Annotated in this window: 28 protein-coding genes, 1 pseudogene and 1 CRISPR repeat array; of the genes and pseudogenes, 21 read left to right on the top strand and 8 right to left on the bottom strand. The window is 45.7% G+C overall.

Annotated elements, in window-relative coordinates; all coding sequences use genetic code 11:
* The 4 genes and pseudogenes from QT992_RS22945 to menA form a co-directional block, all read right to left on the bottom strand.
* A pseudogene (locus QT992_RS22945) lies at positions 1–557 on the bottom strand (hypothetical protein); the annotation flags it as partial.
* 11 nt (positions 558–568) lie between these two features.
* Positions 569–1369, bottom strand: coding sequence for a 2-succinyl-6-hydroxy-2,4-cyclohexadiene-1-carboxylate synthase (gene menH, locus QT992_RS22940; RefSeq protein ID WP_333377792.1), 801 nt, complete (start codon positions 1367–1369; stop codon positions 569–571).
* 4 nt (positions 1370–1373) lie between these two features.
* Complete coding sequence (locus QT992_RS22935) at positions 1374–1619, bottom strand: hypothetical protein (RefSeq protein WP_333338398.1); 246 nt, start codon at positions 1617–1619, stop codon at positions 1374–1376.
* Between the two features lie 151 nt (positions 1620–1770).
* Entirely contained in the window at positions 1771–2667 is an 897-nt protein-coding gene (gene menA, locus QT992_RS22930; RefSeq protein ID WP_333316743.1) for a 2-carboxy-1,4-naphthoquinone phytyltransferase, read from the bottom strand.
* A gap of 385 nt (positions 2668–3052) precedes the next feature.
* Here menA and QT992_RS22925 point away from each other — a divergent pair, with 385 nt between their 5' ends.
* Positions 3053–4486, top strand: coding sequence for an isochorismate synthase (locus QT992_RS22925; RefSeq protein ID WP_333338401.1), 1434 nt, complete (start codon positions 3053–3055; stop codon positions 4484–4486).
* A gap of 15 nt (positions 4487–4501) precedes the next feature.
* Positions 4502–6772 carry a 2-succinyl-5-enolpyruvyl-6-hydroxy-3-cyclohexene-1-carboxylic-acid synthase gene (menD, locus tag QT992_RS22920; protein ID WP_333338404.1) on the top strand — a complete coding sequence of 757 codons (2271 nt, stop codon included), beginning with the start codon at positions 4502–4504 and terminating at the stop codon, positions 6770–6772.
* A gap of 121 nt (positions 6773–6893) precedes the next feature.
* On the opposite strand, the gene grxC is transcribed toward menD, so the two are convergent.
* On the bottom strand, positions 6894–7208 hold the full coding sequence (gene grxC, locus QT992_RS22915; RefSeq protein WP_333269824.1) for a glutaredoxin 3: 315 nt from the start codon (positions 7206–7208) through the stop codon (positions 6894–6896).
* Between the two features lie 251 nt (positions 7209–7459).
* Here grxC and QT992_RS22910 point away from each other — a divergent pair, with 251 nt between their 5' ends.
* Positions 7460–7675 (top strand): hypothetical protein, encoded by a 216-nt coding sequence (locus QT992_RS22910; protein ID WP_172188518.1) that lies wholly within the window; start codon positions 7460–7462, stop codon positions 7673–7675.
* 173 nt (positions 7676–7848) lie between these two features.
* Here the strand turns inward: QT992_RS22910 and QT992_RS22905 are convergent, their stop codons facing one another.
* Positions 7849–8715: a WYL domain-containing protein gene (locus tag QT992_RS22905; RefSeq protein ID WP_333338405.1), complete on the bottom strand. Its 867-nt coding sequence runs from the start codon at positions 8713–8715 to the stop codon at positions 7849–7851.
* A 97-nt stretch (positions 8716–8812) separates the two neighbouring features.
* On the opposite strand from QT992_RS22905, the gene cas3 reads away from it, so the two are divergent.
* The 14 genes from cas3 to QT992_RS22840 all read left to right on the top strand — a co-directional run bounded on the left by cas3 (position 8813) and on the right by QT992_RS22840 (position 36654).
* Positions 8813–11005 carry a type I-D CRISPR-associated helicase Cas3' gene (cas3, locus tag QT992_RS22900; RefSeq protein WP_333338407.1) on the top strand — a complete coding sequence of 731 codons (2193 nt, stop codon included), beginning with the start codon at positions 8813–8815 and terminating at the stop codon, positions 11003–11005.
* A gap of 249 nt (positions 11006–11254) precedes the next feature.
* Positions 11255–11542 carry a hypothetical protein gene (locus tag QT992_RS22895; RefSeq protein WP_333338409.1) on the top strand — a complete coding sequence of 96 codons (288 nt, stop codon included), beginning with the start codon at positions 11255–11257 and terminating at the stop codon, positions 11540–11542.
* Between the two features lie 34 nt (positions 11543–11576).
* Positions 11577–12026: a type VII toxin-antitoxin system MntA family adenylyltransferase antitoxin gene (gene mntA / locus QT992_RS22890; RefSeq protein ID WP_333338412.1), complete on the top strand. Its 450-nt coding sequence runs from the start codon at positions 11577–11579 to the stop codon at positions 12024–12026.
* Positions 12023–12454, top strand: coding sequence for a type VII toxin-antitoxin system HepT family RNase toxin (hepT, locus tag QT992_RS22885; protein ID WP_333338414.1), 432 nt, complete (start codon positions 12023–12025; stop codon positions 12452–12454). The genes mntA and hepT overlap by 4 nt, the downstream gene beginning before the upstream one ends.
* A gap of 3 nt (positions 12455–12457) precedes the next feature.
* Complete coding sequence (gene cas10d, locus QT992_RS22880; RefSeq protein ID WP_333338417.1) at positions 12458–15943, top strand: type I-D CRISPR-associated protein Cas10d/Csc3; 3486 nt, start codon at positions 12458–12460, stop codon at positions 15941–15943.
* 81 nt (positions 15944–16024) lie between these two features.
* Positions 16025–17038 carry a type I-D CRISPR-associated protein Cas7/Csc2 gene (gene cas7d, locus QT992_RS22875; protein WP_333140116.1) on the top strand — a complete coding sequence of 338 codons (1014 nt, stop codon included), beginning with the start codon at positions 16025–16027 and terminating at the stop codon, positions 17036–17038.
* Positions 17039–17043: 5 nt separating this feature from the next.
* Positions 17044–17751, top strand: coding sequence for a type I-D CRISPR-associated protein Cas5/Csc1 (gene cas5d / locus QT992_RS22870; RefSeq protein ID WP_333338420.1), 708 nt, complete (start codon positions 17044–17046; stop codon positions 17749–17751).
* 342 nt (positions 17752–18093) lie between these two features.
* Positions 18094–18930 (top strand): CRISPR-associated endoribonuclease Cas6, encoded by an 837-nt coding sequence (gene cas6, locus QT992_RS22865; protein WP_333316724.1) that lies wholly within the window; start codon positions 18094–18096, stop codon positions 18928–18930.
* A gap of 568 nt (positions 18931–19498) precedes the next feature.
* Positions 19499–20092, top strand: a complete 594-nt coding sequence (cas4, locus tag QT992_RS22860; protein WP_333316722.1) for a CRISPR-associated protein Cas4 — start codon at positions 19499–19501, stop codon at positions 20090–20092.
* Between the two features lie 22 nt (positions 20093–20114).
* Complete coding sequence (gene cas1d / locus QT992_RS22855) at positions 20115–21119, top strand: type I-D CRISPR-associated endonuclease Cas1d (RefSeq protein ID WP_333338423.1); 1005 nt, start codon at positions 20115–20117, stop codon at positions 21117–21119.
* Between the two features lie 15 nt (positions 21120–21134).
* On the top strand, positions 21135–21407 hold the full coding sequence (cas2, locus tag QT992_RS22850; protein WP_333338426.1) for a CRISPR-associated endonuclease Cas2: 273 nt from the start codon (positions 21135–21137) through the stop codon (positions 21405–21407).
* A gap of 254 nt (positions 21408–21661) precedes the next feature.
* A CRISPR array of direct repeats spans positions 21662–33528; the repeat unit is 37 nt; unit sequence GCCGAAAACAACCTAAAACCCTATCAGGGATTGAAAC.
* Between the two features lie 71 nt (positions 33529–33599).
* Complete coding sequence (locus QT992_RS33710; RefSeq protein WP_445251122.1) at positions 33600–33755, top strand: transposase; 156 nt, start codon at positions 33600–33602, stop codon at positions 33753–33755.
* A 124-nt stretch (positions 33756–33879) separates the two neighbouring features.
* Complete coding sequence (locus tag QT992_RS22845; RefSeq protein WP_333338428.1) at positions 33880–34998, top strand: alkene reductase; 1119 nt, start codon at positions 33880–33882, stop codon at positions 34996–34998.
* 648 nt (positions 34999–35646) lie between these two features.
* The gene (locus QT992_RS22840; protein ID WP_333099251.1) at positions 35647–36654 is read left to right on the top strand and encodes a protochlorophyllide reductase; all 1008 of its coding nucleotides are present in this window, start codon (positions 35647–35649) and stop codon (positions 36652–36654) included.
* A 221-nt stretch (positions 36655–36875) separates the two neighbouring features.
* On the opposite strand, the gene QT992_RS22835 is transcribed toward QT992_RS22840, so the two are convergent.
* Together QT992_RS22835 and QT992_RS22830 are read right to left on the bottom strand one after the other, a co-directional pair.
* Positions 36876–37055: a hypothetical protein gene (locus QT992_RS22835; RefSeq protein ID WP_333316714.1), complete on the bottom strand. Its 180-nt coding sequence runs from the start codon at positions 37053–37055 to the stop codon at positions 36876–36878.
* Positions 37056–37208: 153 nt separating this feature from the next.
* Entirely contained in the window at positions 37209–37403 is a 195-nt protein-coding gene (locus tag QT992_RS22830) for a hypothetical protein (RefSeq protein ID WP_333316712.1), read from the bottom strand.
* A 26-nt stretch (positions 37404–37429) separates the two neighbouring features.
* On the opposite strand from QT992_RS22830, the gene QT992_RS22825 reads away from it, so the two are divergent.
* From QT992_RS22825 to QT992_RS22810, 4 genes are all read left to right on the top strand, one after another.
* Entirely contained in the window at positions 37430–39613 is a 2184-nt protein-coding gene (locus QT992_RS22825; protein WP_333338434.1) for a ShlB/FhaC/HecB family hemolysin secretion/activation protein, read from the top strand.
* A 454-nt stretch (positions 39614–40067) separates the two neighbouring features.
* Positions 40068–40685 carry a Uma2 family endonuclease gene (locus QT992_RS22820; protein ID WP_333342907.1) on the top strand — a complete coding sequence of 206 codons (618 nt, stop codon included), beginning with the start codon at positions 40068–40070 and terminating at the stop codon, positions 40683–40685.
* Between the two features lie 106 nt (positions 40686–40791).
* Entirely contained in the window at positions 40792–43728 is a 2937-nt protein-coding gene (locus QT992_RS22815) for a two-partner secretion domain-containing protein (protein WP_333342906.1), read from the top strand.
* A gap of 714 nt (positions 43729–44442) precedes the next feature.
* Positions 44443–47337: an S-layer family protein gene (locus tag QT992_RS22810; RefSeq protein WP_333377800.1), complete on the top strand. Its 2895-nt coding sequence runs from the start codon at positions 44443–44445 to the stop codon at positions 47335–47337.
* Positions 47338–47506: the final 169 nt, after the last annotated feature.

Raw genomic sequence — 47506 nt, 5'->3', positions numbered from 1 at the left:
AAGACTGAACCCGCAATCAATGTCGATTTTATGCGAAGTCTAGATCCCCCTAAATCCCCCTTAATAAGGGGGACTTTGAGAATATTTCTCCCTCCCTTTCTCGATTGGTGACTTCTTAAGACTGAACCCGCAATCAATGTCGATTTTATGCGAAGTCTAGATCCCCCTAAATCCCCCTTAATAAGGGGGACTTTAAGAATATTTCTTGTCCCCCCCTTAGTAGGGGCGGTGCCCCCGTGCCCGCCCTTAGTTAAGGGGGATCTAGAGTTTGATAGTGCTGACTCAAAGCCAAATTGACAAGCCGGCAATTGGGCCGAAATAGCAAAAATCATCTCTGATGAAATATTACCTGGCAACTGGTGACAAAAATCTAAAGCTTGCTCAAAAGTTTCCGAACCAAACCAACTCAAAGGAGCAATTTCTCCCCAACCAATTTGATTATTTTCATCCACAACTCGCAGGATAATTCCTTCGCGAATATCCCAGATGCCGTGACTTGTTCGCAAGGGGCGCTTAAATTTTCGCTGATAAGTGCGAAACTCGAATTGATAAAGCATTGGTTTTTTAGTTAATCATAAAATTGTCTCACAACAGCGAGAAACTTATCAATATTTTCAAAATGGATATTGTGACCAGCTTTTGGTACAATTTCCAGAGTAGCGGCCGGACACAAGCTGGCAATTTCGGTATTTATAGTTGTAAATTTATCATCATATTCTCCCGCTAGCAAGAGGAGAGGTATTGGATTTTGTGCGAGTTTTTCCCAGAGAGATGGCTGGTTGCCGGTTCCCATGTTGCGGAGGGATTTGGCTAATTCTAAGGGATTGTTTGCTAAGCGGGTTTCTATGAGTTGGTCGAAGTTGGGAGAATTTTTTAAAGATTTGAATAAAGGGATCTCGTACCAGTTTAATAAAAAATCTTTAATGTTGCTATTTTCCAGCTTTTGTGCTAGCTGTAAATCGGCTTGCAGGCGGTGCGATCGCTCTTTTTCTGTCTTCAATCCCGGAGAAGCTGACTCTAACACTACTTTCTCGAATCTTTCTGGAAAATGTAATGTCATGTAAAGTGCCAATCGCCCGCCCATTGAATAGCCCAACAACAAACATTTGTCTATTTGTAAATCATCTAATAAGTGTATCAATGCTTGGGCTGTATTTGATATATTGTAGCAACTTTCGTCGCCGCTGACTCTAGTTTTTCCGTGACCCGGAAGGTCAACTGCTAGACAGCAGTAATTTTTAGATAGTAAGGAAATGACGCGGCTAAAATCTTGACTGTTGCCCGTGAATCCATGCAAAAATAAAATTGTCTGCTGATTCTTGTGACCACTTAAAAAATAGTGAAAGTGATAATTATTAAATTTGGTCATTTTCTCACAACATCACTGCTATGTTGTCAGGTATCGATCCAGTATATTCTATGGCTACAGATTTTCCCTTCCTTAAGGAAAGCTTACTGTAAATTTCATCGCGTTCTGTTGCATGGGCTAAAACTTCACCTCGAATCACGTTTAATTCTTCATCTAATTCAGGATTGACGATGAGTACCCACTCATCAGGATATAGGCTAAAAATTTCTTCTAAACTCATAATTTTGCCGATTTCTGTTTGCGTACTCATGCTTTGATTCTCCTTTCTTACGATTCAATGTGAGGTACGGATTGCTGAATTAAAGAAGATTGTGAGAAGTCGCCCAACTCTGCCAACTCCCCCAACTCCCTCAGCTTAGCAAACCATACCTCCAATTTACCGGAATTCTCGATCGCCCGATCTACAAACCAAAGCCCAACGCCAGCAGCAATCCGCTCGAAAAATGCAGCGTAACTGCGATAAACTTAGAGTTGCTCACCTTTGCAGGTTGGTCGTGATAGTCTGTGACATGGCGGCAAAGGTCGATCGCAAATGGCAAACTCCCAAAAATCAACAGCGTCCAAATTGGGAACATTCCCAAAGCCACAAATAGCACAGTCAAAGCATATACACTGCCGCACAACCACTGCAACAACTGGGCACCTTTTTTCGTACCGAGTCGCACAATTGGCGATTTTTTACCCGCCGCCAAATCATCCGCAATTTGATGAAAGTGGGAACAAAATAAGATGATACTCGTAGTAATTCCCACGATAACCGAAGCCGCCAAATTAGTGGCAGACCAAGTTTGAGTCTGACTGTAATAAGCAGCGGCGAAGGCTAGCGGCCCAAAGGTGAAAAAGCAGATTATTTCCCCCAAACCTTGATAGCCAAGACGAAACGGAGGCCCTTGATAAGTGTAGCCCAGAGCACAGCACAAAACTACTAGCAAAATTACTGTTGGGTCTTTTTGCCACCAGCTTAGGGCGCAGATTCCAGACACTCCGACTGCTAAAAACAGATTGGCTAGCCCGAAAATTAAAGCTTTATTTCCGGTTAAGTTAACTAGGGAATGCGCTTTGTTTTTATCGATGCCTGTTTCCGAGTCAAATACATCATTGCTGAGATTCAGCCATGCTATAATCAAAATGGCTGACATTAAAAAAGTCGAAAAAATTGACGAATTAATCGTTTGAGTTTCGGCAAAAGCAACTGCTGTTCCTACGGAAATAGGAATCACCGCAACGCTGTACATGGGCGGCTTGATTGCCGCCAGCCACAATTTACTATTTGAACGTTCAATTAACTTTGTTGTCATTACACAAACTTGATGCAATTGATAGCAGCGTAGTAATTTTACAATTTTATTGGTGAAGAAACTCTACTCTGTATCGGGTTGAGTGCGCGGGGGGCATCCCTTGAGAGGCTTTGCGGGCGATCGCGCGCCCGGTAATGCCCGTCTGCAAACCTCTGCGGGGGCGATCGCATGAGAGTCGAGATTTAGTCGCTTAATCTTAAAGTTTTATGTCTAAATGTTTCGATCGATCGCGCGATAGTCTGTTTTCGCCCCGCCGCTGAGCCCAAACTTTCCGGGAAACTCGAAAGGTCATGTTTTGCGATCGCCCTCCCGTGCTTAGATCGAAATAGGGGTTCTAGCGGGACAAAACCGCACTCTTTCTGACAAATCTGCTATTCTCGCTTTCATGACAGTAATACCGCACCGCGCTAATCTTTTACAAGACCGCAATCAACTGCATCAGTTTCTGTTAGATTGCCAGCAGTCTTTAACCGACAAAGATCAAACAAAGATAGTTAGTATTTCTCAGGAGATTGCCCCCGTCGATCCGCTAGTTGTACTTCAAGAGATTTCCGAACCTTGCCAGCGGCACTTTTACTTTGAAAAAAGAGACCCGATTTCCGGCAACTGTTTTGCGATCGCCGCCCTAGATTCGGCCATCCATTTAACAGTAGCCGGAAGCGATCGATTTACCCTCGCTCAAAATTTTATTCAATCTTGTCTTGCCCGAACAATTACCATCGGTACAGAACGCTTGCCCTTCAGCGGGCCGCACTTTTTTTGTAGCTTTGCTTTTTTCGATGAGAATGTCGCCACCAATTCTTACTTTCCGCCTGGCACCGTATTTTTACCAAAATGGCAGATTACTCGCCTGAAAGATAGCTGCACAATTGTTGCCAATGCCATCATTAACCGAGATATAAATGTTAAGATAGTTACGGATAATATTTGGCAAGGTTTTGATAAAATTGCCTCTCCTCCTTACAAAAAAATAACTTCTATTAGAAACACTTCGATATTTTTCAAACAAATTCCTGTGAACGATGCCACTCACTTTAAAACATCAGTCAAATCGGCTTTAAAATTGATTGAGTCTCAATATTTCAGTAAGATTGTTTTGTCCCAAGCAGTAAATGTCATATCCAAAACCCCTTTCAGTTTAATAGATTCCTTAAATAACTTGCGCCTTACTTATCCCGGTTGTTACGTATTTTCCACCAGTAACGGCCAAGGTCAAAATTTTATCGGTGCCAGTCCAGAACGCTTAATCAGCATTCACAAAAATGAATTAGTAACAGATGCCTTAGCTGGTTCGGCACCGAGGGGGAAAAATGAAGCGGAAGATGCGAATTTAGGCAAAGGTTTACTCAACAGCGAAAAGGATATTCGAGAACATCGAGTTGTAATTGATTTTATAGTCGATCGCCTGTCGAGTCTCAGTATCAATCCCGACTTTTCCCCGGTTCCCAGGCTGCTGCAACTGTCAAACATTCAGCATTTGTGGACACCCATAAGGGCTAGAATTCCGCGTGATATTCATTTATTAAAGATTTTATCCCAACTGCATCCAACGCCAGCGGTGGCGGGCGTACCGAGAGACATTGCCCTACAGCAAATTCGCGGCTGCGAAAGCTGCGATCGCTCTTTGTACGCAGCGCCCATCGGCTGGATCGATCGCACCGGCAACGGCGAATTTGCCGTGGGCATTCGATCGGCTTTAATCGATGGCGATCGGGCTATACTGTATGCTGGTGCTGGTATTGTGGCGGGTTCCGAACCCGAAAAAGAACTAGCAGAAATTCAGCTCAAATTACAAGCACTTTTAAATGCTTTAGTTTAGCAATATATTAGAAAAATGATTGATTTTCGCAACACAAACACTCTCTGGTCTTCAATATTAGCAGAGACATTGCAGCGGTTGGGATTAACTACCGCCGTCATTTGTCCCGGTTCGCGATCGGCACCGCTAACAATTGCCTTTGCCCTGAACAACAAAATAGAAACTATTCCCATACTTGACGAACGTTCAGCCAGCTTTTTTGCATTAGGAATTGCGAAAAAATCCGGTTTACCAACCGCACTAATTTGCACATCAGGAACCGCCGCAGCCAACTTTTATCCTGCAATAATAGAAGCCAGAGAAAGTCGAATTCCGCTGCTAATATTCACAGCCGATCGACCTCCAGAATTGCGGGACTGTCACGCCGGACAAGCGATCGACCAAGTGAAAATATACGGCAATTATCCGAACTGGCAAGCCGAATTAGCGATACCTTCTGCGTCCAGAGGAATGCTAGAATATCTGCGGCAGACGATCGTGTATGCTTGGGAGCGATCGCAATTTCCAACTCCCGGCCCCGTCCACCTCAACATCCCCTTCCGCGACCCGCTTGTACCCGTTCCAGACATAGCTGTAGAAGCTTTAGAAACAGAATTTAATCCCGAAGATTTCTTTGCAGGATTAGAACCAATTTTTGCAGGAGAAAGCTCTATTGTGGGGCAGGCATCTTGCCTGCCAATTTCCAGAGACGGGCAAGATGCCCGTACCACAACAAGAGACGGGCAAGATGCCCGTTCCACAATACAAGTTATTGACTCCATAATTCAAAAATGGCAACAATGCAGCAGAGGGATTATTATTGCAGGCGTTGCACAGCCTCAATTTCCCGAAAAATACTGTAGTGCGATCGGCCAAATTTCCAAATCCTTAAACTGGCCAGTTTTAGCAGAAGGACTATCCCCAGTCAGAAACTACGCCCAACTAAACCCCCATCTAATTTCCACCTACGATTTAACCCTGCGAAACCGCGAACTAGCAGATAAATTAACCCCAGAAATCGCCATTCAAATCGGAGACTTACCCACAAGCAAAGAACTGCGAAACTGGCTAAACAAAACCCAACCAAAACGCTACATAATCGACCCCAGCCACCACAACTTCGATCCCCTACACGGCCAAACAATTCACCTGCGAACCTCCGTAGAAAACCTCGCAACTAATCTCGCAACTATATTAACTCAAGTCCCCCCCCTGAACAAAGGCGAGTCAACTCTTGTCCCCCCCCTTATTAAGGGGGGGTTAGGGGGGGATCGAGCCCCTGCTACCACTAATATCTCCCCTCAAATCCCCCCCCTAAACAAGGGGGGGTTAGGGGCCGGGCTGTTTCATTCTCCCGAAAAACATGAATTTTGTAGGGGTAGTGCCCCCGTGCCTACCCCCGATCTAGAGGATTCGATCGGCCGATCAGACCAAGAGGGCCGGCACGGGGGCACGGCCCCTACAGAGAATGAAACAGCCCTGGGGTTAGGGGGGGATCGATCCCCTGCAACCCCTGCTATATCCCCTCAAATCCCCCCCCTAAACAAGGGGGAATCAACTCAAATCCCCCCCCTAAACAAGGGCGAGTCAACTCCAGTCCCCCCCCTTAACAAGGGGGGGTTAGGGGGGGTTCAAACCTCTCCCTCAAACGAATACCTCCAACTTTGGCGCAACACCGAAATCCAAGTCAGACAAACAATAGACCAAAAAATATCAGCAATTAACAACATAACCGAACCCAAAGTTTCCTGGCTGCTTTCCCAAATTTTGCCACCTGGAACACCGATATTTATTGCCAACAGTATGCCCGTCAGAGATGTCGAGTTTTTCTGGAAGCCGAACAACTTAGAAATAAAGCCGTTTTTCAATCGCGGCGCTAACGGTATAGACGGCACATTATCAACAGCTTTGGGAATTGCTCACCGCAATCAAAGCAGCATCATGCTAACAGGCGATTTAACACTTTTGCATGATACAAACGGTTTTTTAATTAAACATAAATTTGTCGGTCATCTGACAATCATATTAATTAATAACAACGGCGGCGGAATTTTTGAAATGTTGCCAGTTGCCAAATTTGACCCGCCCTTTGAAGAGTTTTTTGCCACGCCGCAGGATATCAATTTTGCTCAGTTGTGTGCAACTTACGGCGGGGAACACGAGGTAATTGAGGATTGGGAACAGTTCAAACAAAAATTAAGTTTTTTGCCAAATAGCGGGATTCGCGTCTTAGAAGTGCAAACAGACAGGCGCGCCGATGCTAAATGGCGGCAAGATAATTTAGGTAAATTTGCTCAAGGTTCCTAGTAAGGACTTTTGTCAATAAGCCTTTCGCGGGCGGGCCGAAGATCCCGCCCCACAAGCAGAAAATTCACACTTTGTGGAACAGGCATCTTGCCTGTTCCGGGAAATGCTGCAATATCTCAGTTTAAACTGCTGGTTGAGCTAGCAGCGAATCTAACTCTCCTTCTGCATCAAGTTTGTGAATATCATCACAGCCGCCTACGTGTTGCTTATTAATGAAAATTTGGGGTACGCTGCGCCGTCCGTTAGCGCGATCGGCCATTGCTTTTCTAGCCGCTTCGTCGCCATCAATTTTGTATTCCGTGAAATTTACGCCTTTCCACCACAGCAAAGTTTTGGCGCGGATGCAGTAGGGACAGGTTTGCCAAGTATATATTTCCACATTGGCTTTGATGCGATCGGGCTTGCGGCCCAAGATGGGATTGAGAAAATCAAGCATTTTCAGTACGGGGGTAAGGGTGGAACTCATTTAGAAATCATACCCAATGTATAAATTCCGCTGGTATGGGCGCATCTGCCAGAGGTGGGTTTTAAGCTGTCGGGCGATCGCCCTGTGACCCAAGTCACAACTTGACTCTACTCGGATCACTTGCTTTCACCCCTGACAATCACCTTCGCGGCCTCATTAATATCACTGAGCTTTTGAGGAAACCAGAAGATGATAAATATATCGAATTCAACCGCACTGCCATGCACCCCGTACAACTCCTCCCCGGCGCTATCTCTGAAATCCTCGCTTCTGTAACCGATACAGGCGTTTTGACTCTGGCGGATCGCTACGGTTTGATGGCCGCCACCTTCGACGACTCTCTGAATGATGAAGACAGAGGCTGTGTCAACCGCTTGTTGCGGGCGGTGCTCAGAGGCCGAGTCCAAGTAGTCAACGAACTTTCAGCAGCATTCTAATCGGGATTTGAAGTTTTGTTCTGAAGGCAAGGTGAGTCAGCGGTAGATAAAAATAGTGGAAACTCAGGCAGGAGTTGAAACAGCAGTAATTTGAATTCGATTTAAAGTTTTCTCCTCTAACTCAACAACGGTTTATTTGTCAAAGCAGCCTTTACAGGCTGCTTTTTTTTGATCTAATCGCGGATTTCCAGGTTGTACTGGCGGCAGAGGGCGATCAGTTTTTGTTGGAATCGATCGCGCACTGACTCTGGGGCAACAATCGCGCAATCTTCCCAGTAAGGAGCGATTTCGCGAAAAAACCAGAAGGTATTTGAGATATTCCGAATCACTCGCTTGATAGGCGGATCGCCTTCTGGTTCGCTGACTTCCTCATCTTCCTGCTTGCGTCTGTAGTTAAAGGCAAGTCTGCCGGATAAATGAAATTCTACGGGAATCCGCGCTAAATTTGGCAGCCAAGGTCGATCGACCGAAATCACCGCAGCATCTTCAATGCGATCGAGCAGCAGCGTCCAGTTGTGTTCGAGTCCTGGTACGTCTTGATTACCTTCCGATTCTTCGCAGCGACACATTAAATACTGTCGCTTTTCTATGGGGACAATGCGAGCGTGCAAGATGGTGTAATGCCAAAGGCGATCGGTTGCATCCCGGTAAGACAGGCGGAAGGGTTGCTGTCTGTGAATAAAATTGTCGATTTTTTGCCGCCAAGTAGGTAAGGGGTTGCTCAAAAACCGATCGATTTCAGCCCGGAAAGGGAGAGTCAGTTCGCTGCGATCGCTCAACAATTGGGCAATGGCCAGCGCTTCATCAGTTTTGCCCAAGTCAAGCAATTGCTGTCGGGCGATGTCTAGGGCTTTGATGCGGGTTTGCGGCCAATCGTGGTTGGGGGCGATCGTCAGTTGGCGGCGGGCGATCGCTTCTATCAGTTTGGATATGTTCGGGCGATCGCCCCACGTCTTCCCGAATTCTTGGGCCAAGGCTTCCAACTGGGCTTTATCTCGTTCAGATACCGATAGGGTGATCGATTGACCTTTGCGACTCATAAATGTACGGACACTTTATCTTGGTACAGGGTTGATTATCTCTATTGTCGGTGTCAATATGGGGGATATCAACTTTCTACGGACACACTTTCAGCATATGTCCGACTACCAAATTACTCTCAAATCCGTTTACTCCTGTCCCGCTGCGGAGATTCCCCAGGGAGTCAAATTACCGGAAGGTTGGACACTTTCTTGGCATCAACTCGAAACTTTGAAAGCAATTCGCGATCCAAATATTGATGTCATTATCAATACCGCGATGACCGGCGACGGTAAAAGCTTGGCGGCTTATCTAGAAACACTTCTCCAAGGAATACTCCAAGGGTATTACAATGTCATTGGACTGTACCCAACAAATGAACTAGCTCGCGACCAAGAAATCCAAATTAAGCAATACCTTGAGTTGTTTAAACTCGTGGATGAATTGCGAGTTTCGAGACTGAGTGGCCCGGAGTTAGAAATTTACGCCGAAAGTGAAAACATCAAAAAGTGGGAGGCGATCGCCACTCGCACTCAGCAATCTGAAATAATTCTTACTAATCCTGACATTTTTCACTACCTCCACCGCCACGCTTATTTAACTCCCAAAGATAGTCCGAATAAGCTGTGGAGTCCGATCGATACTAGATTCGAGTTATTCATTGTTGATGAATTTCACGTTTGCACGGCTCCGCAAACTGCCAGCATTATCAACACGATGCTGTTGATTAAGCACACCAACCGCCGCAAAAAGTATCTATTTCTGTCAGCAACACCAGACGAACAATTAATTCACCTTTTACAGAAAGCTGGTTTTCAACCGAAGATCATCGATCCGCTGACAGAGAACAAATATCGGTTTCCAGATACAGCAAGCCAAAAAATTGAATTACAAGCAGAGGGATGGTGGCAAGTATCGCGAGCAATTTATTTAACTTTCATTTCTCTGGAACCTACCTATCAAGCTACCGAAACTTGGGTTTGGGAAAATCGCAATTTAATCGAGGATTATTTTCGGCAGCATCCGGGTAGTAAAGGAGCGATTATTCTCAATTCAATTGCAGCCGTCAAGCGTCTAACTCCCAGATTTAAGGAATTCTTGGATACTCTCAGAGTTGAGGAAAACACCAGTTTGACAGGGAAAGGGGATAAAGAGCGATCGCTCGAAGCAGACTTAGTTTTGGGAACTAGCACCATTGATGTCGGCGTTGACTTCAAAATTAATTTCTTAATTTTTGAATCTGCGGATGCAGGCAGTTTCATTCAGCGGCTGGGACGGCTGGGACGCCATGATAGTCACGAAAAAGATGGTAAAAAGATAGCATTTAATCAGTTTACAGCTTATGCTCTCACACCTAACTTTTTAGTAGCAAGACTATTTGAAGACAAGGATGCACCGCTAGTAGCAGATGGTATTTACGATCGTCCTAAATTCCACGCTCAAATCCGCGATAACTACCGCAAAATCAATGATTTCCGAGGCTATTACAAACGGTGGGCCGGGGTGCAGTCAGTTTTGCTCAGCAGCAGCCAAGGATTAGCCCACCCAACCATCAAACAGGAATTTGCAGAAAGTCATAAAGCATTTAAGAAAGATTGCGAACAAGTCTTTGACACCAGTTTGGGAAGGGTGAGAGGTTGCGTCAAGAAATGGACAAGAGAATGGCAAGAGTTATCGAAACAAAAAACAGGAAATCCCATTGCCGAAGATGCTTGCAGTTTTCGAGGTTCTAGTTCTCTTCAGTGTGGTTTGTACGACCTCACCGAGCGAAACGAAGCCGACAGATTTAAGACCTACGATTTGCCGGGAATCTTGAGCAATTTGGAAATTGAACCTATGACAGAAGCCGCTTATATGCGACTGCTGCAAGAGACAGCGGAACGCACAGGTCAACCCATCCCTAAAGGACGATTTGAACGCTGTTTAGCCTTTATGAAATTGCAAACTTATCGAGAGGAGCGAATCAATTGGAAATTTATCTATCCCGGAGATTTGGGGGAAGTTGCAGATGCTTGGAAAGTTCAAGTTTTGTTGGGTATTCAGGTTTTGCAGCCGGGAAATCGCTGGATTAATGAAATTAACAAGCGGCTTAAATTGCGTGGTTTGGTGAGTTACGTCATCCGCTATCCGGTTCAGGAAGCTAAAAAACGGCTGCAATTGCCCATGCACTTTCAAATTTATCCAATTGACGAGTCTGGTAGGCACGAACCCGGAGCACCTTACTCGGTAGCATTCGGCCAGTCGGCCCTGCTTTTGGATACTCTCGCCTATCGGCTTAAGAGCAAGGGGGGTGAGGTGTGGATTTGTTGACAGCTCAAGCCCTGATAGGGATTTGGCATCGTGCCGAAACCGATGCTGGGAAAGGAGGCAACCACCACTAGGAAATGGGTGAAGTTTCAATCCCTGATAGGTATTTATACTCTTGAGCAGAGTCAAGAAGTATTACTTTCCCAGGTGGAGTATAGCAGAAAGTGTAGAAGATAGTTTGATATGGTCTTCACTCATTTAATAGGGTGTAGTAGAATGACAGATGTTGCCCTACGACAGAGAGATGTCCCTATGTCCTCCCAGAAGATCGACCCCGACCAACTGCACCATTTGCTTTGCGGTCTAACACAAGACCTGAGCGAATTCCTGCGCCTATTTACTTCAATCTTACACAAATGTCAAAAACTTGTAACAATTCTTTACGATCAGCAAAGTCAGATTCAGTGTTCTGAGGCTGAAAACATTTATCTCACAAGGATTAACAGCGATATGACAGACAAAATTTCTGAATTGGAATGTCAAGTAAATCCTTTTTCTCAGGAGGGAGATGCTATTTGCAATTCAAGATTTATTGAATAACATCCTGTCGATACTAACCAAGGACTAAATTGCCATGAAAAATCAAGCATTGATAGATTTAGAAATACTTACTTCCCAACTTCCGAATAAAATTCCTTACCTCAAAATGTTAGTTTTGTTTGGATCTAGAGCAACAGGCAAAACTCATGCTAAAAGTGACTGGGATTTTGCCACACTCTATGATGAAGACAAACGGAAAGCTTGCATTGGAGAGCGTGCTTTTGCTTGGTTTGAGGTTCCTCAAAAACTCGGCGAATTTTTTGAAATCAACAGTGATGAAATTGATGTTGTTGAGCTAAACAGATGCTCCTCACTTATTGCTCATTTTGTCGCTCGTGATGGCAAGGTTTTGTATGAAAGCGAACCGGGAGAATTTGAAAAATTCAAACAAAAGGCTTTGATGAGCGATTCAGAAATGAAGCAAACAGAGTGGGAGCTTCGGAATAAAATTGAGTTGTTTTTGAAGAAATGGGATGTAGTATGAGTATTGAGCCTACAGTTGTTTTAAGCAGATTGGAGTTTATTGGTAATTATCTTCTGGAATTAAGGCGATTTCGGGGAATGAGCTTAGAAGATTACTTGAGTAGTTTTGACCATAAAACAATTTCTGAGCGAATTATGGAATTAATTGCTCAAGCTGCGATCGATATCAACGAGCATATCCTAACTCGCGACAAAAATATTCAGCCTCTCTCCAATAAAGACTCTTTTGTCAAGGCTGGACAATATGGAATTATCACCCCTGAACTTGCGACTGATTTAGCACTGTCAGCAGGACTCCGTAATATTTTAGCTCACCGATATTTGGAGATAAATTATGTAGAGCTATTCAATGGTATTCAAGCAGCATTAAATCAATATCCGATCTATATCCAACAAATCACTGAATACCTTAATTCTAGGAGGAAGTAGAAAATGGCCAAGAAGAATAAACCAACAGAGTCAGAATTTATACAACTATCACTTTTTGACGCACCACAGAATTTGAATGTTGAACAGTTTGATGATTTGGAAGAGGATGATTTGGAAGAAGAAGACGATGATGATGATTTGGGGTTGGGTTTTGAAAGTAGCGATCGCGATATTGAGCCGCCCCGACAGGAGTTAATTACCGTCAAGCTTTTGCGATCGGCAATCTTGGCTCAAAATCCCAATGACCCCATCATGGCTGATTTTGCCGAGTATGTTCTGCCCAATCTGCTGCGAGTGGCGATCGGCGTTACTGCTAAAGGCGGTAAATGGATCGAAGCAAAAGAACAGGAACTCGCAGCAAAAGGCAAAGTGATGAACAGGAGAAATGCCGCCGATCAATCCCTAAATACTCATTTACTTAACGGACTTTTCCCGGCTAATTTAATCGAACAGCGCCTAGAAAAATTGAATACAACCGTTAAGCGCGTGATTCGCGAACCAGAAAGACGGTTACTCGTTGCTGCTTTCATTCTCCACGACTTTGAGAAATTTGATTATTGCAGATTTCCGCAAATGTCGCAGAAATACAAAGATTTTCAGAAAAACAAGGATAATAAAATCCGCGATTTGTCAATCCCAGAACATCGAGAAATTATTGATGCCATCATTCGCGACCTCAATCTGGATCGATTAATTAATTCCAACTATCCAGAAGCCTATCGCGAGTATCTTGATGATTTACTCTGCATCGCTTACAACGCTCAAACGCGATCGGATACCAACTGGAATTTTTCCATACACAGTGGACTTCAGCCTCAACTGGAAGGAGATAAACTGGTTGAATTAGCAAAATTAGCTTGTCTCGCTGACCGTTTAGCATCCATTATCAAACATCCTCAAGACGCTCTTAAACCAGGTGTGAATAATGTGATTGGTCAAGTCAGTGACAGACAACTAAAACTCTCCTATCACAGCATTGCTGAAAATCGCGGTGTCCTCACCAATATTGTCAATAATGCCGTAATGAATGCCCATACTGAAATAAATTCAGAGGATATTCATTACTATGAGCCACTGCTGTATTTACCAACAGGTATCATTTATTTGACACACCGCAATGCACCTTCTGTGACAGTGGATAGCATACCCGATCGAGTTGTCAATCAAATCAAATCTCTCTGTGCCAAAGAACTAGAAGACAGACAAACAGGCTTTAGTCGAGATGGTAAAGGCATGAAATATGCCGATTACTACAATTTATTTTTCGACATCCCTGATTTGATGAAAGTTGCACTTAAAGCAACGTTGAGGATTCTGAAAGATGGAAAAAAGCCTGTTACTAAAGACCGCAGCGATAATCTTGTAAAGTTCCAAAAACAGGAAATTTTATCGGCTGATTATAACTTTCGATTTCCAGATGATATTCGGATAGATCAACTTGCTGAATTTGGGGACGCAGTGAGTCGTAAAATCTGGGGAGATTGCGTTGCTAAAATGGAAGCGGAACGCAAGAAGCGCGACGCGGAACGTAAGAAAGATCCAGAATTACTCAAACTACCAGCAATTGATTTAACTCCCGAAAACTTAATTCATGAAGTTGCAGAGTTCTGGAATCTCTCAGAACACCTGCCAACTATCCGAGAAATTCAACGGATTAATGAAAGCCTCAAAGAACACAAACTTAAAGGCAATACGGGCGGAGTTCCTTACGAATGGTACTATTTAGCCGCTAAATATATAGAACATCACCCTAGCATTGAGGATGTACGTCCAGTTGGTGAGGAGTTGATTGCACATATTACAACTTTAATTCAGCCAATTTTGTCTGAATACAATATCCCCGATGGTTGGGAAGATTTGCGGCTGTGGGTGACGCGAGTTGTAATGTTGCAAACACCAGAAGCAGAGCCAATCTCAGGTCAGATTTTCTTAGATGAGTTAGAACGTTATCAAGCGGCTAAAAAATCGGGACGGGGAAAACAGTTAGTTTGTTCGATTTCTCACTCGGCTTATACCGTTACCGAACAAATGGAATCAGCCGTTTTATTCACGCCACAAGTTTATACTAACAAGCAAATGCTGGGAGGCTCTAATGCTAAACGCAATATTTCCAGTATTGCTGGCATCGAAATGATGCTGCGGCAGATTTTAATGAGCCAAACTCAGGAAATTGGAGGACGATTTGAGGATGCTAAATACCGATACCTCTACTTTTATCCGACTTATTACTGCACCCCTGAAACGAACGCATTTTTGCATCAGGCTTACGATAATATTTTCCAAACTCGCTTCGATACGGGAGTTCGCAATCACTTTATTAGCAAGGAACTTCAGGCTAATTTTGAATTGAGCCGCTATCAAAGTGTAGATGTCTTTCATTTGGATGAAAGAGCGGAAGGTAAAAAGGACAAGACATTCAAGCTTACTTATCCCGAAAATCAACCGCTTACCTTTTATTTTATGGCATTGCCTCCTGAGAAAAAAGGGAAAGATAAAAAAATAACTGATACAGAATCTTGGATTATGCCAGCTTGGTTAGCGTTTGCATTTCCCATGATTCTGGATGTCAAAACAGTGGTTTCGGAGTCGCCAATTCCGCCATTTAATGACGGTGCAGACTTTGAAGAAAGCGTATTTCTAGATAGCGCACCGCCAGCTTTTAGGGTTTTGACGAAGCGCGATCGCTTCCGCCTCGACTACATCCTAGAAGGTTGGGAGGAAAACGGCAAATCTTATCCTGCACCTTTAAATGTTTTAACTGCTGCTTATGCCATTCATCTTGATGTTAATGCGAAACAGGGGAAGTCCGGCTATGACTCCAACTGGGGAAAATTAACTGAACTCGCCACTGATTTTGAAACCAGCCCTCTTTATGTGTTTAGCTACCTCAATAAGTGGGTGCGGAAACAGAAAAATGAAACCGCGTCAATTCAAAAAATCAAGCTTTATGCTTATCATTTTTACCCTTGTTTTGACGCTTATGCCCAATATAATCATGAAGAGGAACGATTGACTGTGACAAGCGCATCAAGTTTAAACCACCCCCAAAAATTGACGGAATTGTATCGCCGATTTTACCGTGCCAGTAAGCGATATAATCCCAAGGCAAATGCTGTGCTGAAACCGATTGATATTGCTTCTAAAACTATCCTTGAAGCCGATCTGAGTTGTCAAGGTGAATCTTTAGTGTTGACAGTTGCTGCTGAAGTTTCAAAGCTCATGGATCGCGTTCACTCTTCTACTGCGGAAGGACGCTGGATTTTTAGCAATCGAGAGGAAGAAAGACAGGCAATTTTAGATTTTGGTCGATACTTTGTTGAGGAGGTATTTGAGAAATCATTTGCGGGCGATCGGGCCCGTTTAGCCGGCCGCCAAATCAACTTAATCCGAGATACCTGCGAATTCATTTATCGTTTAGAGAATGACAAAGAAAATCGCGCTAGAGATGACAAATCCGGTGACGAATCTCAGGAAGAAGCTGACAATTAAAGCTGAAGCTAGTGTTTGACAAGCTACACGCAATTTGCACCAGTAACATTTTAACTACAAATTTCACTTAGGAGACAAATCATGCCTTTCTTGAAAACCCTTGATGCTAAATTATTTCATGCCAGCATCCCTTACAAACCAATGGGAAAATATGCCCACTTCCTGACTGTACGAGTGACAGAATCTTATCCCCTATTTCAGACAGATGGAGAACTGAATAAAGCGCGAGTCCGGGCCGGAATTGAAGACCAAAAACCTATCAGCCGCCTTACTATGTTTAAGCGCAAGCAATCTACACCAGAACGTTTAGTCGGCCGCGAGTTGCTGCGTAACTATGGTTTTATGACCGCTGAAGATTGCGAATACAATGTCAAGTTTGCCATGAATAATCCTGATTGCATTATCTACGGATTTGCGATCGGTGACTCTGGTTCAGAGAAATCTAAAGTAGTAGTTGACACAGCATTTTCAATTACCGCTTTTGATGAATCTCACGAGACTTTTACCCTCAATGCTCCCTTTGAGAATGGCACAATGGCTTCTAAGGGTGAAGCAGGTTCTAAACCAGGCGAAGTTACCAGTCGAATCAATCAGCAAGACCACATCAAACCCCAGATTTTCTTTCCTAGCATTGTCACCCTGAAAGACCCTACAGAAGCTAGTTTTTTGTATGTTTTCAACAACATCCTCAGAACCAGACACTATGGCGCTCAAACGACCCGCACAGGTCGAGTCAGAAATGAGTTAATTGGTGTCGTATTTGCCGACGGCGAAATTACTAGCAACCTCCGCTGGACGCAAGCAATTTACGATAAATTGCAGGGTGACGATAAACTTAATTCCAACAACCCTCTCAATGAAGATGATGTGATTATGGCTGCTAGGGCTGCTATCCAAACGTTACTGTCTGAGGAATTTATCGTGCATGAAGACTTTATTGGGGATAAGTTTACACCATTAGTGACAGAGGTTAAAGCTGTTATTGGCAATGAAGATGAACTTAAAAAAATGTTAAAGAAAGCCGATGATGAGGCTAAAGCTTACGCGAAGAAGCATATCAAGGGTAAAGCAGGAGCTACAGCAGCAGCGGAGTAACAACCATGACTTTTATTTACCGCTGTCAAATCGAGTTGCACGATAGCCTTTATTTTGCCACTCGCGAGATAGGGAGACTTTACGAAACAGAGCCGGTAATTCACAATTACGCGCTTTGTTACGCCCTCGGTTTGGTGGATAGCGAAATCTATTCCACCACCGTTTCTGAAGAACATTCCTATCGCTATTTCTGTCCAGAACAAGTTCCTAAATACGAGACGCATTTAACGGCGCTCAACCAACAGGGAATTTATGTTACTCCGGGGCGATCTATTTCTCACTCCTCTACCCTCAATACTTGGAAATATGCCAACAATAACTATCACGTTGAGATGGAGAAAACTCAGAAAAATATCCCTAGTTTTGGCAGAACAAAAGAAATCGCGCCGGAAAGCAAATTTGAGTTTTTCATAATCTCAGAGAAGTCTCTGAAACTGGCAAAGTGGATACGGTTGGGAAAGTGGATGAGCAAAGCAGCAGTCGAAATCGTAGAACAGAAGGAAGTGAAGCGCTCGACTTCTGAAGCTAACTTAAATTTTCCCTATCTGCTAAATCCTTTAGATGTGATGTTTTCCCATCAAGTGATTAGCTACGATGTGGTTAATATGCCTCCGGTTAGCCTCATCCAAAATGTCAAAATGCTAGGGCGATATTACGAGTTTGAGCCACTCAAAATTCCCGCTTGTATGGAATACCGCTTTCGGGCAGATTAATAGGAAGCAGAGCCTCTAGAAATGCGTTCCCAGGTTCTACCTGGGAACGAGCAATTTACCATAATTCCTGTAGGGGCGGGTTCACCAATATCTGTAAGAAAAACGAGAGATTCTGTAAACCCGCCCGATCTTCAATTATGGTCGATCGTTCCCATATCCTATCATATGATATCCCTTGGCTTGACCGTAATACCCCGACAGGGGCGGGTTTTTGAGATTGCCAATTATTGGCAGATATTGTTGGTAAACCCGCCCCTACAATATTATCGGTAATCGATCGCAAATCATATCATTTCCTGGTGGTCTGCAATGCTTTCAACAATCACCAACCATTAACCAAATATGCCGCACAGCCTAGTCCTCAACATCCTTCCCCTGGCCCCAATTCCCCCCGGATACCTCACCGGCAGACACCTGCACGCCCTCTTCCTCACCCTCGTGAGTTCGGTTGACAAAAAACTCGGCGATCGCCTCCACGATGCCGCCGCCCAAAAATCCTTCACCCTCAGCCCTTTGCAAACTAAAAAATGCCCTTTCAAAAAACACCATTTCCTGCAATGGGAACACACAGAACCGATTCCAGAACACACCCTCTGTTGGTGGCGAATTACTCTCCTTGATGACACTTTATTCGGCAAGTTAACTCAGCTTTGGCTGAACCTCAATCCCTCGAAGCCGTGGCATCTCGGCCCCGCCGATTTGATGATTACTAAGATTCTCGGAACGCCCCAAATAGATCAGCCTTGGGCTAATGCTTGTACTTACTCTCAACTGTACGAACAAGCTTCCGAAACTAATCGTTTAATTGCCTTCAGTTTTGCGACTCCTACTACCTTTCGACAGGGCAAATTTGATTCAGTAATTCCTACTAGAGATTGCGTTTTTAATAGTCTCCTCAGTCGCTGGAATAAGTACAGCCCGATCGCCATTCCCGATCTTTCCTTCGATGCACTTTTTTCGACATTTGTCAATATCCGAAGTGAAAAATTGACTAACTATCAAAGCGATTTTGTCGGCATGGTTGGGGAGGTTAGTTATCGGATTTTGGGAGATGTGGAGCCTTTAGCGATTAAGCAAATTAATGCTTTGGCTGATTTTGCTGTTTACTGCGGGGTGGGGAGGAAAACTCCGATGGGGATGGGAATGACTAGGCGAATAGTTGTTAATAAGAGTTTTTAAGTTGTTACGTCCGATGTGGGTTTAAATCCCTGTCTAGAGAGCAAAGTCCGCCGGGGGTTTAAACCCCCGTCTCATAGCGAAAGTCCTCTGAAGAGGACTGCACCCAACTCTTTTTTATGGAGATCATTAAATCTGCTGTAAATAATTGAATCTTCAGTCGATTTTACCGCTCAATTTTGCACCCTTCTCAAAAAGCTGTAGGGGCGGGTTCGCCAAAGTCTTTGAAGTTTGCAGATAGGTTAAATAAACCCGCCCAACCCCACAAATAACCCCCAAATACCCCTCTATTGAGAATGCTGCCAAATCTCAGTTTTAACCGAATTTAGCTTGGTATTTGTCGTTAAGTCGTTAAGTCCGCCGGGGGTTTAAACCCCCGTCTCCTAGCGAAAGTCCTCTGAAGAGGACTGCACCAAACTATTATTTATGGACTCATGAAATCTGCTGTCAACGATTGAATATTCAGTCGGTTTCAACCGACTTTAGCTATGAGACAGGGGTTTCAACCCCTGGCGGACTGGGGCATCACTAATTAATTCCAATTACCAATCTCTTACAAACCATCAAAAAAATGAACGACTCTGATTACATTTCGATCGCAACTCTCAACCAATACTCCTATTGCGCTCACCGCTGCTGGCGAATGTCTTGTGCAGGAGAATTCACGGATAATCAGTATACCATTGAAGGGACAAGTTTGCACGATCGCGTTCACACGATGGGTGAAATTAACCGCAATGAAACTTGGCAGGTGCGGGCGATTTGGCTGAAATCCGAGCGCTACAAACTGATTGGTAAATCGGATTTGATTGAGTCGGCTGAGGGTGAGATTTATCCCGTGGAATACAAGCGGGGACGGAAGGGGGAATGGGATAACGACGAGTTGCAAGTTTGCGCTCAAGCGCTTTGTTTGGAGGAGATGACGGGGAAAACTATTGCGACTGGATATGTGTATTACGCGCAGTCGCATCAGCGGCAATTAGTCGAGATTTCTGAGCAATTGAGACAGGATGCGATCGCCACTATTGAAAAAGTCGGTGCTCTTTGGCGATCGGGAAATATCCCTTTACCAGTTTACACCGCTCGGTGTACCGGATGCAGTCTTTTTACCCACTGTCTGCCCCAAGCTGCCGCCAAAGTCAACCGCTATCAAGAAGCAAGTTAACCTGCAAATAGGAGAATTCACAATGGGAACAGTTTACATTACTCAAGAAGATGCTTTTATTGGCAAAGTCGATGAACGTCTGACGGTTAAAGCTGACAAAAAAAATCTGTTGGACGTGCCATTAATTAAGATTGATGGTGTTGTTGCTTTGGGACGCGCTACAGTTTCGCCGGCTGTCGTTGTGGAACTTTTGGAACGTCACATTCCTTTGAGTTTTTTGACAGTAAACGGACGTTATTTGGGGAGGTTAGAACCGGAGATGACGAAAAATATTTTTGTGCGAAAAGCTCAGTGGCAAGCGGCTGGAGAATCGGAACAAGCCGTGCATTTAGTTAGGGGATTTGTACGGGGAAAACTCAAGAATTACCGCAATTCTTTGTTAGAATGTCAGCGCAAATATTCTCCCCAGGATTTTGAAAAACCCATCGCCCAATTGAAACAAGTCATCGCGTCTATTGACAAAACTTCCAATATTAATTCTCTGCGAGGATTGGAGGGGGCGGGTAGTGCGACTTATTTTGGCTGCTTCAATCAACTGATTCGCGTGCCGGAATTTAGCTTTGAAGTTCGCCGCCGCCGTCCGCCTACTGACCCGGTAAATTCTCTGTTAAGTTTGGGATATTCTCTGCTGCGGCACGATGTTCAAAGTGCGGTGAATATTGTGGGGTTCGATCCGTATTTGGGATATTTGCATTTTGAGCGCTATGGCCGTCCTTCGTTAGCGCTGGATTTGATGGAAGAATTTCGACCTTTGGTAGTTGATGCTGTAGTGTTGAAGGCGATTAATTTGCAGAAAGTTTCGCCTAATGATTTTACCGCAGAACCGTTGAGCGGGGCGGTTTCTTTAACAAAAGAAGCGCTGCACAATTTTTTGCGACTTTACGAAGAAAAGAAGCAGTCAACGTTTAAGCATCCTGTGATGGGAAAGTTGTGTACTTATCAAGAAGCTTTTGAAATTCAAGGGCGGTTGATGGCTAAGTATTTGATGGGTGAAGTTGATAAGTATCCACCTCTGATTTTGAGATAGGGAGGCAATTAAGTTATGTTTGTTTTGGTTTGCTACGATATATCTGAGGACAAGCGCCGCACTAAGATTCACAACATCCTCAAGTCTTATGGGGAATGGAAGCAGTATTCGGTGTTTCATTGCGAGGTGACGGATACTCAGTATGCCCGGATGCGCCAACGTCTGAGTAAGGTGATTAAGTCGGAAGAAGACAGCATCATGTTTCACTATTTGTGCGCTTGCTGTCAGGGCAAGATCGAGCGGATTGGCGGCCGGGCACCGATCGATACTACGATCTTTATGGTTTGATTTTGCGTCTGGCTGTAGGTGTTAAACTGAGGGGGTGAATTTTAATGGCTGAGAGCTTTACTAGGACTGGGTTTGCAGTGGTTTGTACCTCATGCGGGTCAGACGCAAATGCTGTAAGCTTTACTGGGAGAGAGTTTGAGGTCTATTTTAATTTTGCCCCCTTGACAGGGCGATCGCTGAAACGGTATATTGATTGCAGTCAGACGCAACTGAACCTTGAAAACCTTATATTTCAAACCTCCCAGACCCCGGCGGCCGAAAACAACCTAAAACCCTATCAGGGATTGAAACTGATTTCACTAGGTTTAGCCTCTCTGATATCGAGCCGAAAACAACCTAAAACCCTATCAGGGATTGAAACCGGGTATTGGAGCGCCAGAACACGCTCTTGCCGATCGGCCGAAAACAACCTAAAACCCTATCAGGGATTGAAACCTATATCCTGACTGGGGCTGGGGCGAGATTGCAGATGCCGAAAACAACCTAAAACCCTATCAGGGATTGAAACACGACAAGGGGAAAAACTGTTGTCTGACCGTTAGAAAGCCGAAAACAACCTAAAACCCTATCAGGGATTGAAACTCTGAAAAGTTAAACTTGCTGGTAATACTCCCAGGCCGAAAACAACCTAAAACCCTATCAGGGATTGAAACCAGACAGAACTCGGCAAGGTGGCGAAAGTTATCCGCCGAAAACAACCTAAAACCCTATCAGGGATTGAAACAGAAAGGTATTTGAGCTTATAACCTGTCTCTCTAACCTGCCGAAAACAACCTAAAACCCTATCAGGGATTGAAACGTAATGAATTATATAACCCTCGATAAGATTCGCTTATCGCCGAAAACAACCTAAAACCCTATCAGGGATTGAAACGCGTCGCTAGTTGGTTGCTCGCTTGCTGTGCTCCGCCGAAAACAACCTAAAACCCTATCAGGGATTGAAACGCATTACCTTACCTTACGCATCCGCAATCGGCGAGGCCGAAAACAACCTAAAACCCTATCAGGGATTGAAACCCAAAAAGAAGCTTATTGGAAGGGCGAGCCTGTTGGGCCGAAAACAACCTAAAACCCTATCAGGGATTGAAACAATTTGATTCTTTATGGTGCGGTTGCAGTTGCTCAATTGCCGAAAACAACCTAAAACCCTATCAGGGATTGAAACCGGGATAATTTCACAAATCCCATATATTTTATTTGCCGAAAACAACCTAAAACCCTATCAGGGATTGAAACCAAGAAGGTTAGCGATCGCCTTCTTCTTACAGCGCCGAAAACAACCTAAAACCCTATCAGGGATTGAAACGTTTCGCATAGTCGCAGCGACACAGGATGGAGATAAGCCGAAAACAACCTAAAACCCTATCAGGGATTGAAACAAATATTTAAATATTACCGAATAAAACAGTCCCGCCGAAAACAACCTAAAACCCTATCAGGGATTGAAACCCGGCGTGTAGTAGCCGGCGATGCGCCGTGTAGTGCCGAAAACAACCTAAAACCCTATCAGGGATTGAAACTATGTGACTGGCATTTGCTTAATGGAGTTTAAGAGCCGAAAACAACCTAAAACCCTATCAGGGATTGAAACTAGAATTGGGTATCGCTGGATTGTAGGATGAGCAGCGCCGAAAACAACCTAAAACCCTATCAGGGATTGAAACAAACCCTATCAGGGATTGAAACCCAGCTCCTATATCCGAAAACATTGCTCAGCCTATTGCCGAAAACAACCTAAAACCCTATCAGGGATTGAAACGATGCTAAAAGGTTTTCAAAGCCTAATAAAGTATGCCGAAAACAACCTAAAACCCTATCAGGGATTGAAACGGGTGGTATTGGCAGCAGCGCTGGAGCATTGGACAAAGCCGAAAACAACCTAAAACCCTATCAGGGATTGAAACGCAATGATGAACTCTAAGCAATCCGTAGCATCTAAGCCGAAAACAACCTAAAACCCTATCAGGGATTGAAACTCAAAAGTCAAAGTTTTATAACATCCAATCGAGCCGAAAACAACCTAAAACCCTATCAGGGATTGAAACCTGGTATCGGAGCGCCGGAATATGCTCTAGCCGAGCCGAAGCCGAAAACAACCTAAAACCCTATCAGGGATTGAAACTGCTGGTGCATTAGGAATTCCAGCATTGCATTGTGCCGAAAACAACCTAAAACCCTATCAGGGATTGAAACGGGTGTAGCTTCTTGCCTCGTGCTTTGCTGCGGCGAAGTGCCGAAAACAACCTAAAACCCTATCAGGGATTGAAACTTTATATGATTGGGGGGATTGCAATGATGCTTGGAGCCGAAAACAACCTAAAACCCTATCAGGGATTGAAACTCAGGATGAAGTGACATCGCAGTGGGATTCGTTGGAGCCGAAAACAACCTAAAACCCTATCAGGGATTGAAACAAAGTTAATAGTTCATTGGAGTGTACACCCGGTACGCCGAAAACAACCTAAAACCCTATCAGGGATTGAAACATAATGCCCGACTTTAATTGATACATCAGGAAAGCCGAAAACAACCTAAAACCCTATCAGGGATTGAAACATTTTTTCAGATTTGACAGATTTAGATGCCATTAAGCCGAAAACAACCTAAAACCCTATCAGGGATTGAAACTCCAAAATCCCCACGGGCGATCGGATGAACCGGGCCGAAAACAACCTAAAACCCTATCAGGGATTGAAACGCACAATAAACAATTCCCCCCTAAAACTATGAGAGCCGAAAACAACCTAAAACCCTATCAGGGATTGAAACACTGCGCGGGGACAGCAAAAACGCGAGCTCAGTAAAGGCCGAAAACAACCTAAAACCCTATCAGGGATTGAAACTTTAGAATTTGCAGCAAAAAATATTAGCTAGTAATGGCTAGCCGAAAACAACCTAAAACCCTATCAGGGATTGAAACTACAAAGAAGATGGGGGGAGATTCACCCGTGAAGCCGAAAACAACCTAAAACCCTATCAGGGATTGAAACTCCGAATTTTCAATTTACGATCGCGTTTGGCGGGCCGAAAACAACCTAAAACCCTATCAGGGATTGAAACTATTTCTTCCCGTCAGTCATGCCACGAGCAACAGCGCCGAAAACAACCTAAAACCCTATCAGGGATTGAAACATAAAGCTGGCAAGGGCGAGCGGGTTTACGCCAAGCCGAAAACAACCTAAAACCCTATCAGGGATTGAAACGACTGTAAGATAAGGAATGGTGAAGGGAATTGTCGTTGCCGAAAACAACCTAAAACCCTATCAGGGATTGAAACGTTGGTCAAGATGCCGATCGCCCTGTAGTAGGCCGAAAACAACCTAAAACCCTATCAGGGATTGAAACGGAGAATGCTACGGGATAGCCCTCTTGCAACAAGCCGAAAACAACCTAAAACCCTATCAGGGATTGAAACCGTTAGAAGTTCGACAAACTTTTATCTCATCGCTAACGCCGAAAACAACCTAAAACCCTATCAGGGATTGAAACACAGCGCGGTGAGGGCGGTACAGTCACACACAGCAAAGCCGAAAACAACCTAAAACCCTATCAGGGATTGAAACTTTTGTGGTGATGGTTTCATTCAATTCAGGCAGTGCCGAAAACAACCTAAAACCCTATCAGGGATTGAAACTCGCTATCAAAAACACCCTCTTTGGCTCCATCAAGCCGAAAACAACCTAAAACCCTATCAGGGATTGAAACTAATAAATTAGACTTTAATATATTAATCAGTTTCGGCCGAAAACAACCTAAAACCCTATCAGGGATTGAAACAGAAACCGCTCGAATTCTATCTCGCGACCGACAAAGGCCGAAAACAACCTAAAACCCTATCAGGGATTGAAACGACCGAGGCGATCGCACTTGCCGACAAAAATCAGGCCGAAAACAACCTAAAACCCTATCAGGGATTGAAACGGCAATATGATGCAGCCCCATTCTTAAAACAGTTGGGCCGAAAACAACCTAAAACCCTATCAGGGATTGAAACGGATTATCGCTATTGCTGCGAATGGATGAATGAAAAGCCGAAAACAACCTAAAACCCTATCAGGGATTGAAACCGGCTGAGGACACCCTAGTTTATCTTTGTAGCGTTTAATGCCGAAAACAACCTAAAACCCTATCAGGGATTGAAACGCTTAATTCCCCAAATGGGAACAAATACTCTAAGCCGAAAACAACCTAAAACCCTATCAGGGATTGAAACACAGAATTACCTCTATTTTCCGATTAAGGTTGTTGGGCCGAAAACAACCTAAAACCCTATCAGGGATTGAAACAAAGCTGACAACCTGCCCATGTTCCAGTTCGTAATGCCGAAAACAACCTAAAACCCTATCAGGGATTGAAACCAAAGCCCCTCCATTCCAGAAGTGACTAATATTGAAGCCGAAAACAACCTAAAACCCTATCAGGGATTGAAACCAGCGAACACAACGATGATAAGTACCATCAGAGCCGAAAACAACCTAAAACCCTATCAGGGATTGAAACCGCTTTTGCCTCGATTGTTCCCCAGTTTTTGGAGCCGAAAACAACCTAAAACCCTATCAGGGATTGAAACCTTAGAAGTGCTAAAGCCCGGTGAATCAAAGTCTTCAGGCCGAAAACAACCTAAAACCCTATCAGGGATTGAAACGATGACAATAGTAGAAAGAAATCTCATAAAACAATGCCGAAAACAACCTAAAACCCTATCAGGGATTGAAACAGCTGGCAGCCGTGCATGAGGCGAGGGATTTTAAATGCCGAAAACAACCTAAAACCCTATCAGGGATTGAAACCCCCGAAATCGTCGGGATTCCAAGGCTCTAATTGCCGAAAACAACCTAAAACCCTATCAGGGATTGAAACCGGCATTGGCTGCTTTATCTGCCATCGCCTCCAAGCCGAAAACAACCTAAAACCCTATCAGGGATTGAAACCCCAGTGGAGCATTGACAATCTCCGAATACACCCGCCGAAAACAACCTAAAACCCTATCAGGGATTGAAACCAAATAGCAGCATCTTCGGATAGTGAAGCCCAAGCCGAAAACAACCTAAAACCCTATCAGGGATTGAAACCTGAAAAATTTCGACTAGCGATCGCCACGCCACATTGCCGAAAACAACCTAAAACCCTATCAGGGATTGAAACTAGAAAATTGGCGCGATATATGCGATCGCTACCTGGCCGAAAACAACCTAAAACCCTATCAGGGATTGAAACCGCTAGTTATTCCAGTATCGCCAACCTTAATGGGCCGAAAACAACCTAAAACCCTATCAGGGATTGAAACTTACTTCTCCCTTTTTCCAAGAGGGATAGTAAGGCCGAAAACAACCTAAAACCCTATCAGGGATTGAAACCTTGCAGATTTCCCAAAGAATTGGACATTAAGACGCCGAAAACAACCTAAAACCCTATCAGGGATTGAAACTCTGATTTCATAGCGCGACCCGATGCTTTTACTAAAAGCCGAAAACAACCTAAAACCCTATCAGGGATTGAAACACTTTAATAGATTTTCCTCAAACGCTCGCTTTTTATGCCGAAAACAACCTAAAACCCTATCAGGGATTGAAACGCAGCCTTCACACCTCCAGCCCTAGAGCCTCTTGAAGCCGAAAACAACCTAAAACCCTATCAGGGATTGAAACATAACGGCAGTAGCTATGTGGCTCTTACTGCAAAGCCGAAAACAACCTAAAACCCTATCAGGGATTGAAACGCAGGGAGAAGATGAGTTGGTTCGAGATCGGATCGGCCGAAAACAACCTAAAACCCTATCAGGGATTGAAACAGGAAGTTAGCAAAATTGCATTACAAAGTTTCGTGTAGCCGAAAACAACCTAAAACCCTATCAGGGATTGAAACTGCGAGTTTGCTCAAGACTACGGCTATCACAAACAGCCGAAAACAACCTAAAACCCTATCAGGGATTGAAACCACAGGAAAAGCTGACCCGGCTCACTTGGACAGTAAAGCCGAAAACAACCTAAAACCCTATCAGGGATTGAAACTGAGCAGCGGTCGCTCATCAGTCTCATAAGCTGAGCCGAAAACAACCTAAAACCCTATCAGGGATTGAAACAGGATAGGCAAGCTTCCAAGCATCGGAATGGTAAAGCCGAAAACAACCTAAAACCCTATCAGGGATTGAAACAACTAATACTAGCTGACTAGAAAATTTCTTAGTTGCCGAAAACAACCTAAAACCCTATCAGGGATTGAAACCATACCGAAAAGACAAAGAATGGACGGGCAACGTGCCGAAAACAACCTAAAACCCTATCAGGGATTGAAACGCTAACACGCTCGGAGCGTGGGGAAAAGTGCAGGCCGAAAACAACCTAAAACCCTATCAGGGATTGAAACAGAAACTGCTGGCAGCGGTCACAAGCTCGAATCATGCCGAAAACAACCTAAAACCCTATCAGGGATTGAAACGCGAGTAATCGTTTGACCGTGTTTGACCCGCTACAGCCGAAAACAACCTAAAACCCTATCAGGGATTGAAACTCTTAAGTTTGCGTGGTGGACAAAGCGGTGGACAAAGCCGAAAACAACCTAAAACCCTATCAGGGATTGAAACGGAAAAATCTTATAGCATTCATAACCACGATATTGCCGAAAACAACCTAAAACCCTATCAGGGATTGAAACATCAATTAGTAGATTTGTCTGAAAGGTACGATTACGCCGAAAACAACCTAAAACCCTATCAGGGATTGAAACAACCAAATAATTTCAGAGCGCTCCATGATAAGAAAGCCGAAAACAACCTAAAACCCTATCAGGGATTGAAACTTCAAAAATTTGGTTCCAGTCTTGGTCTGAATCAGCCGAAAACAACCTAAAACCCTATCAGGGATTGAAACGTATAAGTTACGGCAGGACTTGGATCTTTTACAGCCGAAAACAACCTAAAACCCTATCAGGGATTGAAACCAACGCGAATAATCCTAAAAAGTTACCCACAGTTAGCCGAAAACAACCTAAAACCCTATCAGGGATTGAAACAAATATAGGCGATCTGGAGCGGGTGGAACTGGTACGCCGAAAACAACCTAAAACCCTATCAGGGATTGAAACTGCTTCTAGCTTCTCTTCTTCTTCGGCTAGGGCAAGGCCGAAAACAACCTAAAACCCTATCAGGGATTGAAACATCTGAGCGTACTTTAGTTAAGCTTCAACGGCTAGAGCCGAAAACAACCTAAAACCCTATCAGGGATTGAAACCGGTAAATATCGAAGGGAGAACTTATCTCTCATGAAAACAGGCCGAAAACAACCTAAAACCCTACCAGGGATTGAAACTGGCGCTGCTGCTGACGATCGGGCATTTGTACACCAGCCGAAAACAACCTAAAACCCTACCAGGGATTGAAACTAGTTGGTCGGAGTCGTCACGGTCACAGAGAATGCCGAAAACAACCTAAAACCCTACCAGGGATTGAAACTTTTCCTCGGCCTCGGTTGCGGGCGGCTTTGCGGCCGAAAACAACCTAAAACCCTACCAGGGATTGAAACGAACTTGATGCTACCAATCGCACTGCTGGATTTGCCGAAAACAACCTAAAACCCTACCAGGGATTGAAACTTCTACCCGCATTACTACCCCCTTCAGATGGTTTGCCGAAAACAACCTAAAACCCTACCAGGGATTGAAACTCTGTAAATGTTTAAACAGAGAAAGTCGTACTTGTGCCGAAAACAACCTAAAACCCTACCAGGGATTGAAACTACCAGGGTTTTGCTCCAGTGCTCTTTGTGCTGGTGCCGAAAACAACCTAAAACCCTACCAGGGATTGAAACCCTCTGCACAGCTACGGTTCGCCTCATCTAAAGGCCGAAAACAACCTAAAACCCTACCAGGGATTGAAACGTCTAGCAACTGCACTTCGGACTCTATGCCATTAAGCCGAAAACAACCTAAAACCCTACCAGGGATTGAAACGAGTGATTCGCCTTTTCCCATTGAAGAAAATGCTTGCCGAAAACAACCTAAAACCCTACCAGGGATTGAAACCGGGCACATAAGTGTATCTTTTTATTATCCAAGTAGGCCGAAAACAACCTAAAACCCTACCAGGGATTGAAACTTAGAAAAACTGATTCCCAGAGCTTTCTGAGGGACAGGTGCCGAAAACAACCTAAAACCCTACCAGGGATTGAAACAAAAGGGGTTGGTGTAGGAGTTGGGGACGGAGTGCCGAAAACAACCTAAAACCCTACCAGGGATTGAAACGCATTATCGCAGCAACCTCAAACCGTTGAGTGCTGTGCCGAAAACAACCTAAAACCCTACCAGGGATTGAAACTAATTGACTGAATTTAATTGACTGAATTCTCAAGTGAGGCCGAAAACAACCTAAAACCCTACCAGGGATTGAAACGCTAAATCTTCCGGTGCAACGTCGGAATAATCTGCAAGCCGAAAACAACCTAAAACCCTACCAGGGATTGAAACAGTAAAGTATGCTTCCATTGAACAGAACCTCATAAGCCGAAAACAACCTAAAACCCTACCAGGGATTGAAACTTTCTTATCCCACGACAAAACGGTGGACTTCGGGAAGCCGAAAACAACCTAAAACCCTACCAGGGATTGAAACTTCCCACAAGGGACAAACCGCAGAGGAGAAAGAGCAAGGCCGAAAACAACCTAAAACCCTACCAGGGATTGAAACTCCGAGAACTGCAACCAAAATTCGCAGTTATTGAAGCCGAAAACAACCTAAAACCCTACCAGGGATTGAAACAAACCTGTACCAGTAACAATGATGTTATCTGATGAAGCCGAAAACAACCTAAAACCCTACCAGGGATTGAAACCTTAGCTAATTTGTTGTCAATTTCCCGTTGAAAGCCGAAAACAACCTAAAACCCTACCAGGGATTGAAACCTGACGAATGCGGGACTCCAGACTAATGAAGGAGCCGAAAACAACCTAAAACCCTACCAGGGATTGAAACCAAACAAACCACCATTGTTTGCTGCCATTTCCTTTAAAGCCGAAAACAACCTAAAACCCTACCAGGGATTGAAACACGCAAAAGAAAGAAATAACAAAAGCCAAAGCAAGCCGAAAACAACCTAAAACCCTACCAGGGATTGAAACTTGCTTCTAACTCATCAAGGGTATCTACAATCAGCCGAAAACAACCTAAAACCCTACCAGGGATTGAAACAGCTATTACCCCCTAGATTGTGCTAGGGGGTTTTCGCCGAAAACAACCTAAAACCCTACCAGGGATTGAAACTTAGATTTTTTGGGTGCGGTAGTGGGTGCGGTGCCGAAAACAACCTAAAACCCTACCAGGGATTGAAACTTAATCGCTTGCGCTTGATTGACGGTGACTGATAGCCGAAAACAACCTAAAACCCTACCAGGGATTGAAACTAACTCCCTGCGACGCCCCCTGAGTGCAACTAGCGCCGAAAACAACCTAAAACCCTACCAGGGATTGAAACACAACCACCCGGCAGACGCCCCGAAGGGCGTTTCGCCGAAAACAACCTAAAACCCTACCAGGGATTGAAACTTGCTGTTTCTGCCGCTCAGTCAGACTCATCACCGCCGAAAACAACCTAAAACCCTACCAGGGATTGAAACGAAGTTGATTAAGTTTGCAAACCAGCCCCCAAAGCCGAAAACAACCTAAAACCCTACCAGGGATTGAAACAGGAACAAAAAAATCAAAACGCTTCTCAATAGACGCCGAAAACAACCTAAAACCCTACCAGGGATTGAAACCCGGGCCTCTATCCCAACATCACAGAGGTAGATAGCCGAAAACAACCTAAAACCCTACCAGGGATTGAAACCCCTTTATGAAGGGCGTAGCCGATTTTTGATACCGCCGAAAACAACCTAAAACCCTACCAGGGATTGAAACAACTAAGGGATGCTTGCTTCTGAATACTGGCACCGCCGAAAACAACCTAAAACCCTACCAGGGATTGAAACAAATTTCCAATACTGGTGGTCGGAGTTTCAACAACATGCCGAAAACAACCTAAAACCCTACCAGGGATTGAAACCCCTATATTAAAGGGTGGGCTGATCGTGTTTTTTGCCGAAAACAACCTAAAACCCTACCAGGGATTGAAACCAGTGCTGGCAGATGCTGGGTACAAAACCACCAAGCCGAAAACAACCTAAAACCCTACCAGGGATTGAAACATAGGCCATATTACAGAAAGACGATCCACCCTGAGCCGAAAACAACCTAAAACCCTACCAGGGATTGAAACTTGAAATGTCATTGTTTTGGGTGATTTGCTGGTTTGCCGAAAACAACCTAAAACCCTACCAGGGATTGAAACCTCAGCATTTTGAACAAAAGCACAAGGGGCGGTGCCGAAAACAACCTAAAACCCTACCAGGGATTGAAACGCCAGAGTAGTTAGGTTTACCGGGGCATCGCCAGGCCGAAAACAACCTAAAACCCTACCAGGGATTGAAACTAGAAAATTCTTTCCACCATTTCTCAAAATCAAGCCGAAAACAACCTAAAACCCTACCAGGGATTGAAACTCATAATTCTTACGCCTTAAATCTTTATATCCTGCCGAAAACAACCTAAAACCCTACCAGGGATTGAAACGCAAGCGTGGAATTGAGCTTTTTTATACGGGTCAAGCCGAAAACAACCTAAAACCCTACCAGGGATTGAAACGCGGCCATGCCTACCGGAATTTGTGCAGCCGCTGCCATGCCGAAAACAACCTAAAACCCTACCAGGGATTGAAACAAATCGCCTCAGCGCGTCAATTTTTGGATGAAAAATGCCGAAAACAACCTAAAACCCTACCAGGGATTGAAACGCGCTATTATCCTTCATCAGGCTTATATCATCCGCCGAAAACAACCTAAAACCCTACCAGGGATTGAAACAATTTCTCCAGAAAACCAGATTGTAGGAAAATTGCCGAAAACAACCTAAAACCCTACCAGGGATTGAAACAACTTGATGCAAAATCAAACTGTTTCTCTCGAAAATGCCGAAAACAACCTAAAACCCTACCAGGGATTGAAACGCCTATAGCCAAGATAGTCCCGGCTTCCCTGTTAAGCCGAAAACAACCTAAAACCCTACCAGGGATTGAAACTTTTCTTCATAGACTCGCAGGATTACAAAATTTTAGGCCGAAAACAACCTAAAACCCTACCAGGGATTGAAACAAAAACTGTGATCGCACAATCGATCAGCCAGTAATGCCGAAAACAACCTAAAACCCTACCAGGGATTGAAACTAGCGGAACCTTTGTACCTCGCGGGACGTAAGCTAAGCCGAAAACAACCTAAAACCCTACCAGGGATTGAAACGGTACGATTACTAATCCACAGGGGTTTGCAGTAAAGGCCGAAAACAACCTAAAACCCTACCAGGGATTGAAACGAAACACGACCGCAGCCTTTAAGAATCCAGTTTTTTCGTTGGCCGAAAACAACCTAAAACCCTACCAGGGATTGAAACGCAATCAGGTGGCATTGCAGCTAGGCAGAATGAGCCGAAAACAACCTAAAACCCTACCAGGGATTGAAACATCTGGGAGGACTCCTGCGGGGGCAGAGAAATATAAGCCGAAAACAACCTAAAACCCTACCAGGGATTGAAACAAATCTACGGCCGCATCCCTTTTAGATAGTTGCCGAAAACAACCTAAAACCCTACCAGGGATTGAAACAATCCTAGAAATCGAATCATTCCAATTCCTGAAAGTGCCGAAAACAACCTAAAACCCTACCAGGGATTGAAACCGGCTGCAACTCCTTGATTGGTGATGCCGATGCAAGCCGAAAACAACCTAAAACCCTACCAGGGATTGAAACTGATAACAGTAACGATAGAATCAACGTTACAAGCGCCGAAAACAACCTAAAACCCTACCAGGGATTGAAACCATAATTCCTGCGACCGTAACCACATTCCATCAGCCGAAAACAACCTAAAACCCTACCAGGGATTGAAACTTCATTCTCAATAAAGCCCGATCTTAACAGCGCTTTTTGCCGAAAACAACCTAAAACCCTACCAGGGATTGAAACTGAATATGCCAACCTCTCAATGTGCCGTCAACAGTTGAGCCGAAAACAACCTAAAACCCTACCAGGGATTGAAACCTCGCAGCTATCTATCTCCTTACTCATCTCCTTGGCCGGAAACAAGTTTCCTTCCAACACTCACAGCAGAGGTGGTGCTCATCGATAATCTCACATTTGATAAAAGTGCTCCGATTCAGGAATTGATTCAAACAGCAGGGTGTAGACTATTATATTTACCGCCATACTCTCCAGAGTTTAACAAAATTGAACAAAGAAGAGTCTTGGCTAAAAAGTCTAAATCGTAAACAGCTTGATGAGTTTGATTGCTTACATTTTGGCGACCCTTGGATGTCTTGCGCCTTGCGTCCTAACACCGGCCGTTGCTAAATGTAATTTCCCAGATTCTTCAGTTGACAAAACCTCAAAATTATGACCACTCAAACAACTTCTCCACTCCTACTGGGCCCCTTCAAAATCGGAGATTTACCCTTAAAAAACCGGGTACTCATGGCACCCATGACGAGAGCCAGAGCCGGTGAAGCGCGGATGCCCAACGCCTTGATGGCAGAGTATTACACTCAGCGAGCCTCCGCTGGTTTAATCATTACAGAAGCCACAGTGGTTTCTACTCAAGCTAATGGTTGGCTCAATACGCCCGGTATTTATTCAGATGAGCAAGGCGAAGCTTGGAAACAAATTGTGACTGCGGTTCATGCCCACGAAACGCCGATTTTCATGCAGCTTTGGCACTGCGGACGAGCTTCCCACAGCAGTTTTCATCAAAACAATCAATTGCCAGTTGCAGCCTCTGCCATCAAAATAAACGGAGAAGGCATTCATACCCCTGTAGGCAAACAACCCTACGAAACTCCCCGCGCTCTAGAAACCGATGAAATCTCCCTGGTTGTAGAAGATTATCGCAAGGCGGCGGAACGGGCAAAAATGGCAGGTTTTGACGGTGTAGAAATTCACGCGGCAAACGGCTATCTCATTGACACATTCCTGCAAACAAAAACCAATCACCGCACTGATTCCTATGGCGGCTCAGTTGAAAATCGCTACCGTTTTCTTAAGGAAATTGTCGAGGCAATAATCACAGTATATCCGGCAAACAGAGTGGGAGTTAGACTTTCTCCCAACGGTGTTTACAATGACATGGGTTCTCCCAGTTACCGCGAAGATTTTCTGTATATCGCAGGGCAGTTAAATGCCTATGATTTAGCTTACCTTCACTTGGTGGACGGTTTGGCATTTGGCTTTCACGAATTGGGAACGCCGATGACGATAGGAGAGTTTCGCGATGTGTTTGCAGGGCCGCTCGTCGGGAACTGCGGATATACTCAAGAACAGGCTGAAACGGCCCTGAGCAGCAAAGTTGCGGATTTAATTGCTTTTGGTCGGGATTTTATCAGCAATCCTGACTTGGTAGAGCGTTTTACTAATGGTTGGCCGCTCAATCCGCCTGCTGAAGTCGGCGTCTGGTATTCTTTTGGGCCTGAAGGTTATATCGATTTCCCTACCTATCAGGAACCTCAAGCTATTTCTTAGGAATGAGAATTAAATAACTTAGAATGCGTGATGGTTCTTGTGGGATGGGCGTCCCGCCCGTCCAGAAAGGGCGGGCGGGACGCCCAACCCACTTTCAAGAGTGTAAATTATTTAATTCGCGATCCTTAGTTGAGTTGATTGGGGCGGGTTTATCAATAAATACCGAGTATGTGCATCATAGATAATTGTCAACCCGCCCCTAATATCATGTCCGGTCAATTAACCATGATTCCTGTAGGGGATCCCCTCACCAAGATATTGAATAGAAACGGGAAAATCTGTAAACCCGCCCCGGTCTTTAATCGCGGTCAATCGATTGGACATGATATAAAAGATGTATGGTTAATTTCTCAAAATAGGACTGGGAGTTGGAAGCCTATTTAATTTTAATCGCCCGTTGAGAGCGAGTATTTCCTATTTGTAAAAACACTTCTTGTGGCTCCTTCCTTCTTCCTCCCGCCTCCTGCCCCCTGCCCCCTGCCTCCTGCCTCCAATTTCTAGCTTGCCGGCAAAAGTTAGAGGCTCCCGGTTGAGATCGAGAACGTTTCCTCATATCCTAATAACCATAGGGTACTTCAAAACATCCAAGCTGCTAGCTCAGGGTTTGAGTGCCTGAAAAAAATCAATAGCGGAAGCGCTTTTAACAAGATGGCACAAAATCACAAATCCACGGTTATCATTACCGGCGCTTCCTCCGGCGTCGGTTTGTACGGCGCGAAAGCTCTCGCAGACAAGGGATGGCACGTAGTCATGGCCTGTCGGGACGTGCGGAAAGCCGGAGACGCCGCGCGAGAGTTGGGTATACCTGAAGGCAGTTTCTCCATCATGGAGATTGACTTGGGCGATTTGGAGAGCGTGCGCCGGTTTGCTCGCGCATTTAAAGCCAGCGGCAGGCCTCTGGACGCTTTGGTGTGCAACGCGGCCATTTATATGCCTTTGATTAAGGAACCGCTGCGGAGCCCGGAGGGTTATGAGTTGACGATGACTACCAATCACCTGGGTCATTTCCTGCTGTGCAACCTGATGATGGAAAATATGAAGCCTTCCTATTATTCCGATGCGAGAATCGTGATTTTGGGAACTGTGACTCACAATCCAGACGAGTTGGGCGGGAAGATTCCGCCGCGCCCGGATTTGGGCAAGTTTGAGGGTTTTGAAGCGGGTTTCAAAGACCCAATTTCGATGGTTGATGGCAAGAAGTTTGAACCGGTCAAGGCTTACAAAGATAGCAAAGTTTGTAATGTGCTGACGATGCGGGAATTGCACCGCCGCTTTCACGAATCCACGGGGATTACTTTCACTTCGCTGTATCCGGGATGCGTCGCGGATACGCCGCTTTTCCGCAATCACTATCCCCTATTTCAGAAGCTGTTCCCGCTGTTTCAGAAGAATATCACCGGGGGTTACGTGTCGCAGGAATTGGCGGGCGAAAGGCTGGCGATGGTGGTTGCTGATCCAGAATACAAGCAATCTGGGGCTTATTGGAGTTGGGGAAATCGCCAGAAAAAAGATGGTAAGTCTTTTGTGCAAAAGGTTTCTCCCCAGGCCCGCGATGATGAAAAAGGCGAGCGGATGTGGGAGTTGAGCGCTAAGTTGGTGGGATTGACTGACGGGGCTCAAATGGGTGCTGCGGCTGGTGCGGGCCGGTCTGCATAATTCAAAGTTACCAATCCCCTTTATCGGGCTTGGCGGTTGAAACGGCGTCTACGCACAGGATGTGGGTAGACGCTGACTCAATAATAAAGCGGGTATTACAGTCGGATTTGGGATGATGCACCACAATCAAAGAAACCGGCTTTTTTAGTGGCTTTGCGGGTTGTAACTCACATCTTCCACCATTCTTCCGAACAGGCAAGATGCCTGTTCCACAAGAAAATTTATCTGTTGTGGAACAGGCGTAACTCACATCTTGCACCATTCTCAAGAACAGGCAAGATGCCTGTTCCACAAGAAAATTTATCTGTTGTGGAACAGGCGTAACTCACATCTTGCACCATTCTCAAGAACAGGCAAGATGCCTGTTCCACAAGAAAATTTATCTCTTGTGGAACAGGCATCTTGCCTGTTCATAAAAAGATTATTGAGAATGGTGCAATATCTCAGTTGTAGCGCGTTTCTGGTTTACCCTGGTGTCCAGGACTGTTCTGGTCGCTGGCATAGCATGAAAGCGTAGGTTTTGCAACTAAAAAAAATTTGTTTTTTTTTACGGTTTACGATCGACTTACACGATATTTTTTCGGATAATCACCCGATTGAAGCGTAAGTGTTGGGAAATGAACAGCCGTCGATCGACCTTTTGGTTTGTAGCCGTCGCCGAAACTGTTGGCTGGGACGGCTGTTTCCTTTTTTTTGCTGTTAAGATTGACTTTTACTTGAAGGTGCTCTATTGCGGAAAATATTTTCACCCAATTATTCGAGATAATTAGATTCTATGGCTTGTCGATCGCAAAAACTATTTTTATTCGCTGGTATTTTGGGGTTAGTTGTGTTGGCCAAACCAGCGAAAACATCCGCTAGCACAGTTGAAATTTTGACCTCAAATGTTGAGGCTTTGGCAGCAGTTAGCAGCAGAGGCGATCGAGCTTTCCTTCCCGATACTAATCTTGACAACCGCGAAGACTTGCCCGTAAAAGACGAGGAAACGCAGTTACCCGCTGAATCAGAACACTCGGTGGCGGCGGAAACTCCCGACTTACCGCCTTCCTCGGCAAATTCAGTCGATGTGACATCTTACACCATTCTCAAGAACAGGCAAGATGCCTGTTCCACAACCAGTGAGTTTGATTGTGGGGTGGGCATAGAGCCCGCCGGTAACAGGCTTATTGACAAGGGTGCAACATCTCAGACCGTTAGCGAAGCCCTCGGAGAGGATCGCACTTTCAGCACAAAAACTCAAGAAACCGAGCTTTTTAACTCAGATCAAAAACTAGAAGAAAGTATTGACCGAAAAAAAATTGATTTGGGTATCGATCGAGCCTCGCAACTCAGTCAACTGCCCAACCCAATTCTGCCGCGAGAACCCGAATTACCAGCTCCTGAGCCGCCGCAACCCCCTGCGCCGTCTCCCCTCCCACCAGCCCCGCTAACACCTGTTCCCGGCGATGATAGACCGGGGATTATAGGTACAATTAGGGTCGATCGCTTTGAATTTGAGGGCAACACAGCCTTTAGCGATCGCGAACTCGCAGAAGTTACGCAACAGTTTGCGGGCCGCGAAATCACCTTTGCCGAACTGATCGCAGCCGAAGCAGCCGTCACTCAAAAATATGTAGCCGCAGGATACATCAACTCCGGCGCTGTAATCATCGCCAACCAAACCTTTCCGAGAGAAGGAGGTGTGGTGAAAATGCGGATTGTAGAAGGCGGATTAGATGAAATTGTGATTAGTGGAAACAGGCGCTTAAATTCAAATTACGTGCGATCGCGCCTAGAACGCGCTACCAGACGGCCCCTCAACCGCGATCGGTTGCTGGAAGCCTTGCAAATGCTGCAACTAGACCCCTTAATTGGCAATATTTCCGCCGAATTGCAAGCCGGAAGCCGCCCGGAAAACAGCCGCTTAGAAGTGCGCGTCAAAGAAGCAGACAGCTTTAGCGCTGAAGTGTTTGCAGACAACAACCGATCGCCCAGCGTCGGCAGTTTTCGGCGCGGTGTTCGCATCAATCAAGCAAATTTGCTCGGTTTGGGCGACGGATTAGAGGTATCTTATGCTAACACCGACGGCAGCAACGAATTCAACGGCAGCTACACAGTCCCCGTCAACGCACGCAACGGCACGATTGGATTCGCTGCGAGTGCTGCTAGCACCAATATCATCGAGGAACCGTTTGATGCTGCTGAAATTGAGGGGAAATCGCGCACCTACGAATTAACTTACCGCCAGCCGATTGTCGAAAAGCCCGATCGCACTTTGGCTTTGGGACTGAGTTTTTCGCGGCAAGAAAGCGACACATTCCTGTCAGGGGAACGATTTGCGCTTTCGGCGGGAGCAAATGAGCGCGGCGAAACCCGGGTTTCGGCGGTGCGCTTTTTTCAAGAATACGTGCAGCGGAGTTCCAACCAAGTGTTCGCGGCGCGATCGCAATTCTCCCTCGGCACTAATCTGTTCGGCGCTACTGCGAACGATAGCGGGCCCGACAGCAGTTTTCTGGCGTGGCGCGGCCAAGCCCAGTATGTGCGGCTGCTAGCCCCAGAAACCTTGCTGATAGTGCGTTCTGACATTCAATTAGCCGATCGCCCCCTGCTTTCCCTCGAACAAATTGGGATCGGTGGCGTTCAAAGCGTGCGCGGATACCGCCAAGATTTGCTGTTAACTGATAGCGGTGCGATCGCCTCTGCTGAAGTGCGAATTCCGGTTTGGCGTGTCCCGGAAGTGGAAGGATTGTTGCAAGTGGCTCCGTTTATCGATTTTGGGTTAGGATGGAACCATTCAGGAGAAAAGCCGAATCCTGACTCTGACAAACTGCTGGGTGCAGGTTTGGGGCTTATTTGGCAGATGGGCGATCGGTTGAATGTGCGTCTCGACTACGGTATTCCTTTGATAAATGCTCGATCGGGCGATCGAACTTTCCAGGAAAAAGGCATCTACTTTCGGATTAATTACTTTGCTTTCTAGCTAGTTCTGGCTGGGGTTGAAACCCCTGTATCCTAGGGGAATTCCACCGCTAGGACGATTAAATATAGTTCATACCAATTTTTTATGAGGTTGCATAGAATCCGATCCCCCCTAGCCCCCCTTAATAAGGGGAGTAGGGGGTGGGACAAGATTCTTCTCAAAGTCAACCCCTACTCCCCAACAATCAGGGGGAGTAGGGGGTATGCGAGGGGGATCGAGATATGTGCAACTTCACATTAAATTGGTATCAGCTAATTCCATGTTCTACTTCAATCTAATATCAAGTTCGGTTAGCTTGGAATGATTTAACCGCAGAGAACGCAGAGGATACAGAGGAAGGGAAGAGAGATGAATAATTCCGATGAAGTGCGGATTAGATATAAAATCTCAACTCTCAAATCTCCAATCTCAAGTCTAAATTGTATAACTTAGTTAACACAAGAGGGCTGGTTTTATGGTTCAGACAAAAACTAAACTAACATTTGCAGAGTTTCTCGAAAAGTATCCAGACGGATCGGGCATCTACGAACTGGTAAATGGAGAGATTGTCAAAGTGGAAGTAACCAGAACTCATAAAAATGTGGCACGATTTCTTGTTAAGTCTTTCGACAGAGAAAGCGAGCGTTTGGGACTTGACTATATCGTTGACAAAGATATAGTTTTCAGAACAATAACAGCTTCAGGACAAGAACAAGGCAGAAATCCTGATGTTGGCGTGGTTAAGGCATCAGTATGGAACAGTAATGTACGTGGCTACGGAGCCCTTACCGAACCTATCCAATTAGCAGTAGAAGTTGCCTCAACTAACTGGGAAGACGACTATGTAGATAAGCTAGATGAGTATCAAAGGCTCGGCATTTGTGAGTATTGGATTGTGGACTATTTAGCGATCGCTTCTAGGGCTTATCTAGGAAATCCCAAAAATCCCACCGTTTTCGTTTACTTTTTGGAAAATGGCAGTTATTTAGTTCAAAGTTTTACAGGTAATGAGCGCATTATGTCTAAAACTTTTCCCGAACTAGAAATCACAGTCGAGCAACTTGTACTCAGCAGCCAAATTCAAAACATTTAGAGAAACTAGCTGAGCTTACACCGATAAACTTTATCCTGGAAAGAGTGTTTTTATGTCTCCCTTGCATTACTCGTTACTATTTGCACCCTTCTCAAGAACAGGCAAGATGCCTGTTCCACAAAGAGTAGATTTTATTTTGGGGAATATGGGTTGGGCATCTAGCCGGGCCGTAAGTTACTCCCTACTGTTTGCCTTCCTGTTGCTATTTCCCACTTCCGCGATCGCCCAAATCATTCCCGATAATACCCTGGGCCCGGAAAGTTCCCGCACGGTTCCCGATACTATCAATAACATACCCTCAGATAGAATCACTGGCGGAGCAACACGCGGCGTTAATTTATTTCACAGCTTGCGCGAATTCAACGTTGGTGAAGGGCGGGGAGCTTATTTTGAAAATCCCAGCGGAATTTCTAATATTTTTACCCGCGTTACGGGCCCCAACTCCTCAAATATTTTAGGTACTCTGGGAGTTTTGGGAAACGGCAATTTATTCTTAATTAACCCGAAAGGAATTGTATTCGGGCCGAACGCTCGGTTAGATGTGCGCGGTTCTTTTCTGGCTGGAACGGCCGACAGCATTGTATTTAATAACGGCTTTGAATTTAGCAGCGCCAATCCCCAAGCAGCGCCGCTATTGACGGTTAATATTCCGGTGGGTTTGAGATTTCGAGAGAATCCCGGCGCAATTGTCAACGCTTCCAGTGTCACCCAAGTTATTCAAGACACAACAATCCCCGTCGGTTTGGCAGTTCCTCCCGGTCAAACCTTAGCACTGGTAGGAGGAGATTTAATCTTTAACAATGGTTTTGCCAGCGCTTTTAGTGGCAATATTCAATTAGGAAGTGTGGCAAGTCCGGGTTTTGTAAGCTTCAACATCACGCCCATAGGATTAGGTTTAGATTATACAAATGTTGCCAATTTTGGCAACATTGAATTATCAGGTTTATCGGCGGTGACGGCGAGCGGGCCCGGTGGGGGCGCGATCGCACTCCGGGGAGGAAATGTGACTTTGCGCGATCGATCGAGCCTAGTATCCGATACCTTGGGAAACATAGACGGCCGCGGCATCAAGATCGAAGCAGCACGATTTAGCCTATTAGATCGAGCCTTTGTCGGCTCCACCACTACCGGAAGCGGAGCCGGAGGCCCGATCCAAATCCGAACCGCCGAGAATATAGAACTCAAGGGAATAGGATTTGAGAACTTTCGGCGACGGCTTCTCGATCGTGCAGCAGCACAACAGCCGGGAGATATCGCCGAGCGCGAAAGCAGCATCATTACCGGAACCCTCGGTGCCGGCAGATCCGGGGAGATCGCGATCGACACCAAACGATTAACTATTCGAGACGGATCGGTAATACTCAACCCTACACTCGGTACGGGAGACGGCTCTGGCGTGACAATTAGAGCCTCTGAATCGGTAGAAATCAACGCCTCCGGGCTGTTGACCACAACTTTTAACAGCGGAAATGCAGGCAGTATCGCTATCGAAACCGGTCAACTGAGTGTCACCGACGGAGCCATCGTCTCGCCCTCGACTTTTAGTGCCGGGAACAGCGGAAATCTGAGCGTGAGAGCTTCTGACTCGGTAATAGTAGCGAGAGAGCGATCGGATAGCCCTGTGAGTACGGCTCTAGTCGCTAACAGTATTGGCGGCACGGGAAGGGCAGGAAACGTTGAAATTAACACCCGCTCCCTGCGCGTCGAAGCAGGGGCTAGCATCACTTCTTCGAGCGGGGCGAGAACTGCAGAGCAGGTGATTCCTGCGGGGGGGCCCGGCGGAAACATCACCATCAACGCCTCAGACTCGGTGGAAGTGCTCGGCACCGCACCGGGCGCTCGCCCTTCCCGAAGTCTAATCGCTGCGGGAACGGCTGGGGGTGGCAAAGGCGGTGATGTGACGGTGAACGCCAGACGGTTGATTGTCCGAGACGGAGGAGCTATCGGAGCCTCAACTCTGGGTACGGGACAAGGGGGAAATGTGACTGTGGTGGCTTCGGAATCGATGGAAATAGCCGGAACTACCAGAGACGGCATCTTTCCCAGCACCATCGGCACAGCTTCGGGAGATTTGCTGTACCAGACTTTGTTGGGGCTGCAACCTCCATCTGGTGCCGCGGGAAGCTTGAGCATTGCAACGGGCCGGTTGAGTGTCCGAGACGGCGCAGCGGTTAGCGTCCAGAGTTATGGAACGGGGGCGGCTGGCAGCATCAATGTTGTCACAGATTCGATCGCCCTCAACAACAAAGGCAGCATTGACGGCACGACTGTATCGGGTATCGGGGCTAATATTAACTTGCGATCGCGAGACATCCAATTGCGCCGCAACAGCCGAATTACCACCGATGCGGGTGCTGCCGACGGCGGTAACATCACCCTCAACAGCGATATCCTAGTGGGGCAAAACAATAGCGACATCACCGCTAACGCTCGCAGCGCTGCAGGTGGCCGCGTTAATGTCAATGTCCCGAATATCTTGGGCTTTGCAGCAGCGGGCCGCGAACAGGTGAGAGATCGGTTGGGGCTGAGCGACGCTCAATTTGCAGCTTTGCAAGTAACTCCTACATCTGAGCTTCCCACCAGCGACATCGCCGCCATTTCCCAAAGTAGCGGCCCGGCTTTGCAAGGTACTGTTACATTTAGTGCTTCTGGGGTGAATCCCGCTCAAGGTTTAGTGGAACTGCCGCAAAATGTTGTCGATCCGACTGCTTTAATTGCGGCAAATCCCTGCACGCAAGGGGTCGAGAGCGCATTTACTGTCACTGGGAAAGGAGGAGTGCCACCGAATCCTAATGATGCCCTCAGCAGCGCTCCATCGGCGTTTCCGTGGGTGGAAGAGGCAGGAAGTTCGACAACGGGCAATGTCCGGGATGTAACCGATCGAGCGAAGACGGAATTGGGCCCAATGCGCGATCGGGAAGTTGTTCCGGCTCGCGGTTGGGTGGTAAATGCTCGAGGAGAAGTTATGCTTGTAGCGAATCAAGTTGCGGGTCAATTGGACGATCGCACGAGGCATTCTGTATCGGTTTGTCCGCCCCGATGACCCATTGATTACAACTCACATCTTGCACCATTCTCGCTTAACAGGCTTTCCGGCCTGTTCCACAAAGAGTAGGTTTTCTTGTGGAACGGGCCGGAGAGCCCGTTCATAAAAGGCTTATTGACAATGGTGCAACATCTCAGTTACAACTCACATCTTGCACCCTTCTCAAGAACAGGCTTTCCGGCCTGTTCCACAAAGAGTAGATTTTTTTCTTGTGGAACGGGCCGCAGAGCCCGTTCATAAAACAATACGCTTGGGCTAGAGGCTTAAGTTGTCACCACTGCGGATGACCAGAAAATAGCCAATGGTTTAAAATTTCTCGCTTTTGTCAGCTAACAAAAGAAAAGGTTAATTATGGTTTTCCCATATCTCTACTTCTGGCAATTACCCAAATTTAACGGAATAAAAGACCGAGACAAAGACTATATTTCAGTTTTGAATTATCTGAAATACAGTAGGGATACGGCACTGCCAAGGCGTGACAAGTTAACCTCAAACCGACCGTCTATTTTGTTTGTATCGAAGTCGATATCCCCCCTAGCCCCCCTTAATAAGGGGGGGACAAGAGATATTTTCAAAGTCCCCCTTCTTAAGGGGGATTTAGGGGGATCTCGACTCGGCTGCAAGCGAGATTTATTATGGGATTCAATTTTAAGTTGTCGCGCCTTGGCACTGCCGTCTCCCTACTCTGAAAAACGCTATATTTCAGGATGGATTTACCTTTTAATTTTGAGTTGTTATTTGTGCCTTTTTCCCGGAAGTGCGATCGCCCAAATCACCCCAGACGGCACTTTGGGCCCGGAAAGTTCGCGCACAGTTCCCGATACAATCAACAACTTACCCTCAGATAGAATCACTGGCGGCGCAACTCGCGGCGTTAACCTCTTTCACAGCTTGCGCGAATTTAACATCCGTGAAGGGCGGGGAGCTTATTTTGAAAATCCCCGCGGAATTACCAACATCTTCACCCGCGTTACGGGGGGAAACTCTTCCAATATTTTAGGAACTCTGGGAGTTTTAGGCAACGGCAACTTATTTTTAATAAACCCGAAAGGAATTATATTCGGGCCGAATGCGCGGTTAGATTTGCGCGGTTCGTTTATCGGTTCAACGGCTGAGAGCATTGTGTTTAATAACGGCTTTGAATTCAGCAGCACCAACCCGCAAACATCCCCGCTGTTAACAGTTAATATTCCCGTTGGTTTAAGATTTAGAGACAATCCCGGTGCAATTGTCAATCAATCGACGGCTATAGGAAAGGTAAACCTGCCAGTCTCTGCTGTGCCAATCCCAATTAGCGATCGAGTGGGTTTAGCAGTAGAAGCAGGTCAAACTTTAGCACTGATTGGCGGCGACATCCAACTCCAAGGCGGCAATTTAACTGCCAGCGGCGGACAAATTTTACTCGGTAGCGTCGCCAGTCCCGGTTTAGTTAATTTTGCACTGACTCCTCCTGTTACTCAGCAGGGGAATTTAACTGTTAATTATGACAATATTCAGAACTTCGGCAATATTCAAATATCTGATGGAACACTTATTAACACCAGCGGAAGTGGGGGCGGCCGAGTAGAGTTAAAAGGTGGAAATGTCGCCATCAGCGGTGCACGAATTTATGCGCTGACACTGGGGAATATTGACGGTAGAGGTATCGATATCAACGCCCAAAATTTGCGAGTGCAAAACGGAACGCAATTTTCTACCCTGACTCTCGGAGATGGTGCAGGAGGTAATATCAACTTGCGCGCTGCTGATTCAGTAGAAATGAGCGGGCTGGGAGTTGATGGCTATCAACAAGTTGTAATTAAGTATCTGGTATCGGGAACCGCAGACCCGTTTGACCCGCTATTTACCCTGTTTAATGCTAGTGCGGGTACTGGTGCGGGGGGGAGTATCGCGATCGACACCGGCCGCCTGCTCCTCAACAATGGGGTAGTAGGTAGCGGGATAACTTTTGGTGCTGGAAGGGGAGGAAACTTAATCATTCGCGCCAATACTTTTGAGATGGTGGGTTCTGGAATCAACAACGGGACAGCGAAAGAAAGTACCGGCGCGGGAGGAAGTATTACTGTTGATGTCAATCGATTAATTATGCGCGACGGTTCTCTTCTCGGTACCACAAGTTACAGCAGCGGCCCGTCGGGGAATATCAACATTAAAGCTGCTGAATCGGTAGAATTGTCTAACACCGGCCCGCGAACAGTTGTGTCAACTGGAATCAGCACGCTGAGTATCGGTTCTACCGGAAGGGCGGGGAATATTAACGTTGATACGAAGCGCTTGACTCTTTCTGGAGGTTCGGCATTTACATTAGGAACGGGTGTTTTAGTGGGCAGGTTTTTGTTTTCTCAGGAGGGCGGGCCTGCTGGAAACTTAACAGTTAGGGCGACTGAATCAGTAGAAATTTCAGGTATTTCTCCACTTTTGACCAGCGGAATTCAGAGTGCTAGTGCACTGAGTTCTGGAACTTTGAGTTCTAGTCGCGGCGGGGATATTCGGATTGATACGCCAAGCCTAACCGTGCGGGATGGAGGGATAGTTTCTACGAGTTCTTTGGGCTCTGGAGATGTGGGGAATATTACTGTTAATGCCGATCGCATTTCAGTCAGCGGCAGCGGAAATAACGGTTTGTTTGTCAGTACAATTGATGCTTCAGTGGGCAAGACATTCGGTACTAATCCCAATGCTACGGCAAATGCGGGTTCGTTGAATCTGAATGCCGATCGACTAATTGTCCGAGATGGAGCTACAGTGACGGTGCAGGCTACGGGAACCGGACGCGCTGGTAATATCAATATTGTCGCAAATTCGATCGCTCTTGATAACAAAGCGATGATTGACGGTACGACTGTATCCGGTACTGGAGCAAATATTAACCTGCAAGCGCGAGACATCCAATTGCGCCGCAACAGCCAAATTACCACCGATGCAGGCACTTCAGACGGCGGCAATATCAACATCAACAGTGATATTATTGTCGCCCTCCCGCAAGAAAACAGCGACATCACAGCCAACGCCCGCACCGCAGGCGGCGGCCGCGTGAATATCAATGTCCCCAATGTCTTCGGTTTTACAGCAGCGAGTCGCGAACAAGTAAGAAGCAGGTTGGGACTCAGTGACGGCGAATTTGCAGCGTTGCAAGTAAGTCCGACTTCTCTAATTCCTAGCAGCGACATCGCCGCGATTTCCCAAAGTGGCGGCGCGGCTTTGCAAGGGGCGGTAACATTTAGTGCTGTTGGAGTGAATCCCGTTCAAGGTTTAGTGGAACTGCCGCAAAATGTGGTGAATCCGGCTGCGTTAATTGCTGCACATCCCTGCATCCACGGGGCCGAGAACGAGTTTACTGTGACTGGGCGGGGGGGATTGCCACCGAGTCCTAATGAAGTTCTCAGCAGCGCTCCATCGCAGTTTCCGTGGGTGGAACCAGCGGTAGGTGGAAGTCAGCAAGTAGAAGGCGAAAGAACATCCCTAGAAACTCGGCCAACAGAAATTATTCCCGCTCAAGGTTGGGTAATAGACGATCGAGGACAAGTAAGGCTGGTAGCCTATAATTCTGGTGGTGGTACCTCTATTCTCCGTCCGAAACCAACGGGTGTTTGCGTACCTCAATAGGTACTCTTCACGTTTTAGCTAATCCCTCGCTATTTTTATAATACTAAATTAACCAGACTTCAAAGATGCTCCGCCAATCTTCCCCCCTATTTTTTGCATTATTACTGCTGTGTCCTTTCCCCGGCGTCGCCCAAATCATCCCCGATAATAGCTTGGGTGCAGAAAGTTC

Source organism: Microcoleus sp. T3_D1, from assembly GCF_036700405.1.
Classification (GTDB): Bacteria; Cyanobacteriota; Cyanobacteriia; order Cyanobacteriales; family Microcoleaceae; genus Microcoleus.
Note: the sequence above shows the minus strand (reverse complement) of the source record. Positions and strands in the feature narration are given on the sequence as shown.

What these genes read in the sequence shown, in the direction of transcription:
- menD (WP_333338404.1), top strand. Translation starts at nt 4,502, where the DNA reads ATGATTGATTTTCGCAACACAAACACTCTCTGGTCTTCAATATTAGCA.
- menA (WP_333316743.1), bottom strand. Translation starts at nt 2,667, where the DNA reads ATGACAACAAAGTTAATTGAACGTTCAAATAGTAAATTGTGGCTGGCG.
- QT992_RS22820 (WP_333342907.1), top strand. Translation starts at nt 40,068, where the DNA reads ATGGTTCAGACAAAAACTAAACTAACATTTGCAGAGTTTCTCGAAAAG.
- QT992_RS22825 (WP_333338434.1), top strand. Translation starts at nt 37,430, where the DNA reads ATGGCTTGTCGATCGCAAAAACTATTTTTATTCGCTGGTATTTTGGGG.
- cas5d (WP_333338420.1), top strand. Translation starts at nt 17,044, where the DNA reads ATGACTTTTATTTACCGCTGTCAAATCGAGTTGCACGATAGCCTTTAT.
- cas7d (WP_333140116.1), top strand. Translation starts at nt 16,025, where the DNA reads ATGCCTTTCTTGAAAACCCTTGATGCTAAATTATTTCATGCCAGCATC.
- menH (WP_333377792.1), bottom strand. Translation starts at nt 1,369, where the DNA reads ATGACCAAATTTAATAATTATCACTTTCACTATTTTTTAAGTGGTCAC.
- QT992_RS22815 (WP_333342906.1), top strand. Translation starts at nt 40,792, where the DNA reads ATGCCTGTTCCACAAAGAGTAGATTTTATTTTGGGGAATATGGGTTGG.
- QT992_RS22910 (WP_172188518.1), top strand. Translation starts at nt 7,460, where the DNA reads ATGCACCCCGTACAACTCCTCCCCGGCGCTATCTCTGAAATCCTCGCT.
- cas3 (WP_333338407.1), top strand. Translation starts at nt 8,813, where the DNA reads ATGTCCGACTACCAAATTACTCTCAAATCCGTTTACTCCTGTCCCGCT.
- QT992_RS22840 (WP_333099251.1), top strand. Translation starts at nt 35,647, where the DNA reads ATGGCACAAAATCACAAATCCACGGTTATCATTACCGGCGCTTCCTCC.
- QT992_RS22845 (WP_333338428.1), top strand. Translation starts at nt 33,880, where the DNA reads ATGACCACTCAAACAACTTCTCCACTCCTACTGGGCCCCTTCAAAATC.
- QT992_RS22905 (WP_333338405.1), bottom strand. Translation starts at nt 8,715, where the DNA reads ATGAGTCGCAAAGGTCAATCGATCACCCTATCGGTATCTGAACGAGAT.
- QT992_RS22935 (WP_333338398.1), bottom strand. Translation starts at nt 1,619, where the DNA reads ATGAGTACGCAAACAGAAATCGGCAAAATTATGAGTTTAGAAGAAATT.
- QT992_RS22925 (WP_333338401.1), top strand. Translation starts at nt 3,053, where the DNA reads ATGACAGTAATACCGCACCGCGCTAATCTTTTACAAGACCGCAATCAA.
- grxC (WP_333269824.1), bottom strand. Translation starts at nt 7,208, where the DNA reads ATGCTTGATTTTCTCAATCCCATCTTGGGCCGCAAGCCCGATCGCATC.
- mntA (WP_333338412.1), top strand. Translation starts at nt 11,577, where the DNA reads ATGAAAAATCAAGCATTGATAGATTTAGAAATACTTACTTCCCAACTT.
- cas6 (WP_333316724.1), top strand. Translation starts at nt 18,094, where the DNA reads ATGCCGCACAGCCTAGTCCTCAACATCCTTCCCCTGGCCCCAATTCCC.
- hepT (WP_333338414.1), top strand. Translation starts at nt 12,023, where the DNA reads ATGAGTATTGAGCCTACAGTTGTTTTAAGCAGATTGGAGTTTATTGGT.
- cas10d (WP_333338417.1), top strand. Translation starts at nt 12,458, where the DNA reads ATGGCCAAGAAGAATAAACCAACAGAGTCAGAATTTATACAACTATCA.
- cas2 (WP_333338426.1), top strand. Translation starts at nt 21,135, where the DNA reads ATGTTTGTTTTGGTTTGCTACGATATATCTGAGGACAAGCGCCGCACT.
- cas4 (WP_333316722.1), top strand. Translation starts at nt 19,499, where the DNA reads ATGAACGACTCTGATTACATTTCGATCGCAACTCTCAACCAATACTCC.
- cas1d (WP_333338423.1), top strand. Translation starts at nt 20,115, where the DNA reads ATGGGAACAGTTTACATTACTCAAGAAGATGCTTTTATTGGCAAAGTC.
- QT992_RS22895 (WP_333338409.1), top strand. Translation starts at nt 11,255, where the DNA reads ATGTCCTCCCAGAAGATCGACCCCGACCAACTGCACCATTTGCTTTGC.
- QT992_RS22835 (WP_333316714.1), bottom strand. Translation starts at nt 37,055, where the DNA reads ATGCCTGTTCCACAAGAGATAAATTTTCTTGTGGAACAGGCATCTTGC.